This is a genomic window from Anaerotignum sp., assembly GCF_030625865.1.
Taxonomy (GTDB): domain Bacteria; phylum Bacillota; class Clostridia; order Lachnospirales; family Anaerotignaceae; genus Chakrabartyella.
This window is the reverse complement of record NZ_DAOUQB010000006.1, coordinates 1-57,671: the sequence shown is the minus strand read 5'-3', so window position 1 is coordinate 57,671 and position 57,671 is coordinate 1. Positions and strand designations below refer to the sequence as shown.

The following is a 57,671-nucleotide window of genomic DNA, read 5'->3' as shown; positions in this document are numbered from 1 at the left end:
GAAATGTTTGTTTTATTTTATGATTTTTAGGAGGATTAATAATGAGAAAAAAAATTGCTCTTTTTCTTGCATTGCTGCTATCCCTTAACATGTTAGGAGGATGTGGGAAAGAAGATACCCCAGAGCCAACGGATGGCGCTGAAGAATTAAAAACCAATTACCGCTTTGAACAATGTGGCCTGGCCTATCGCCTTCCAAAAGAATGGCTTCAACGAGATAATGTGAATTTAATTCCTGTTACCTTTGTTGATGTTGCAGGGGCAATCTATGCTAAGATTGAATATGATTACACGCCAAACGAAAACATGGATGAATTGAATAACATAGATTCTCAAACCCCGGTGGAAGAGCTAATGATTCCAATTTTCACCCTCTTAGTAATAAGAGACGAAAATGTTGATTCCCAAGCAATGAAGGATGAACTGGCGTTGTTTAAAAATTGTGAAGAGTTACCCGCACAAGAAGGCTTTCACTTTTATTACTTGACAGACTATATTGGTAGCACCCCCAAATTTTCTGAAGACTCTGCAAAGATGTTTGATACCTTGAAATCCGAGTTGCCTTCGTTACGACAAACCGTCGAAACCTTTCCACCGGATGAAAGCACCGTGCAGGCACAGGTTGCTGAAGATAAAGAACACCTTAATTTTATGTCTACCACTTTAAAAGGCGATCCTATTACAAGCACCGTGTTTTATGATTATGATTTAACTGTGATAAACTTTTGGGCATCCTATTGCTACCCTGACATCAACGAGCTAACCACTTTACAGACTTTCTACGAACAGCTAAAACAAAAATATACAAACATTAATTTTGTACAAGTTGTCATTGATACTCCAGGGGAAGAAGCAGAAAAAGTAGTGGAGCAAGCATATCAAGAAGCAGGAGTAACCTTTACCACAATAGTACCGGATCAAAATATGGCCTCTTGGATTATTGACAATTTGAACGGATTGCCTACCACAATTTTTGTAGATAACACAGGAAAACCTTTCTCTACAAAAATTGAAGGCGTACAAGATCTTGATTATTATATGGAAACAACACAATCTATGTTGGAAAAGATAAAAACAGGCGAATAATTTATGAAGAACGCATCTAAAGAATGCGTTCTTTTTAAATTCTTTTTTATGAAATTACGCATAAACTATTAGGGGAGGTGGGCCAATGACAATCCATATCGTAAGTGCCGGCGACACAATTTATTCAATTGCAGAACAATATAATGTAACTCCAAGACTGATCATGGAAAACAACGCAATTGGGAACCCAAACCTTTTAACTTTGGGGCAAGCCCTTTTGATTTTAGAACCGGAAGAAATTTATCAGGTACAGCAAGGAGACAGCTTATTTTCCATTGCACAAAAATTCGGAACATCAGAAATCCAATTGCTGCAAAACAACCCACAGCTAGCATCCACAAGTACCCTCTATCCGGGGCAAACCCTGATTATTTCATTTAAAAAGAGCCCTGGGGAAAGCTATCTGGTGAATGGCTATGCATACCCATATATCGAGTCCACCGTATTGAATCAAACGGTACCCTATTTATCGTTTTTATCTATTTTTTCCTATGGTTTCTATCCTGATGGACAACTGATTCCTCCGGATGACGAAGGCCTTCTTCTTGCGGCAAGAGAATATCATGCCGCTCCCATTCTGGTATTAACACCCTTAGATGAAAATGAAAAGTTCAGTAATAAATTAATCTCTCAAGTAGTCAATGATCCTGCCGCCAGAGAAAATTTAATTAACAATCTTTTAACTGTAATGGGACAAAAAGGATACTACGGCGTAGATGTAGACTTTGAATTTGTCCTACCAACGGATAAAGAGGGCTTTATCAGTTTTATTTCTCAATTAAAAGGTGCAATGAGCGAAGCAGGCTATAAGGTTTTTGTTGCCTTGGCTCCAAAAACTTCAGCAACACAACAGGGCTTATTATATGAAGCCCATGATTACAAGCGCATCGGTGAAATTGCCGATTATATATTTCTTATGACCTATGAATGGGGATACGCCTATGGCCCTCCTATGGCTGTGGCTCCCTTAAATAAAGTACGGGAGGTTTATGACTATGCAGTTCAGGAGATACCTCCGGAAAAAATTATTATGGGCATTCCAAATTACGGCTACGACTGGACCCTTCCTTTCCTGAGAGGTGAAAACAGAGCGGTAACCTTGGGGAATCAGGAAGCTGTTCAAATGGCCATGGATCTTCGTGCCGAAATTCTTTTTGACGAAATCGGGCAAAGCCCCTATTTCTTCTATACCGATGAAGAGGGCAGCGCCCATGTCGTTTGGTTTGAGGATGCAAGAAGTATTGATGCAAAAATACGACTTGCTGAGGAATATGGTTTTATTGGTTTTGGCTATTGGAATATCATGCGGCCATTTGTGCAAAATTGGATGCTCCTGTCCAACGCTTATGATATTAAAAAGTTTGGTGTATAGTTAAATTATAGAAAACAAAAGCGATAGCCCCTTAGGCTATCGCTTCAGAGTGTCGATAAAATCGACACCCTTTGAAAAAAGCTCAGTTTCTTCAAGCTTTTTTCAAGTTGACAGAGGACAAATAGATGTGTTCCTGCGACCCAAAAGTCTTGAAACGCCCTATTTTCCTCGGATGGGCAAAGCTCATCCTGCGGATTCTAGTTGGGAAACTCTTCCGTTTTTTAAATAGGTTTTTCAAAAGTCTGAAGCGATCGTCTGCATTTAGGCTATCGCTTTTCTTTTGTGATTATTCTTCTTCCCCTTCCGAGGCTTGATTGATATATACCCGCAATTTAGAAATTCGATTCTTATCCATTTCTTCCACAACAAACTTCAATCCGTCAAACTCTAAGACTTCTCCGCCTTCCGGGAAATTACCTAAAACCATTAAAACATATCCCGCAATGGTATCAACTTCATCTGACTCCAAATGACTTCCCACCATTTTATTGAATTCCTCCAGACGTGTACTGCCGTCTACCACGAATTCATCTTCCTTGATGACTTCGATTTCATCCTGTTCATCATCATATTCGTCGGCAATCTCGCCCATAATCTCTTCTATAATATCCTCCATGGTTGCTAAACCTGAGGTTCCGCCGTATTCGTCTAATACAATGGCAACCGCTAAACGATTTTGGCGCATTTCTGCGAAGAGTCCCGCTACAGGCTTGCTTTCATAAGTAAAGAAAGGCTCTCTCATATACTTTGCAGCGGAAAAATCCTTTTCTGCCACAAAAAATACATCCTTTACATAAAGAATCCCCACAATATCATCCATGTCTTCATCATAAACGGGGAAACGAGAAAATCCTTCTTCTTTCACCAACGCAACAAAGTCCTCATAAGGTACATCGCAGGGAACTGCTACCATATCTGTTCTGGGCGTCATAACATCTTTGGCTTTCGCATCCCCAAAGTTAAAAATGTTATCTATCATGATCCTTTCTTCCGTTTCCAAAACGCCTTCTTCATGGCTGACATTCACAATTGTTTTCAACTCCGCCTCAGTAATTAACGGAAGTTTCATACCGGGCTTTCCTCCAAAAAGACGAATCAGGGCACTTGTTACCACATTTAAAACCAGAACCACCGGACGAAAAATAAAAACAACGGCGGCAATAATATTTATAACAACCAAAGCTACTTTTTCCGCTTGTTGCGCCGCTATGGTTTTCGGAGTAATTTCACCGAAAATCAAAATAACAACTGTGATAAATGCCGTTGCAACACTGGCACCACTGCCTGCATCGCCATGAAACAGTTGGATAGCCAACGCCGTTGTCAAAGCAGATGCACCGTTATTTACCAAGTTATTGCCTACGAGGATAGAGCTTAGCAACCCATTGGGATCCTCCAAAAGCCTGCTGAGTTTATCGGCATTCTTAATTTTATCCTCCACCATATTCCGCAAGCGAATTTTGTTTAAAGAAGTCAATGCGGTTTCTGATGCAGAAAAAAACGCAGAACATCCAATTAAAAAAACCAAAAGCCCTATCAGGTACGGACTGGCACCGTCCACTAAAATCACTCTCCATTTCTAAAACATATCTCTAATCATATAAATTCAAGATATCATAAAAGCTTTATTGCGTCCAGAAAAAATGAAAAATCAGCCCCGTTCTAAGCGGTTTTTCTCAATTTCCTCCGCCAATTCCATTAATTCCATCCAACGCTCCATTCTGCTTTCCAGTTTACTTTCCAATGTTTCTTTCTCTTGAGAAAGGCGTTGCAGTTCTGTGTAATCCGTGGTGCAAGACTCCATTGCCTGGTTAATCTGCCCCACTTTTTCTTCTAATTTTGCAATTTCATCCCCAATGGTATCATACTCACGCTGATCCTTATAACTCATTTTTGTAATAAGAGCAGAGCCTTTCTCTTTTACAGCTTCTGTTTTTTGCGGCTTTGCTACTTCTTTGGCGGGTGATTCTTTTTCCCTGGCAGTCTTGTAGTCTGTATAACCCCCCTCGTATTGTTTTATTCTACCTTTCCCCAGAAAAGCAAAAATACGATTCACAGTCTTGTCCAAAAAATACCTATCATGGGAAACGGCTATGACAGCCCCTTGAAAGCCTTCCAAATAGTCCTCTAAAATCATCAGCGTTTCCAAATCCAAGTCATTGGTAGGCTCGTCCAGGAAAAGGATATTAGGTGCACTCATTAAAACTTTTGCCAAGTAGAGCCTTCTTTTCTCCCCACCGGATAGCATGGAAATGGGACCTCTTTGCATGTCCACAGGGAATAAAAATTTTTCAAGCATTTGGGATGCACTGATTCTTCCATCTCCCGTCTGGATATACTCCGCAGTTTCCCGAATATAATCCAACACTTTTATGCTTTCGTCCATTTCTTCATTTTCTTGGGAGAATACACCAATTTTAACCGTTTCACCAAAGTGAACCATTCCCCTGTCTGGTTGTAATTTTCCCGTCATAATCTTTAATAATGTTGTCTTGCCGCAGCCGTTATCCCCGGTGATGCCAATGCGGTCATGCCGCAATACAATATAACTGAAATCTTTAATATATTCTTTCCCATCATAAGATTTATAAACGTTTTCCAATTCAATGGTCTTTTTGCCTAAACGGCTCCCCACAGAAGAAAGCTCTACATTTTGCTTTTCCTCAGGTGCTTTTTGGGATGCTACTTCCTCAAAACGCTGGAGCCTTGCTTTTTGCTTTGTTGATCTTGCTTGGGCACCACGACGTACCCATTCCAATTCCGTGCGCAAAAAGTTTTGACGTTTTCTTTCTCCTGCTGCCTCAAGTTCTTCACGCTCTGCCTTCATCTCTAAAAATTTTGTATAATTTGCTTGATAGGAATAAATCTTCCCTTTTTCCAGTTCTAAGGTTCTGTTGGCAACACGATCCAGAAAATATCTATCGTGGGTAACCATAAGCAACGCTTTGGAATATTTTTCAAGATGCTTCTCCAACCACTCAACCGTATCATGATCAATGTGGTTGGTTGGCTCGTCTAATATCAAAAGATCCACAGGGGCAATGAGTGCTCCTGCCAAAGCCACTCTTTTCTTTTGTCCCCCCGAAAGAGTATCTACTATCTGCCCAAAGTCGCAAATTCCAAGACGAGTAAGAATATTTTTTGCTTCACTTTCCAAAGACCAGGCTTCTGTTTTATCCATTTCTTCCGCCAGCCTTGCCGCTAATGCAATGAGTTTTTCGTCACCGGGATTCTTACTTAATTGTTCCATGGTCTCTTCATAATCCCTTACCAAAGACAGCTTTGGATTATCCCCTGCAAAAACCTGTTGTAATACCGTCGTTCCCACTGTAAATTCCGGATTTTGAGAAAGATATGCCATTCTTATCCCATTCATGGTAATCATTTCACCGCTGTCTGCATGGCCAACGCCCGCCACTATTTTCAAAAGCGTGGATTTTCCCGCACCATTTACACCGATCAAACCAATTTTATCTCCTTCATGGATACTAAATGAAATATCATCAAAAATAACCCTTGTTCCGTAGCTTTTCCGTATTTGCTCGGCCGTTAATAAAACCATATCTTTTCCTCCAATATGTAGCATTGCCTCTGCCAAAAATGACAGAGGCATAAGTTGAACATACTTAATCTTGTTTTTCTTCTTCCTTCACCGAGGGCATTTCTACCCCAGGGGTCGCAGGAATAAGTTTTTCCTGTTTGTTCTTCCAAACTAAAAATACCGCTGCCGCAACAATCAATACTGCAGAAAGGACTTGAGAAACTGCAAATCCCCCTAATCTCAATTGATCTGTCCGCAAGCCTTCAATCCAAACTCTACCCAGTCCATAGCCAAGGAAGTAAAGCCCTGCAATTTGTCCGTGAAATTTCTTTCTGCGGCTAACAAAAATTAATAGGGCAAACACCCCAATATTCCAAAGGGATTCATATAAAAAGGTAGGGTGAACCTGAATGTACTCAACACCATTAACCATTTGAAGCTGACTCAGTGTTTTCTCGGAAATATCCCCAAGACGAACCTGCGAAAGCTGATAACGCATGGCAAACAAATTATTCGTAAAATCGCCAAATGCCTCTCTGTTAAAAAAATTGCCCCAACGGCCTAATATCTGCCCCAAAACCAAGCTGGGGGCAGCAGTGTCTGCCAACTGCCAAAAATTCAATTTTTTTATTTTGCAGTATACCAAAGCAGTTAAAACGCCACCGATGACACCGCCGTAAATGGCAAGCCCACCTTCACGAATGGCAAAAATTTTTATCAGATCCTGGTTGTAATTATCCCATGAAAAGGCAACATAATATAACCTTGCGCCAATAATTGAAAAAATCAACGCATATAGGGCAAAATCCAAAAAAGTATCCGGATTCTGACCTGTTCTTTTTGCCTCCTTCATGGCTAAGATCAGCGCAAGCAAAACCCCTGTCCCAATAAAAATTCCATACCAATATACTTCTTTGCCAAACACTGTAAATGCCACTCTGCTTAAATGATTTATTTCTATCCCTAAATTGGGAAACCATATTTCAGGCATAAGCCAACCTACCTTTCTCCTGCTAGTTCATATAAAATACCAAAATTTGATTTTTCAAAACAAAAGCGTATTATCGTATTCTAACCAATTTTCAGTTTTATCATGAATTGTGTTTTCTTATAAATGAATTACCCTTTTATCTGTTTAAAAAAAATCATACCACAACAAAGCTGGTAACTCAATGAATTCTTGCGGAAAAACCCCTTCTGCTACACCAAAAAACATTTCTTCATCATGATTTTTTTGATATCTCTCTTACATATAAGCCTTATATCAAAAAAACTAGTCTTTTCACCAGTAAAAAACACAGAAACTTTAGATTCTGTGTTTTTTGTTTTGATTCATTATCTTATCACCGAAAGTACCATTTTGTCCTTTTCAAATTCTTTGTTTAAAAGCTTTTCAATCTCGCTTTTCTTCACCGTCTTGATTAAGTGAAACACTTCACCGGCAGGCATATCATCCATAGCCCATTCAATTTGACTAAGGACCATTCCTGAAACCGATTGGCTTTTTCGGATAAAACGGCCAATTTGTTTTTTGTGTATTCTACGGAAATCCTCATCCCTCACGCCTTGGGTGCGTAAACGATCCAGATGCTGTAAAAGAAGCTCACTCACTTCTTTTCCATGTTCTCCAGATCCCGAAAAAGCACAAAATGCATATCCCGTTCCACTAAAGTATGCACTACCCAAAGGCTCATCTAAATAGTTTTTGGAATACGCCTCTTGATAAAATACACTGGTTTCTCCCGCTAAAACATCCATTAATATGCCCATTAAAATACGTTGACGCAGAGGCTCCTCTTCTACCGGTGCCATTTTAAATCCCATTTGAAAAATTGGACGGCTAACGCCAAGTTTTCCTTCCCCATAGCTTTCCTTAACTCCTTCGGGTTCCCGTTCAAAAAGAGGTTTTTCCCCACTTTTTCTCTTTTTTATCATGCAGGCAGCTTCTATGATTTTCCGTGGGGAAATATCTCCGGCACAAATTAAGCTAAAACGGTCTGGTGTATACATACAATCGTATGCTAGCTGAAGCACCTTATCATCAATTTTCTCCAAGGCATTATGATCTCCCGCAATGGGGTTTCTGACGGGGTGGTTATGATACATGGCTTGCAGCAACTGATAATATACCCGCCAATCCGGATTATCGTCATACATGGTAATTTCGTTTTGAATAATACTCTTTTCCTGTTCTGTTTCTTCTTCCAGAAAATAAGGATTTTGTACAAAGCTTAAAAGCAGGCGTAAGTTTTCAAAAAAATTATCCTGACAACTAAAGTAATATACTGTTTTTTCCGAATCGGTAAACGCATTGGCAGAAGCCCCTTGCTTGCTGAATGCAATAAAAGCATCCCCCCATCTTTGCCGAAAAAGCCTGTGTTCAATAAAATGTGCCGTTCCTTGGGGAAATTGCAAAGGCCTTTCCTCTTTACTATGGTTACATGCCAAAAAATTGGATCCAGCTTTCACCACAATTGCCGCCATTTTTTCTTCATAATTTGGCATAGGGATAAAATAGCAGTCCAATCCTGATGGTAGTTTACGCCACATGGTTCCGTTTTTATTTGCATCACTTTCCTGCATTTTTATCTGCCTCCTTACCGCTTAATAAATAAATGGTTCTTAATTTGGCTCTGCTTGCCATGCGGATGACATCTTCTGCCGTTACACATTGAATTTGCCGTAAAAAAGGATTCAATCCACGTTCGCCTTCTGCCAAAACCTGTTCTACAGAAAAGTCAACCATCCCCCATGGCTGATCGGCAATGGTATTGTATTGCCGTAACAATCCGTTTTTGGCCTGCTCCAATTTTTTCTCATCCACCGAATCCTCTTCCAGTTCTTCCAGTGCCTTCAAAATTCCCACTGCGGCTTCTTTTGCATTCTCCGCTTTTATCCCGGTCTGTACAAACAAAAGCCCTGTCAATGGATAAATATAGGATTTTATGTCATAACAAAGACCATCTCTCTCCCGTAAGTTTTGAAAAAGCAAAGAATCCGGGTCCCCGCCAAAAAGCTGATTTAGAACCAGCATTGCGGCATAACTTCGTTTGCCCCATTCGGCTTTCGTATCAAAAGCCAACAATAGCCTAGCCTGCTCCATCGGCGTATTTTCTTTTATGAAAACCGGCTCCTGCTTAGGTAGCGCCTTCCTATCCTCTAAGTCTGCCAAAGATGCCTCGCCCCGAAAAATTTTCCGAAACGCCGTTAGTTTTCTTTTCTCGCCCTCGTCTCCACAGAAGAACACCTTTACCGTACCCTGGCCAAATATATTACGATAATGCTTATACAACGTCTTTCCGTCGATCTGATCCAAATCTTCTGCATATCCATCGGCAGAAATCTCCATAGGTGTGCCCTTTGCCGCTTCCTCTAAACACCGTTTTTGGGCATACCCCCGTTTGTCATCCTTTAAGGAAGCCAATCTTTTAGCCAAAATTTCTTTACGACGTTTCACAACATCTTCCAAAAAAGCATCGTCCTTGGTCAACGGCTCTGCAAATAAGGCTTTTAAAAATGCCATGGCATCCTCTACCTCCACCGCCTTTGCCGTTTCTAAAGAAAATAGTAATAACTGTTTATCGCCTTTTTTTACAATTGAAATATCCCATAAAGCACCATATAATTCCTCTGCCGCCATAGCGATGGCTCGGGCATCGGGATAAACCTTACACCCCTCTTTTAACACCTCTGCCAATAGTGCCGTTTGCGTAGCCGTTTCACGCTTCAACGGCAGCTCAAAAAATAGCACAAATAAATTTGTTTTAAACTTTTCTCCATCCAGCCAGTAAATTCTGCATCTTGGCATCTTTCTTTCCAAGGAGTTCATTTCATCACCTCAAATTCTTCTTTTGGATTATTCTTTCCCAAAGAAGGAAAAATAAGCAGTGACTTGCCTGAAAATTAATTTTCAGCTATAAAAAATTTTCAAAACACCCCCATCGCCGTAAGAAACCGTTTAAGAGATACTCTTAAACGGTTTCTTGGGAATTCCTTTTGTTTATTTTTTTCTGATAATACTGAAGTTTATTTTTATACATCATTTGATCGGCCTCTTGCATTAAATGCTGAACAACTTCTTTTGTTATTTTTAAATTTTTCACCGTTTTACTTCCACAAGAAATGGAAACAGGCCCATGCTCATGATTCTTCCATTTCTCCGTAGCTTTTAGCAATCTTTGCTCACACTCCTCATTGCTAAGTTCGGTTTCAGTCATCAATACCACAAATTCGTCCCCGCCTAAACGATACCAGGCGTCCTTTTCTTCCGGAAAAGCATCCTTAATGCTTTTTGCAGCCTCACATAAAAGCCGATCCCCAGCGCCATGTCCTCCTCTGTCATTTACAGGTTTTAGTCCATTCACATCCATTAATATCACAGTTAACGTGCTGCAAACCGTCTCATTTTCCTCTAAGCTTTCAATTCGTTTTTCAAGTGCGGCTCTGTTTGGCAGATGGGTTAATACATCCCTTAGTGCCAATTCTTTATAAACTCGATTTTCAACCTCCACCTCAACATAACATAACACCCTTTTGGCACAAATCCAGAAAACGATAACAATAAAAGCTAAAACGCCATAACGAAAAAACTTTGCATTGTCTAAGGACGCATAATGGAAAAATCGAAAAACGTCTATCGTATAAAATCCTCCAAAAACGACAGTTGCGATCAAGAATCCTCCCACATAAAATGAAGTTCCCCTTGTAAACTCACCGAAAGAAATGCCAATAAGCGCGAAAATACAAAGCAAGAGGACAATATATGTAATAGGCATCATCTCAATATATTGAAGCTTGCCGGAAAAGTAAAATATATTCTGTAAAACAAAATTTATAGAGGCTACCCATGCTAATTGATACAAAAATTTCTTATATCCACCCAACAGATCACAATAAAAAATAGGTACCGCAACAGGTATTAACATAAACGAATTAAACGAGAGATACGCCAACACCATCTCATTATGAACGCACATATGTGCAGCCGCTGAATTGGAAATAGACCAGATTCCACTTAATGACATTAAAATTGCCGAATGAGCCAAAATAGGTAAATTTTCTCCCTTGCCAACTTGCTCCCTAATAAACATTGCGAAAAGCAAAATGGCAAAGAAAATCATAATTCCGGAAAAAACCAACGAAGATACATCAGAACGAAAATTCTGCAAAAATATTCCCGTTTCCGTACCGATAAAAAATCCAGGCAAATATATACGCTCCCTTTTTAATGGAGAATGGAAAGAAATTGTAATCGCTTTTCCGCTGTCCTCTTTTTCCAGAGCAACCATACATAAAAAATTCGTATTCATCTGTCGCGCTATATTAGGCAACTGCCCATTATAAGAATAACGCTCCACTCCGTCAATTTTAACTTGTACATCTTGAAAACCATTTTGAAAAGCTAAAACAGAGTTGTTATTTAAATTTTTAGGTAACTTGCGCGTAATCACCTCCCCGTTTGCTGTATCTTGTACTACCTTCGGTAAATTCTCAATAGGATGTGAAGTTTCATTCTGCAACAGCGTCCAACCTTTATTTATTTCCGCCGTTTTTCCGGGTTGTTGTTGACTTGTACCATAATACAACATTCCCACCCCATCAGCGCATACCAAAGTAAACACCACTATTACTGACACATAAAGTATAAGAATGAATCGTTTTCTTCTCATCTGCAACTACTCCTTATTCTTATACTTTAATTATATATGCTTTCTCTATAAAATGTATAAAAATAAGGCATTTTTCTCTGAAAACATTCCGTACTTTATCGACAAAAAACCCCTATGAGAGGGATTCTTCTCATAGGGGTTTACAAATCTTTTATTTCCAAAACTCAAATTCCAAGTCGTAAATACGAACTGTATCGCCTTGCTGTATTCCTTTTTCCTCCAAAGCCTCTATAATTCCTTTTTCCTTTAAATATCTCTGGAAAAAAGCAAATCCTTTTTCGGTTTCAATATTGGTATAGCCAATCATCTTTTCTACGCCAACACCAGTCACCACAAAATATCCTTCATCAGACTCTTCAATGGTGAACGGTTCTGTATCTACAGCAACTTCGTCATATTCTTCGTATTCTTCCTCAAAAATAATATTTTCAGGATAATCCTTCAAAATCAAAGCAACTGCCGATAACAGCTCATCCAGACCTTTATTCGTGGCCGCAGAAATAGGAAATACTTTATATCCCTCTTTTTCATAAACTTCTTTCAAAAGAGCCACATTCTCTGCCGCCTCAGGGATATCCGTTTTATTTGCTGCAATCACCTGAGGACGCTTCAATAATTCCGGATTGTATTCTTCCAATTCACGGTTAATTTTACGAACACTTTCAACGGGGTCATCCCCTTCAACACCTGCCGCATCCACAACATGGATAAACACTTTTGTTCTTTCCACGTGGCGTAAAAATTCGTGCCCCAATCCTACACCCTCACTGGCACCTTCCACCAAACCGGGGATATCCGCCAAAACAAAGCTATCGCCAAATCTTCCCTGTACTACCCCTAAATTAGGAGAAAGAGTGGTAAAATGATAATTTGCAATTTTGGGATTTGCATTGGTTACCATGGAGAGCAAGGTAGATTTTCCTACGTTGGGGAATCCAATCAACCCAACATCGGCAATTAGCTTTAATTCCAAAATAACATCATATTCCTTGGCAACACGACCTCGCTCCGCATATCTGGGAGCCTGTCTGGTGGGGGTTGCAAAATGCTGATTTCCCTTTCCACCTTTACCGCCATATATTAATATTTTTTCTTCCCCTGCCTTATTAATGTCTGCCATAACCTTACCGCTTTCCGCCTCACGGATTACGGTCCCCACAGGCACCTTAACGATAACATCCTCTCCATCTTTCCCAAAGCAGTTCCGTTTTCCACCGTCTTCTCCGTTTTGAGCCTTAAACACTCTTTTATAACGGAAATCCATCAGTGTATTCATACCTTCATCCCCGACAAAAATAACACTTCCGCCTTTTCCGCCGTCACCGCCGTCAGGGCCGCCGTGGGTAATATATTTCGCTCTAAAAAAAGAAACCATACCGTTGCCGCCATTGCCGCCTTTGATGTGAATCTTGACTCTATCTACAAACATTTTCCTTCACCTCTTTTTTATTTACCTTAAACCACAGAGTCGTAGGACACTGTCCCCAACCCTTTCAAGCCGTTCAAGCACTTTTGCTTCGCAAAAGCTAGCAAGTTTACTGCCGCCCTGTCTTGAGCCGTGCAGTTTTAAAAAGGCTTGACCAAAACTTTATATGCAAAAATTTTTATTTCACTACTTCTAGCTTCCGCCTTTTTCGTCAAAAGCAAAATTTTTTTGCTTTTCACGAAAAAGGCTTCAAATGGTATCATTTGAAGCCTTCGCAATTCTTATTCAGCGATTTCGATAGGGTAAACAGAAACCTGTTTTTTATCTCTACCTTTTCTTTCATATTTCACACGGCCGTCAACCAAAGCAAATAAAGTGTCATTACCACCTCTGCCAACGTTGATACCGGGGTGAATTTTTGTGCCTCTCTGTGTGTATAAGATATTGCCAGCCAATACAAACTGACCATCTGCACGTTTTGCACCAAGTCTTTTCGCATTAGAATCACGACCATTCTTTGTGGAACCGCCGCCCTTATGATGCGCGAAGAACTGAAGGTTTAATCTGAACATCACTTACACCTCCTTATAATTCAAAGTAAAATACTGATTATATTCTGTTTCTATTGCTGACAGACCCATCTCCAGCGTTTGCAATAAAAGCTGTGTGTCATGGTCAGCCATACCCTCTAAAGGGAAAAGGATTTTGAGAAAACCGCCTTTTTTCTCATCCGCCTCACAGCGAAATGGAATTTCTGTAAAGTGCTCAATGGCATTTACCGTATTCAATGTCAATGCAGATACAGCAGAACAAACGATATCTTTTCCGCTTTTTGCATATCCCGCATGCCCGGTTAGCTCAACTCCGCAAATTTTTCCGTCTTTACGATAAATAGTAGCGTTTATCATAATTAGATAGATTTAATCTGTAATTTTGTAAAAGGCTGTCTATGGCCTCTTTTCTTATGAAAGCCCTTTTTAGGTTTGTACTTATAAACAATAACCTTTTTTTCTCTTCCATCACCAATTACAGAAGCTGTAACAGCAGCACCTTCAACATAAGGAGCGCCTACTTTCACGTCACCGTCTTTTGCCAAAACAAGAACCTTGTCAAAAGTAAATTCCTGACCAGCTTCTACGCCTAACTTTTCAACTGTGATCACATCACCTTCAGCTACCTTGTACTGCTTTCCGCCTGTTTCAATAATTGCGTACATCCGAACACCTCCTCGCAATTTACTCGCCGAATGTGGTAACCAAAGCCTTTCTTTGATTTTAAAACCTCTTCGTGCGGCTGAACATACTACAATATAGTATCACAGCAAAAAAACCATGTCAACAAAAACTATTCTATTTCACACCCATTTTTTACGGAAAAATAAGCCTGATTATCTCCCATTTTCCAAAGAAGCTCACATAAAAGCTGTACGCCTTCCTTTGTTATACATTTTTTTCCATCCAGGCTTTCCTGGTATGCCAATTTTAAAGCTTCAAGGGCTTTTTCGTTTAACCCCGCCAAATTATAAAGCCTTCCAACCTTGTCACAGAGTTTTCCGAAACTTTCCGTTGTGATTCCATTTTTTCCTGCCAAAACCAAAACATGATCCAGCAATGTTTCCGCTTCTTTCGTATGGCCTAAATGAATATGAAGACTTGCGCCACGCAAAAGCAGCTTCCCATACTTGGTAGTTTCACCCTCCCGGTTTCTTACCGACACCGACAAAACATAATACAGTTCCAAGGCCTCTTTGTATTTTTCCAAAGCCTCCAAAATTTTTGCGACTTTTTCCAGTCTCTCATTATAATATGGGCAATCAGGTAAGCTTAATTCTTTATAAATCTGTTTCCATAAAAGATAAAAACTCAGTGCCATTTCCTTACTGCCTTTTCTGTAAAAATAATCACCAATGTAACCCAATATACGACAATATTCCAGAGTATTTTTATCACCGTATTCTCCAATATACTCTTTGGCATTAATAAATTTTTGAAATGCTTTTTCTTCTTCTCCATATAGCAGATAAGCTTCCCCTAATCGTGTACAAGTCCGCACATAATATTCCGGTTCCGCTTGTTTTTCCGCCAAAATATACCAATATACCGCTTCTTCCTTTTTCCCAAGGCGTTGACACATTTCACCCAATGAAAAAGCAGCAAATGCCCTTCTTACCCTTTCCCCTCTGTCTTTATTAATATTTTCGTGATAAAACCGCGTCATAAAAATAACGGTTTCCTCCAAACATTTGCGCTCCCCGTCCAGCATACGCCGTCTTTGCTGTCTGATGAAAGAAAATTTACCATTTTTAGCTTCTGCATAAATCTCTTTTAAGCGATTATATTTTTCATTTGGCACTAGCCTGCTTCGAATAATTTTGCCCTCTGCCTCTGTCAGATAAGCTTCTGCCCGTTCTCTATCCCCAAATTTCAGGTAGCAGTTCCCAATCGCCAACAGCGTACAGGCAGCCTCCCTTTGCTCCTCGGCTGTTTCCTCAAAATTCACATCATTACGTTCCTTGAAAAGCTGAATCGCCCGAGTACAATTTCCTCGGTAAAAACAAACCTGACCAAAAGTCACTAATGTTTTTATGTAAATAGGATTATCCTCATCTAATGTTTCCTTTTGAATCATCAGTGCCTCTTCCAAGCATTTTGATGCAGCTACCAAATCTCCCGATTTTCCATATGCAACCCCCAACTGCTTTAGCACCTCAGCATACTTGAAATGTTCTTTCCCAAAAAGCTCCTTTGCAGCGATTTCCATTTCTAGGCAAATCACTACCGCCTTCATATATTCTTCCTGCTTTCGGCGCGTTTGTGCAAGGGCTCTCATCAGCATAATTTCATCTTCCCTATTGAAAGTAGAAAGTGCTCTCTTCCGTTTTAATACAGTCTCATAAAGAAAGGCTGCTGCCTCATATACTCCTTGATGGTCAAATAATTGAGCAATTTTACACCAAATATCATCAATGATACTTGCGTTTTCACCACTGTCCTCTCCCAGAATGTCCAGTGCTTTTTTATAATAAATTAAGGCCTGCATACAATTATTCATTTGGATAGAAATTTCACCCAATGTTATGTAGCTTTTTGTAATTTCAATTCCATCTTCCGGCGCCGTCGTTTTTCGTAACTCCAGTGCCTTTTGGCTAAATTCCAATGCCCCCTTAAAATCCTGGAGAGCACAATGGTCAAGAGCAATTCGATCCAATATATCCATATATAATAAATGTGTTTGTTCAAATTCCTGCTCCACCAACTCTAATGCAGTCTTGTGTAATTGTAAGGATTTTTCAGTTTGACCATCTTTAAGGCATAGGTCAGCAAGATAATTTAAGTTATTCACATAGTCTATCTGCCCTTCGGGAAACATCTTTCTGCGAATGTCCACTGCACGCTCAAAGTATTCCACCGCAAGTCCTGTAAACTCACTCTTTTCGCAAACGAAAGCCAGAGAAAGCGCATTAATAATATAAGGGAGACTACGTGAACCTATCCTTTTTTCAATAATATCCAAGGCAAATTCATAATAATAAATTGTTTTTTTATAATTCCCAACTTTTTCAAAGGAACGTGCCATGGATGCATGGATATCCGCTACATCCATCATTTTCAATGTCTTGCATTTACGGCTCTTCTCCAGTGCCTTTCTATGGCTTTCAAGAGCCTTTTCGTATTGCTTCAAGGCTTCATAAGTATTACCCAAATTATATAACGAATGTATATAGTCAATGTGCTCTCGTCCCAGCTTTTTTTCACGTACTTCTAATACACGCACATGGGTTTTTAAAGCTTCTTCGTGCAGACCTAAATTGTTATAAGCAATGGCTAAATTATTTAATGTATCGGCAAATGTGGCTGATTCGCCGAAACGAACTTTTTTCAATGCAGCTGCCTGACGATAATACTCCGCAGCTTTATCATATAAGCCCAATTCATCAAAAATAACCCCAACATTATGGGTATCCTCTGCAAGCCCCGGATGCTCCATATCCCCGGTTTCTTTATAAATATCTAATAAATATTTTCCCAGAAATAAAGCCTTTTTGAAATCACCGTCCTTATATGATTCCATAAAGTTTTTCCGAAGCTCTCTTATTTCAGCTAAATAAAAACTCATGCTCTCACATCCTATTTCGCCTGTTCTTGATCCATTTCTACAAAGGCTTCCTTAATCACACTGTAGGAATAGCCTTTCCGTTGCAAAAAAACATAAAGTTGCTTTTTCTTTTTTTCGTCTGGCGGCCACTGCCCCTTTGTTTTTCTCTCCAACCACTTTATGGCATCTTCTGTTTCGGAAAACTCCGTCAACTCCAATACCTCTTGGCAAATTTGGTCAGAAATTCCTCTTTGCAGCAGTTCCATACGCAATGCATAAGCACCTCTGGGACTTAGACGTAAACGTTCTTTTATATATTTTTGTGCGTAGTCCCTATCATTAATATATTTATATTTGCATAAAAAGACCATAACTTCTTCAATAATTTCATGTGTAAAATCATTTTCTAACAGCTTCTGCCGCACTTCTTTTTCCGTCCGCATTTTATATCCGATAAAATTCAGGGCTTTATCCTGTGCCTGCATATAAATCAAATTTTTTTGTATAAATGAAACGGTTTTTTCAGGTATCTCCTTTCCCTCCTTAATATTAAAATACGCTAAATCTTGCGCAGGAAGGGCAAATAGATATTCCCCATCAATATAAATGTTATATTTTGCAGGATCTCTCTTTTGGGGAATCATTTTTGTAACCAACATTATGCGTCTTCTCCTCGCTTTTTCATTATTATAACATAATCTTTTTACATACACTACGATAATTATAACTATAAAAACCGACTATCTTATGATAGCCGGCTTTTATGTTATTCCAAATCCAACTCTACAACTGAAGTATCCTTGTTATCTTCCGTTTCCTGTCCTTCTTGTTTCTCCGGATTCTTTATCTCTGTCAAAGTAGGCAATCCATATTCCACTCTTACCGCATTTTCCACCTCAGTACAGATATCCGGATGCTCTTTTAAAAACTGTTTTGCATTCTCTCTGCCCTGACCAATTCTGGTTTCTTTATAGGAATACCATGAACCGCTTTTATTAATAATACTTACCTCTGCGGCTAAATCTAAAATATCCCCTTCCTTAGAAATTCCTTGACCATATACAATGTCAAACTCTGCGGTTTTAAAAGGAGGCGCCACTTTATTTTTTGCAACCTTAACCCTAACACGGTTCCCAACCAATTCCGTGCCTTGTTTTAGTACATCTGCTTTTCTGATGTCAATACGAACCGATGCATAAAACTTTAATGCCCGTCCACCTGTAGTGGTTTCAGGGTTACCGTAAGTAACGCCGATTTTCTCTCTTAACTGATTAATAAAAACCACAGTACACTTGGATTTATTGGTAATACCGGTAAGCTTTCTTAATGCCTGGCTCATTAATCTGGCTTGCAAACCAACGTGGGAGTCACCCATTTCACCTTCGATTTCTGCTTTGGGAACCAGCGCCGCCACAGAGTCAACAATAACAATATCAATAGCACCACAACGCACCATTGTTTCCGCAATTTCCAAAGCCTGTTCACCGTTATCAGGTTGAGAAATATATAAGTTGTCAATATCTACGCCCAAAGCCTTTGCGTAAACAGGATCCAGTGCATGCTCTGCATCAATATAACCTGCAATGCCACCCCTTTTTTGCACTTCCGCAACAATATGTAGGGCAACCGTTGTTTTACCGGAAGCTTCGGGACCATATACTTCAATAATTCTGCCCTTCGGCACGCCACCAACACCCAAAGCCACATCAAGGCTCAAGGAACCTGTTGGCACAACCTCAACATTCATTTGCTGGTTGCCATCTCCCAGCTTCATGACAGCTCCCTTGCCAAATTGCTTTTCAATATAACCTAAAGCAGCAGATAATGCCTTGTCCTTATCTTCAAAACGTATATCATCTTTTTTGGATTCATCCTTTTTTGCCAATTTATATCCACCCTCTCTAAATAACGAACTCATGTTCCTATGTTAACCTATTTCTCCCTCTGTGTCAACTGTTTTTCTTATTGGCTTTTCTGCCAATATCATTGCCCCAAATATAACAGCACACCCAATAAGGCCACGCCACCCCATACGTTCACCATAAAACAACGCCGATATGATTGCCGCGAAGATAGACTCTGAGGTGATAATAATTGCAGTTTTGTTGGCAGAGGTAAACTTTTGCCCTACAGACTGCAAAACAAAATAAACTGCCGTACAGAGTATACCAACAAACAAAAAACTGCCCATAGCCTGTCCGTTCAAAGGTGGCATATGCATTTCCGTTGCAGCCACAATAACGCAAGAAATCACCGCTACAGCTAAATGTTCAACCAAAGCAATATTTACAGAATCGCATTCCTGTACTGCTTTTCCCATAAAAGCCATTTGCATGGAAAAAGCCACCGCTGCACCAAAGGACAAAATTGCCCCAAGCTCAATTCTGAAATCTTCCGTCACGGAAAGAAGGGCTACTCCAAAAAGCGTGAAAAAGGCTGCTAAAAAACACCTGGGTAAGGGCTTTTCTCCAAAAACCGCCCAACAAAGAAAGGGGACAATGGCTGCCTGGGTATTACATAAAAATGCATTAACCGATGGTGAGGTATATTGCAATCCCACTGTCAGCAGTAGAAATGTAGCTGCCAAAAGCGCACCTAAAATACTGCCCATTTTCCATTCATTCTTCGTAATTTGCAGATATCTTTTGTGATAGATAATGCTTAAACACGCCGTAGCAATCAAAAACCTGCCTAGCATTACTTGATAGGGGGTATAGCCCCAATCCAACAAAAATTTTACACCGATGAAACCACCTCCGCCAACGGCAGCGGCAATTAGTAACATCCAATCCCCTTTATTTCTCATATTGCAATTTTCTCCGCAACCAATCCAAAGCCTGGAAGGTTGCCCGTTCTCTTATTTTATTTCTGTTACCCACAAAGTGAAACTCTCTTGCCTCTGACATTCCATCTTTGTAGATACCAATATAAACCAACCCCACAGGCTTGTCCTCACTTCCTCCGTCAGGGCCTGCGATACCCGTTGTTGCAATACCGATTTGGGCTCCTGCAGTTTTGGCAATGCCTGCCGCCATTTCCATAGCCGTTTCCTTACTTACTGCACTGAATTTTGCAAGGGTTTCCTGCGCAACGCCCAAACGCTTCATCTTTGCCTCGTTAGAGTAGGTTACACAGCCTTCCAAAAACACCTCTGAAATACCGGGAAAACGAACCAGTCGAGAAGAAATCTCCCCTCCTGTACAGGATTCCGCAACAGCAATGGTTTTCTTCTGAGCCAACAATAACTTGGCAACCTCTGTTTCCATATTTGTTTCCCCTTCCGCGTAAACGGATTTTCCCAGTCGTTCCTTTAACGCCGCTGCAACGGGGTCTATCAAACGATTCGCCTCATCTTCGTCCTTTGCTTTTGCCGTAATACGTAAAAGTGCCTCCCCTTCTTTCGCATAGGGGGCAATAGTAGGATTTGTTTGAGCATCAATAATGTCCTTCACCATTTCTTCCATAGCGCTCTCTCCAACACTAGCCACCCGCAGCACTCTGGAAATAAAGGTATATTCCTGTTTCCTTGCCAGATAAGGTTTTGCCTGTCCTTCAAACATAGGCATAACCTCTTTGGGCGGGCCGGGAAGCATAATCATTATTTTCCCATTTTTTTCTATGATAATTCCCGGGGCTGTTCCGTTTGCGTTATACATGACAACACTGTTATGTTCAGGAACAAATGCCTGCTTTTTGTTGTTTTCTGTCATGGTTCTGCCAATACGGTCAAAAAACACTTGAATCTGTGCCAATGCCTTTTCATCCAAAACAAGAGGCTCACCAAAATATTTTGCCGCTGTTTCCTTGGTCAGGTCATCCTCTGTTGGGCCTAACCCCCCTGTAGTAATTACCAAGTCTGCTCTGGAAAAAGCATGATATATGGTTTCTTCCAATCTTTTTGGGTTATCCCCCACCACCGTTTGATAATACACCTCTATGCCTAAGGCTGCCAGCTCTCTGGCTAAATATTGGGCATTGGTATTTAAGATATCTCCAAGCAATAGCTCTGTGCCTACTGCTAAAATTTCTGCTTTCATATCGTTCCTCCTTATCTTATGTTTCAACCTGTTCTCTTCCATTGTATTCTCTTTACGAAAAATTTCCAAGTCTTTTTAAAAAGAAAAAAAGAGCAATTCTGCTCTTTTTCGTTGAAAACCTTGAAGGCTTTCCTCAATCACAAAAGACAAAGACAAAACCTTGAAAGCTTTGCCCTCAAACACCCACAAGGGTTCAGGTCAGCACTTTGCTCAGCAAAGCTGTCCTTCGGACAGATGGCACTTCTTTGCCATTGCATCCTTAACCTATTTTAAACCGCATGTACATGGGGTTTGTATAAAAGTTTTTGGTCTTGCTTTTTACAAAAAGCAAGTGGGGAGTTGGGGCAACGCCCCAAGGTCTACCCTCAACCCTTTAGTACCTGTTTATTTTTTATAATATAATCTCCACCGGAAAGAATGGTGAAAAATACTGCAAGTCCAATTAAAATATCTTCTACCACAGAAATGCCCACAAAGGGTAAATCCAAAAGAACTACAATAATCATAATCATCTGCACCGTAGTCTTTACTTTTCCCCACCAGCTTGCCGCCATTACAATATTCGCCTCCATGGCAAGGGTACGAAAACCTGTGATCGCAAACTCACGGGCTAAAATAATAATAACCACCCAGCTTGCTAAATCTCCTAACTGAACCATAGAAACCAAAGCAGCCATAACCAAAAGCTTATCTGCCAAAGGATCCATAAATTTTCCGAAATTACTTACTAAATTCCATTTTCTCGCAAGATGTCCGTCCAAAAAATCTGTTAGAGAGGCAATCATAAATATTGCAACAGAGATATATCGATTTATGGGCGAAGGCGCCAAAAACAGTACCAATAGGAATACCGGTATTAAAATTACCCGTAACATTGTCAGTTTATTCGGCAGGTTCATCTGCATAAATTACATCTCCCATCAAATCATAATCTCCGGCTTCTCGAATTCTTGCCGTTACAAAATCCCCGGAGTAAATTTCTTCTTCGGCGTTTAGAAACACCAATCCATCAATATCAGGTGCATCCCTGCGGGTACGGCCGCAATAAATGTTTTCTCCCGGAAGCTTGCCTTCCACCAAAACCTGTACCACCTTCCCAACTTCTTTTTCACAAAGGGAGGCAGCAATATTTTTTTGAATGTCCATAATGGTATCCCGTCTGATTTCCTTAAGCTGGTCATCAACCTGGTTCTCCATGTTTGCCGCAGGCGTACCGTCTTCTCTGGAATAAGAAAATACGCCCAAACGATCAAAGCGCATTTCCTCAACAAACTGAACCAAATCCTGGAACTCCTCCTCCGTTTCACCTGGAAAGCCCACAATTAGCGTCGTCCGAATGGCAATATCGGGCATCGCCCTACGCAATGCCGTCACTTTTTCTTTGATTAAAGCTTGATTGCTCTTTCTTCCCATACGCTTCAATACAGCATCGTTTCCATGCTGAATAGGCATATCAATGTAATGACATATTTTCTCATTTTTCAACATTACATCAATGGTTTCCTGAGTTAGGGTTTCCGGATAACAGTAAAGCAAACGAATCCATTCTATCCCATCTACTTTTGATAATTTCTCCAGCAAAACATGGAGCTTTGGTTCCCCATATAAATCTCGGCCATAAATAGAAGTATCTTGAGCTACAATCACAAGTTCCTTTACCCCGTTTTGTGCCAACACTTCTGCCTCCTCCACGAGGCTTTCCATGGTACGGCTGCGGTGCTTTCCTCTAAGCTTGGGAATTACACAATAAGTGCAGTGGTTATCACAGCCTTCGGAAATTTTTAAATACGCAAAATAAGGGGCAGTGGAAAGAACCCGTAATTTTCCATTGGCATTTTCCATAGGGCGGTTAATATCTTCCAAATATTTCTCACCCATTTTACCCGCCAAAATATCCGCTGCCACCTCTGCCACAGATTCATATGCCGCAGTACCAATGATTGCATCCACCTCAGGCAACTCCTGAAAAAATTCCTTCTCATAGCGCTGTCCCAAACAGCCAGCCACGATTAAGCCTTTACACTTGCCTGTCTTTTTATATTCCGCCATCTCCAAAATGGTTTCAATACTTTCCTCTAAGGCATCCTTAATAAAACAACAAGTATTTACAACAATAATGTCTGCCTGTGCTTCATCAGCAATGGCTTGAAAGCCATTTTGTGCCAATATGCCCAGCATAACCTCGCTGTCTACTCTATTTTTGTCACACCCTAAAGAAGTGAATGCTACGGTTCCTTTCATGTTTACCTCCCCAAATTTACTTCAAGTTGTTCTGCATTTTTGCAGCAACCAGACAATTTTTGATAAGCATTGCTATGGTCATCGGTCCTACGCCCCCCGGCACAGGTGTGATTGCCCCCGCAATTTCTTTTACATGTTCAAAGTCTACATCGCCACAAAGTTTGCCTGCCTCGTTGCGGTTCATGCCTACGTCAATCACTACCGCACCCGCCTTAACCATATCAGCCGTAACGGTATTTACCTTTCCCGTTGCACTGACGATAATGTCTGCCCCCCGGCAAACTTCCGCCAAATTTCGGGTCTTTGAATGGCAAATGGTCACCGTTCCGTTCTCCTGCATCAACAGCATAGCCACAGGCTTTCCTACAATATTACTTCTTCCAATGATTACACAATTTTGCCCTTGGATGGTATGCCCACTGCGCTTGATCAGCTCAATAATTCCCGCAGGCGTACATGGTAAAAAGCCCTTCCCCCCTGTATGCAACAACCCCACATTCATAGGGTGAAAGCAATCCACATCCTTTTTGGCATCAATGGCAAGGATTACTTTTTCCTCATTGATCTGCTTCGGCAGAGGCATCTGCACCAAAATTCCATGAACGGCTTCATCGGCATTCAACTGTGCAACAAGACGGAGCAGTTCTTCTTCTGTTGTTCCCCCATCTAATTCATAGGATACAGAGCGAATGCCCACAACCTCGCATGCCTTCTTTTTATTATTTACATAAACTTGAGAGGCAGAATCGTTTCCCACCAAAACAACGGCAAGACAAGGAATCACTCCTGCCTCTTTTATCTTCGCCGCCTCTACTGCCGCCTCTTGTTTAATCTGTGCCGAAATCAACTTACCATCAATCAATTGTGCTGTCATGTCCTCACTACTCCTTAGAATAATCCTACGATGTTGCCATCGTCATCAATATCAATATCTAAAGCTGCAGGTTTTTTCGGCAACCCCGGCATTGTCATAATATCGCCAAGCATTGCAACAATAAAGCCTGCACCTGCAGAAATACGTAATTCCTTTACCGTTACTTCAAAACCTTGTGGACGCCCCAAAACCTTGGGATCATCTGAAAGGGAATACTGTGTTTTTGCAATGCACACAGGGAAATGTCCAAAGCCCAGCTTTTCAATCTGTGCTAAGGTCTTTCTTGCCGCACCTGAAAAGTTTACAGCACCTGCACCATAAATTTCCTTACATACACAGTTTATTTTTTCCTCTATGGTCAATTCATCCCCATATAAGGTATGGAAATGATTTTCCTTCGTCTCCAAAGTTTCCAAAACCTTTTCAGCCAAAGCACGACCGCCTTCGCCACCTTCTGCCCAAACTTTTGCAATGGCAAAGGTTGCACCCAAGGCCTCACAACGCTCTTTCACAAAGGCAACTTCCGCTTCGGTATCCGCAACAAAATGGTTCAATGTTACCACAACAGGAACGCCGTATTTCTGTATATTCTCAATATGTTTTTCCAAATTTGCAAAGCCCTTTTTCAAAGCTTCCACATTTTCATTGCTCAAATCAACCTTGGCAATACCACCATTATATTTCATTGCGCGGATTGTTGCAACCAAAACAACGGCATCCGGCTGAATCCCCGCCTTACGGCACTTGATATCAAAAAACTTTTCCGCACCTAAATCCGCACCGAAGCCGGCTTCTGTCACCACATAGTCCGCAATTTTCATCGCAACTTTTGTGGCACGAACGCTATTGCAGCCATGGGCAATATTTGCAAAAGGGCCTCCATGAATAATCGCCGCGGTATGCTCCAAAGTTTGCACCAAATTAGGCTGAAGTGCATCTTTCAATAAAACAGTCATTGCACCATCTGCACCGATTTGCTTTGCTGTAACAGGCTCATCATTGTAAGTATAACCAATAATAATCTGCCCTAACATTTCTTTTAAATGTTTTAAATCATTGGCCAAGCAAAAAATTGCCATAATTTCAGATGCAACGGTAATCTGGAAGCCATCCTCACGGGGGGTGCCGTTTACCTTACCGCCCAAACCGGAAATGACGTTACGAAGCTGTCTGTCATTCAAGTCAACGGTTCTTTTCCAAGTGATTTTTCTGGGGTCAATATTTAATTCATTCCCCTGTTGAATATGGTTATCCACCATAGATGCCAAAAGGTTATTTGCCGTTGTAATGGCATGAAGATCCCCTGTAAAATGCAGGTTAATATCCTCCATGGGTACAACCTGCGCATAACCGCCCCCCGCAGCACCGCCTTTGATCCCCATACAAGGACCAAGAGAAGGCTCCCTCAAGCAGGTAATGGCATTTTTTCCAAGTTTCTGTAATGCCTGTGTCAAGCCAATGGTCACCGTGGTTTTCCCCTCACCTGCAGGGGTAGGGTTTACGGCCGTCACCAGAATCAACTTCCCATCGGGGTTGTTCTTAATCTGATTATAGTACTTATCGCTGATTTTTGCCTTGTACTTCCCATAGCATTCCACAAATTCTTCGGGAATCCCTGCTTTTGCGGCAATTGCCGTAATCGGTTCCATGGTACACTCCTGTGCAATCTGTAAATCCGTTTTCATGTGATAAACAAACTCCTTTCCGTTGTTTAACCGGTTTCCATACGTCTTGAACCGCAAATAAAAAAGCCGACAGTCCAAGCGTCATCGCCCAGACGGTCGGCATTTATTCTAGTCATACTCCATGTGGTTAACTCCACTTCCGTCAGTCATATGACCTCTAGGAAAATGGTACTATATGCCGAAATTTTTGTCAACAGACAATTATCCTTTCACTCCGCCGGAATATGAATTTATCACCTTTTTAACAAATCTTCTTACATAATCCTTATGATAGATTCGATAAAAAAGCACTATATTTTACCCAATCCCCAAGCGGCTCATGTTGGAAATCCGCTAAATCTCTTCTTCCACAGGCTCTTTCATGGCTTCCCACTGGGCATGCGTAATAAGTACCTTCCTTGGTTTACTGCCCTCCTCAGAACCCACCAGTCCTTTACGTTCCAATTCATCCATAAGCCTTGCAGCACGGTTATAGCCAATACGAAATTGCCGTTGCAACATAGAAACCGATGCTTTTTCCTTCTCAATAATTAAGTCTACCGCTTGTTCAAAATATTCATCACTGTCTTCATCAGAATCCATGCCAGATTTACTAACCTTGGTAATTTGATCTATGGTTTCTTGGGTATAACCGGGTCGTCCACTCTTTTTCAAGAAAGAAACAATATCTTCCACCTCTTTATCCGTAACAAAAGCCCCTTGCAAACGGGAAGGCTTGCTTTGTCCCGCAGGATAGAAGAGCATATCCCCTTTACCCAAAAGTTTTTCTGCCCCTACCATATCTAAAATCGTTCTGGAATCAATCCCCGAAGATACAGCAAAGGCCAAACGAGATGGAATATTCGCTTTAATGACACCTGTAATAACGTCTACAGAAGGTCTTTGGGTTGCAATAATCAAATGCATCCCCGCCGCACGGGCCATCTGAGCCAAACGACAAATGGAGTCTTCCACCTCTCCGGGAGCCGCCATCATTAAATCCGCCAACTCGTCAATCACAATTACAATTTGGGGCATCTTCCCTTTTTCGTCCCCCTCCTTGTCCTTCATAGCGTTAAAGCCCTTCATATCTCTAACTCCACAGGCAGCGAAATCGTTATATCTTTCCAGCATTTCCCGAACTGCCCAGTTCAGTGCTGCCGAAGCCTTTTTCGGATCGGTAACTACGGGAATAAGCAAATGGGGAATGCCGTTATAAACACTTAATTCCACCACCTTAGGGTCAACCAATAATAGCTTTACTTCTTTTGGATCCGCTTTATATAAAATACTAGTAATCAAAGTATTAATACAAACACTCTTGCCACTGCCTGTTGCCCCTGCAATCAACAAATGGGGCATCTTGGCAATATCCGTAACCACAGGGTTCCCCGCAATATCCTCACCCAAAGCAAATGCCAGCTTGGAAGCATGTTTTTGAAATGTGTCACTATCCAGTACAGTTCTAAGAAACACCGATTGGGTTTCTTTGTTGGGCACTTCAATACCTACTGCCGCCTTTCCGGGAATAGGTGCTTCAATTCGGATCCCACTTGCCGCCAAATTCAAGGCAATGTCATCTGCCAAATTTACGATTTTGCTCACCTTCACCCCTTGGCTGGGCGATAATTCATAACGGGTAACCGTTGGCCCTTTGTTTATTTGAATCACTTTTGCATCTACACCGAAACTTTTTAATGTAGACTCTAACTTTCTTGCATTGGCCAACATCTCTGCTTTTGAGTCGCCCCCACCGGTTTTGGGATCTTTTCCCAAAAGATCAACGGGAGGAAATACATAAGGTATCTCTTCCTCCGCAGGTGCAGCAGGAATTTCTGCCTCTTTTGCATCTTTCCCATCTGCCGAAGATTTATTCTGCAATCCTTCTTCATCTGCATCAGTTGATTCCTTTGTAGGGGCTTCCTCCTCTAACACGCCGATAGGAATTTCCTCTGTTTCAGGCTGAGACTCGTCCTCTGTATGGCTTGTTTCTTCCTCTATTGAAATTTCCTCTGACACTTCCTTGAAAATTTCTTCGATCATCTGATCCCCGTCATCCATATCCCCTTTGGCATCTACGATTACAGGAATTTCCTCTTCTTCGTTAGGCCGCTCTTCATGATCTGCTTCCACTTCAAAATCTGTCTCCAACTGTTCCATAGAAGTTAATTCTTGTTCTTCCCCCTCCTCAAAAGTAAAGTTATAAAGAGGGGTGGCTTTCTTGAACTCTGTCGGTTCTTTTTTTCGAAAGACAGTTTCTTCTATCTCAGGGGCCTCGACCGGACTCCCTTCCTCATCATTCAACTCAATATTATAACTGTTTTGTTTGTTTTTTCGCTTGCGGCGTCGCTCCATTTTTTCTGCTTCCGCCAACTCTTTCAGCCGAATCTGTTCCGCCTTACTTTTTATTTTTTCATACTTCACCTTTTGCTTTGCCTTACGGTGGTCAAAGTAATCACCAACGGCTTGAAAAAAGGATTTTCCCGTTGTCATAATCAAAGAAATCAGCAATAAAACAAGTAATACCAGCGTACTCCCAAGGGTATCTAGGGCACTATGTAATATACTTCCAAAAATGCCGCCAAACAACCCGCCGTTGGTGATAGAACCTTCCCCGTAGTATAACGCCACTTTCTGGAAAAACTTCATATTTGCCGTGACATCAATGGGATTAATTAGTTGTACCCCTGCGGAAACGCAAAGAAGAAACAATAGTCCGCCAATCCCACGAACCACAGGCATTTTCCGTTCTTCACTTGCCAGCAACCATCCACAGTAAACAATGATGAACAAAGGCAACAATGCACCTGCAAAGCCAAACAGGCCTTTAAACAAGCTGTTAAACATATGCCCAATCACGCCCATTTTTTCCGTGATAAGGCTAATTTCAGCCACTAATGAAATCAGCATTATAATAATCAGAATTATTTCGTCCAAGATACTGTCTCCAAAACGGCTGCTATTTGCCGATATTTTCGTTGTTCCCTTGTGCGAGCTTAATTCCGAATTCCCTTTTCCCGTCCCACTTTTTGAATTTGTATTTTTTTTCACGGCAGTAGATTTAGCGGTCCCACTTTTTGCACCGCTTTTTGCTGTTGTCTTTTTCTGTTCTGCCAAGCTTCTCACCCCATCTATCTCTTGCATCAAAAAAACTAAACATTCGTTTGCTTAATAAAAAATTATACCATAAATATACAACTTACGCATCACTTTTTCATAGATGCATTTCTTGTTGCTATATTGCATGGTTTATGGACAATACTGTATAATAAAGATGATTTAATTTACAAAAGGAAAAAGGAGGAATATAAGATGAAATACAGCGGAGAAAAACTTCAGCTAAGAGCAATTGAAACAGTGGCTTCTCTTATGATTGCAGCGGCAAAAACCGCTCCTAAAGGTTGCGGCAAAGACAGCATGGAAGCCTTGATTATTGATGGAACAGATAAAGATGCCCTTGCGGCAGAAATGAGAAAAATCGGTGAGGAAACCCGCCAGCCTTTTTATTTAAGAGATGCAGAAAATGTAGATTTATCTGCTTGTGTCGTTCTTTTTGGTGCGCAGGAAACCTACCGAGGCCTGCCTTACTGCAATTACTGCGGTGCAGGAGATTGCTTCGGTGCAAATAAAAGCGGTACACATTGCGCCTTTGCCGTGGGTGATTTGGGCATTGCCATGGGCTCTGCCGTTTCCGTGGCAGCAGCACATCATATCGATAATCGAATCATGTTTTCCGCAGGAAAAGCGGCGTTATCCCTAGGCCTTTTCTCCGAAAAAGTATTCCTGGGTTACGGCATTCCCCTTTCTGTATCTGAGAAGAGCCCTTATTTTGATCGTCCGGCAACAGCCTCCGCATCATCTGTGGCCGCACCTGGCTGTAATGCGAAATAATTAATACTATTCACAAAGTTATACCTCATAAAAGCCCGATTACTTGCAGTAAAATCCACTTTGCAATTCGGGCTTTTATTTATTTAAAATTTATATAACAAATCGTCGATTTTCATATTCTTTGCTTCAAAAATCATTTTGAAGTTTCCACTTTAAGGGTCTTTTCCTATTCAATTCCTACAGGGCACATATATATCATCTCAATAAAATCCCATACCTCATCTTTAATCTGATACTTTTCAATGCGTTCCTCATTCTGTATAAACCCCAAAGACTCATAACATTTTCTTGCAAAAATATTTTCCTCAAATACGCCCAAGGTAATTTGCTGTGCTCCCAAAACCTGCTGTGCATACCTTATTGCAACAGATACCAGTTCTTTTCCAATCCCCTGCCCCCTCCGCGCATGAGCTATCAGCACAAAGCCTAAGCGAACAGTTTTCCTTTCCTCGTCTGCAAAACGCAAGGTGATATGTCCCACAACCTCATCCTCGATCTCAGCGGTCATAGCCCAAAAAGTAACGTCTTTGGGGAGATTATTGTAATATGCATTTATCTTTTCCTCTGTAAGGGGATATTCACCCAATAAACCTGCGCACCATTGATAATATACGATCTCATCCTGCACCCATGCTACTACATATTTTGCATCAAACTCTTCATATCTTCTCAGTTTCATGCCCCATCCCCTCCTTCTGTTCGGTATCTTTTTTGGAATAGAAAGACAAACCCAATACAGTGCCTAAAATCAAAATAAACCCTACCAATTCAAGGGGATGAAATGCAGACCCCAGAAATAGAAATGACACAACAACGGCAGTAACCGGTTCTATGCTTCCCAAAAGACTGCCTAAAAAAGGCCCCACCATACTAACTCCTTTTAAATACAGCGAAAAAGCCAAAGCTGTCCCGATCACCACAACGCCCACAACAGCCAAAATTGTTTCTCTGTCCCATAGAATTTCGTATTCCCAAGGATGAACAAACGGCAACATCACAACACCAGCCAAGAGCATTCCAAATCCAACAACAACGTATACACCGTACTTATTCATCAAATCTCCGGAAAGCAGGTTATAAAGTGCCGCTCCGATGGCAGAACTTAGCCCGAAAAACAGCGCAGTTCCCGTTAATGACATATTATGAATATCACCATGGGTGCTAATGAAGAAGGTACCTAAAAGAGCAGAGAATATGGCACCAATCTCCACTTTGTCAGGGTGTCTTATTTCCCTTACACAAACAACCCCCAATACAACCAAGGGATTTAAAGACTGTAGCACTGTCGCTGTTCCGGCATTAGAATGCTGTATTGCCGCAAAATATGTATATTGACACATAAGCATACCCAACATAGAAAAAACAAAGAACAGCTTGCGATCCGCCTTATTTTTAAAAATTTCCCACATCTTTCGCCCTTTTAAAGAAAATCCCATTAAAATCAGTAAAATTCCCGCTAAAATAAGACGTATTGTAACCAGCCACTCCGCCGTAATTCCTTTTTCTACAAATAAATACTGTCCAAAGCACCCTGAAATTCCCCAGCAAATCCCACCACTGAGGGTAATAACAACTCCTGCCTTCTTCTTCCCATCCATGATATCCCCCCACTGTCAAGTTAATTTCTAGTATAGTGGGTATCCCTTTTCTATGCAATATAAAAAACATCCTTTTGTCGAAACAAAAGGATGTTAAAACTTATGAGAAAATAAGGGTATATTGACCATACCCGTTTTTCATTATTTTACGTCATAGCCCTTTGAAACAAGTAATTCAATCAATGCTTCGCTATGTTCTTTATTTCTTGTTTCCACCGTCACATCAACTAAACATTTTCCTACGGCGATGTTACGCACCATACGATCATGGTTAATATTAAAGATATTAGCACCCGCCTCCGCAATTACTTGAAGCAACTGAGTAAGTTGACCGGGTTTATCCATCATTGTTACAGCAAATTTTGTTAAACGTCCGTTTACCTGTAATCCTTTATCAATGATACGATCTAAAAAGTTAATATCCACATTTCCGCCTGAAATAACACAAACTGTCTTTTTACCCTTAATGTCCACTTTATTGTGCATTGCAGCTGCAACAGAAACTGCGCCTGCTCCTTCTGCTACCATTTTGTGTTTTTCCAACAACAATAAGATGGCTGATGCAATTTCTTCCTCTGATACCGTTACAATCCCATCTACATACTTCTGGCACATTTCAAATGTTTTATCTCCAGGCTGTTTTACAGCAATACCATCAGCAACTGTACTTACACTTGGCAGTGTTTCAACTTTACCATGAAGAATGGAATTATACATGGAAGGTGCACCTTCTGCCTGAACACCATAAACTTTGCAATTAGGTTTTAATGACTTAATTGCGCAAGCAATACCACTGATTAATCCGCCGCCGCCAATGGGTACCAAAACAACTTCAGCATCCTCCAAGCGTTCTAAAATTTCCAGACCAACGGTTCCTTGTCCTGCCATAACATATTCATCATTGAAAGGATGTAAAAATGTATATCCTTTTTCATCTCTGAGTTCAGCCGCTTTTGCCGCCGCATCATCATAAACTCCCGGCACTAATACAACCTCAGCACCATAGCTTTTTGTAGCCTCAACCTTAGCCAACGGTGCTCCAGCAGGCATACAAATAACAGAAGGAATTCCTTTTTTCTGAGCAGCCAGTGCAACGCCTTGAGCATGGTTTCCTGCGGAACAAGCCACAACGCCATGTTTTGCTTCTTCATCTGTTAAATTCGCCGTTTTATAGTAAGCGCCTCTTAACTTAAATGAACCGGTAACCTGCATATTTTCACACTTAATATACACATCCCCATCAGGATTGATCACTTTGGACTGAAATAATGGTGTTTCAGTTGCCACTCCCTTTAAAACCTCTTTTGCATTTTGAATCATTTCTAAAGATAACATTATCCATTCACTCCTATGTCTTTTTTTGACGTACAAATGTTTATTTTTGTCTCCGTCTCGTATACACATTATTATAAGATTGCATTTTTGTAACGTCAACTTATTTCCAAACATTTTTTCTTTATTTTGCATTTTTGTGATAATTGCTATTCATTCCACACTTCATGTACATTCTTCCACTCAAAACAAACCATTTCCTTTCTTCTATGACGTTATGCATAAAAACACTTGATATTTATTCCACAAATTCCAATAAAAAAAACCCCTATGATATTCTCATAGAGGGTAAAATCTCATTAAATTCAAAAATATTCGTTTCTCAAACTAAGATGCATGAACCTTTCTAGCATGCTTACGTCTACGCATACGCTGTAAAGGCTCCCTGTTTTCGTTATAAATATACGTTGGTTCTTCTTGACCTTCAACAACCCCTCGGGTAATGATGCACTTTTCAACCGTTGTTTCCGCAGGGATTTCATACATAATTGGATTAATGAATTCCTCCATGATGGCCCGTAATCCCCTGGCCCCAATTTCTCTTTCCATTGCCTTTTGTGCAATGGCGACCAGTGCCTCCTGCTCAAACTCCAAAATAACATCATCCAAAGCAAATAAATACTCATATTGCTTTGTTAACGCATTCTTTGGTTCAGTCAAAATATGAATAAATGCATCCTCATCTAAATTGTCTAAAGTTACCACTACCGGCAAACGTCCTATAAATTCCGGAATAAGGCCATATTTCAACAAATCCTGAGGCATCAAAGAGCGAAGAAGCTCGTCTTCTTTCTTATCCACCTTACTATGCACCTCAGCCCCAAAACCAATTACTTTATGCCCCATGCGGTTCTCAATAATTTTATCAATTCCGCCGAAAGCACCGCCGCAAATAAACAAAATATTGGTTGTATCTATTTGGATAAACTCCTGATGGGGATGTTTTCTCCCCCCCTGAGGTGGAACACTTGCCGTTGTGCTTTCCAAAATTTTCAGTAATGCCTGCTGTACGCCCTCACCACTTACATCCCTCGTAATTGATACATTTTCAGATTTTTTTGTAATCTTATCAATTTCATCAATATAAATGATGCCTCTTTCCGCACGTTCAATATCGTAGTCCGCTGCTTGAATCAGCTTTAAAAGGATATTTTCCACATCCTCGCCCACATAACCTGCTTCTGTTAAAGAGGTAGCATCTGCGATAGCAAAAGGAACATTTAATACTTTAGCTAAGGTCTGGGCCAGCAAAGTTTTACCTGTACCCGTAGGCCCCACCAAAAGAATATTACTTTTTTGCAGTTCAACATCTTCAGCCTTAACATCCATAAATACACGCTTATAGTGATTATAAACGGCTACGGCCAAAGCCTGCTTTGCCTTCTCTTGACCAACAACATATTGATCCAAAGTATCTTTTATTTCTTTTGGCTTAGGAACATTAAAATTATCTTCCTTATTTGCTAAAACATCATATTCTTCATCAATAATTTCGGCACAAAGATCAATACATTCGTCACAAATATATACATTCGGCCCGGCAATCAGTTTTTTCACCTGATCCTGAGTTTTCCCGCAGAAGGAACAACGTAATTTGTTCGTATCTTCTGTTTTTCCTGCCATATTTAGCTTCTCTCCTTTGTCTGAGGTTTTGTGATTACATCATCAATAAGACCATAAGCCTTTGCTTCCTCAGCCGTCATAAAATTATCTCTTTCCGTATCTCTTTCGATTTCGTCAACAGTTTTGCCTGTGTTTCCTGATAAAATCTGATTTAATCTCTTTTTTGACCGTAAAATATTTTCAGCATGAATAAAAATATCCGTTGCCTGACCTCTTGCCCCGCCACTAGGCTGGTGAATCATAATCTCCGCATTCGGCAATGCGTATCTCTTTCCCTTTGCTCCACCCGACAATAAAAAAGCTCCCATACTGGCTGCCATACCGATACAAATTGTAGATACATCCGGCTTGATATACTGCATAGTATCGTAAATTGCAAGACCTGCGGTTACAACACCGCCAGGGCTGTTGATATAAAGACTAATATCTTTGTCCGGGTCCTCCGCCGCTAAAAATAACAGCTGTGCCACAACAAGGCTTGCCGTCGCATCATTTACTTCTTCACCCAGAAATATAATTCTGTCCTTTAACAGTCTGGAATAAATATCATAAGAACGCTCTCCACGGTTTGATTGTTCTACTACCATAGGCACTAAACTCATATGAACTCCCTCCATTCCCATTTATTTTTTTATTACATTGAAATACCATAACTCTATAAGCTAAATTAGGCACAGTAGTCCTGTGCCTAATCGGATGGTCTTATTCAGCCTTAGGATCAGTTAAAATGGCTGTATCTTCAATCAGCTGCATTGCCGCTCTGACAAGCATATCTTTTTCCAGCGCTTCTTTATCTTCTCCGGTAATCATTTCCAGCATAGTTTTACCGTCAATACCATAGCTTTCACCATACTTGCAAATTTCTGCTTCCAGTTCTTCCTGAGAAACTGCCAAGCCTTCTTCTTTTGCAATTGCTTCCAGCATCAGTCTAGCATTTACGCTCTTTTCGCTGGTTTCCTTGAAGTTTTCTTTCATTTCTTCAGGAGTAGTGCCCATATACTGGCAATAAATATCCAAAGATAAGCCCTGACGAACGATATTGTCTTCAAAATCCTTCATCATACTGTTAATCTTGTTATCATACATAACCTGAGGTACTTCCATTTCACAGTTCGCAACAGCAGCATCCAAAAGCTTATCGCCCTGAACCTGTTTTGCCTTTTCTGTTTTCTCCTTTGCAAGCTTTTCCAGAATGCTTGCTTTATATTCATCCAAAGTGGAAAATTCAGAAACATCTTCTGCAAAAGCATCATCCAATTCAGGCATCTCTTTCTTTGTAATCCCCTTAATTTCAATTGCGAAAACTGCATCTTTTCCGGCTAATTCTTCGGAATGATACTCTTCGGGGAATTTAACATTAATATCAAATTTTTCGCCTAAAGAATGGCCTACAACTTGTTCTTCAAAGCCGGGAATGAACATACCGCTGCCCAATTCCAAATCATGCTCATCAGACTTGCCGCCTTCAAAAGGAACACCATCTACAGAGCCTTCATAGCTCATTTTTACAACATCGCCCGTTTCTGCAGGTCTGTCAGTAACTTCTACATTTCTTGCATTTTTTGTCTGAACCTTTTTCAATTCAGCCAATACTTCTTCTTCCGCTACTTCGGATACAACCTTTTCAGTGGAAAGGCCCTTGTACTGACCTAATTTCACTTCAGGTTTAATCGTAACATCTACAACAAACTTTGCACCTTTGTCGGTACCAATGTATTCTACATCCAAAGTAGGTGCAGAAACTACATCCAAATCCAACTCCTTAACAGCCGCCATATATTCGTCGGGGAAAATATGGTTTACCGCATCTTCATAGAAGAAGCCTTCACCATACTGTGCCTCGATTAATTTTCTGGGTACTTTGCCCTTTCTAAAACCGGGGATAGAAATCTGATTTTTATGCTTGTTATAAGCAAAAGCCATACCTTTTTCCAATACTTCTGCGCTTACTTCAAAAGAAAACTTTACTTCTGTTTTTTCCTTGTTCAACAATGTTGCATTCATGTTCGAAGTTCCTCCTTAAAATTTGTTTCTTAGACAACCAATCTTTTTATCATCAACAAGCCGTTGTCAAATTCAGTTTAAAAAACTGCACAATCAAGGCTTATTATAGCACACGGTATTTTGAAAATCTACAGTTAAATATAAAAAAAACCACCGTTTCAGCCAAAAATCATCCCTAAAATACTTCAATTTCCACCGAAATCATTTCCGCTTCTGTGATTTGCTCCATATAGTTCAAAATATGCTGTATCACGCTGTCGGCCTGTCGTTTTTCGTTGGTTACACAGGCAAAACCGATCACGATGGTTTTATGCACATCCTGGCAATCCACTTCCGCAACAGAAACATTAAATTTGTGCTTGGTTTTTTCCACAAGGCTCTTGACAACCATACGCTTTTCCTTTAGGGATGTTACCCAATCTGCATAAAACGTTACTTCGCAACTGCCGATAATCATAGAACTTCCCTCCCTTATGTATCAAAAATAGAGAAGCGTGAAATGTAAAAAATTATTTTCAATTAGATTACTCCTACTTTGAAAAAGGAGTCGCAATTAACATTTAAGGTTTTTTCATCTCATCTCTAATCAAAAAGAGTAAGCTGGATTGGTTGCATTTTTCCATAAACCTCTCTGTCCAATCTACTTTTGTAGTCGGCAGAAACCTGATATTTCTGGCGAATCCTCCATATTTTTTCGTATATGGGCTTTTTATAGTCTTTTAGCCCGCCATTTCCATAGAGATTTTGATATTCAGCCCATAAATGAGGATACTCTTCTTTCAGAAAATGATAAAAAACTTTTTTAGTCTCTCCCCTTAAATATAAAAACCCGGTCAATAAATAATCCACGCCCGCTTCCTTTGCCTGCGAAAAAACAGCATTTAAATTTTCTTCTCCATCCGTAAGATAAGGAAGCAAGGGCATCATATGCACTGCTGTTGAGGCTTTGGTTTTCCCAAATTCCTTTAGCATCAAAAATCGACGCTTTGGGCTTACTGCTCCGGGTTCCAATTTTTTTTGCAAAACTTCATCTGCTGTTGTAATGGTTGAGGCAATATTTACATACGTTTTTCGGGAAAGCTCGTCGATTAGATCAAAATCTCGCAAAATGAAATCGGATTTCGTGGAAATAATAATAGGGTTATTATACCGAATCATTAAACGCAATATTCCAGGCATTTGTTTCTCAATTGCTTCTGCCCCCTGATAACTGTCTGTAACACCACCCAAATTGATTACACTTTTATCCCATTTGGGGCTTCTCAATTGTTTCTCCAAAGCTTCTGCAATATTTGTTTTCACAAAAATGGCGTCGGAAAACTCTCCCTCTTCCTGCAAATACTTATGAGAATAACGGGCATAGCAATATTTACAATCATGGGTACATCCTCTGTAAACATTCAAATCCCAGTGGTAAGGAAATTTTCCTTTTACAAAATTACAAGCCGTATTACAACGAATGGGGATACAAGCCTTCATATTATTTTCTCCCTGACAGTTCCGCTCGTTTCATTTTTATCTTCATATATGCACCCTCGATATCTGTTTCTTCCAAAACAGAAGCCTCGAAAGGACACATTCCATCTTTGGCACGATTGATAATATAGGGAACCATTGTTTTGTATTCAAAGGGGATATGATTATTCTTCAAAACCTCTGCTGCATGCTTGCTGATTACTTCTGCATATAAATGGGTTATCTTCCCTTTCACAAGTAAAAATGCTGCTGCTTTTCCAATGACCCGATCTGCCACACCGGCACTTTCTAAAAATTCGGGTTCTACTGTTAAAAGCTCCATAATCGGGGCAATCCCCTTTTCCATTGACGTTCGCAGCTCTCCCTTGGCAGAAACCGCTGCAAAGGTTATTTTCTCACCTGATAATGAGGCTTTTGCCTGCTCAATTTGATCCAAATTCTTTCCACCTCATTCTCATTTTTTCCCATTAAAATCTGCCCAGACACGGGGCATATCTTGGGAAATTTTTATCTTTTGGGGACATTTCTTTTCGCATTCGCCACACTGGATACAATGTTCTGCCCTACTCTTTTTCCCAATCCTCGCCCATTCAAAACGAACAGGATCAAAATTTTGATACATATGATAGGTATTCCATACTTTAAAGTTATCGGGTATATTTACCCCTTGAGGACAAGGCATACAATAACCGCATCCCGTACAACCGTTTTGCACTCTTGCTTGTAAAATATCTCGTACTTCTTCAATCACGCTACTTTCCCTCTCGTTTAACGGTATGAAGGGAGAGAATGTTTTTATGTTATCCTTTACATGTTCCATGGAACTCATTCCGCTTAAAATTACTTTTACGTTAGGCAATCCTGCAACATAACGCAAGGCATAGGAAGCAATCGTGGCCTGTTCATCTAATGCAGTGAACTTTGCATTCATCTCTTCTGAGAAATTCGCCAAGGCTCCGCCCCTGACCGGTTCCATAATAACCATGGGAACGCCTAAACTTTCCGCAAGATGATATCCCTTTAAACCGGCTTGTATTTCCGTATCCATATAATTCAACTGGATTTGGCAAAAGTCCCATTTTCGATATTGAATAATTTCCTGAAACACCTCATATTCATCGTGGAAAGAAAACCCAATATATCGAATTTTCCCTTCCTCTCGTAGTTCCTCCAAAATAGATAAAATATCATTCTCTAAAACAATATCCCACTTTTTGCGATCTAGCGTATGCAATAAATAAAAATCAATATAATCTGTACGCAGGCGGTGCAGTTGCTCTTCTACCACCTTTTTTGTTTCCTGTCTGTCTTTTAAAATCCAAACGGGTAGTTTTGTTGCCAGAAAATAAGAAGAACGGTCATATTTCTCCAATGCTTTTCCTACAAAAGATTCGCTTTCCCCATCATGATAAAAATAAGCTGTATCAATATAGTGCACCCCATTGGCCAAAGCGTAGTCTATCATTTTTTGAGATTGCTCTTCATCAATCTTCCCATCCTCCGTTACGGGAAAGCGCATACAACCAAATCCCAATAACGAAGTTTCCACTCCTAGGTTTTCAAACTGCCTTTTTTCCATAATAACACTCCTTTTATCATTACACAAACGGTTTATATTATTGAAAACAAAAATTCAATAAACAGTTCTTTTTCTAACAAAAACCCTTTTTCTTCACAAAAAAACCTGAATTTTATGTATTTTTTAAGTAACAAAAAAATCGGTCTTGAATTCTCAAAACCGATCTAAACAGCGCGAGACGAGATTCGAACTCGCGACCCTCGCCTTGGCAAGGCGATGCTCTACCACTGAGCCACTCGCGCATAATTAATTGCAGTAAAAATGATACCTTATTTTGACAGGTTTGTCAAGCAATTATTTTTATTACCAATCCATAATATTTTTAGCTCCTTTTCCTTCCTTATATATGTTTATGTTTTTTTCTAATGATTTCTTTCCCTGAAACATTACAAAAATCAAACTGGTTATGACTACCTAAATTATACTATTATTTGCGGTACGAAAGTTTTTTCACTATATTCTGATACTCCAATGGCTTGACTGACTAGATCTTGTGAGCTTTATGGCACAAAAATAACAGAATGCAAGAAGTCTAAAAAATTGCCATTCGTTTCCGCTTTTCTTTCGTAATTTACTATGTTAATATGTTTGTGTAACAAATTTGTAACAATTACATAACATTTTGGAAATATTTAATTATGTTTAATTTTCACTTTAAAGGAGGAACTACCCTATGAAAAAACTTCAATTATTCTCAGCTGTTTCCGTTGCAGTGGTTTCCATGTCTGTTCAGGCCATTGCCATGCCCCTTGACACAAATGCATACATCACCCGCGCAAATTGTTTAAGCAATGCAGCATTAAAAAACTGCGCCTTAAACAGTTGCCAAGACATCGAGAGCATCAAAGATCTATGCTTAAACTCCGTTGACGTTAAAGCCATATTAAATAACTTAAACTGCTCTGACAAGAACATTTCCGTTGTAATTCCAAACTTTAACTGCGATTTAAATGTTGGCTCAGGAGATACAAGCTGTGTTAACGAGAATAGCGACTGCACCGGTGCTGATTGCGTAGATAACAGTGTTGCAACAAATGACAGCACTAATGAAACAACCACTAACGAAACAACCACTAATGAAACAACTACTAACGAAACAACTACTAACGAAACAACTACTAACGAAACAACTACTAATGAAACAACTACTAATGAAACAACTACTAATGAAACAACTACTAATGAAACAACTACTAATGAAACAACTACTAACGGCAACACTGTAGATACATCTTCATCTGTTTCTGCATATGCACAACAAGTTGTGGATCTTGTAAATGCAGAAAGAGCAAAAGCAGGTTTAAGCCCATTGCAGCTGGATTTAAGTGTTACAAAAGCCGCTCAAGTTAGAGCAAAAGAAATTCAGTCCAGCTTTTCTCATACAAGACCTGATGGTAGAAGCTGCTTTACCGCCCTTGATGAAGCAGGTGTATCTTATAGAGGCGCCGGCGAAAACATCGCCCTTGGACAAAGGACACCCGAACAGGTTATGAACGATTGGATGAATTCCGATGGCCATAGAAGAAACATTATGAATCCTAACTTTAAGTATATCGGCGTTGGCGTTGACGGCAACGCTTGGACACAGCTCTTTACTTATTAATAATTAGGTAGAAAAATTGAAAAAGGTGTACCCTTGGGTACACCTTTTTCACGATAAAAACTGTACTCAATTGATTTCCTGAATCGTCATTGCTCCCGTTTCATCATCACAAGTATAAACAAAGGAAAAGGCATCCCCCTCTTTTAAAGAATGTAACTTTTCCGACACCGCAGCATCATAAAACTGAAAGGCTTCAATTGTACCGTCTTCTAAAGTTACCTCAACAGTATGATTATCAGACAAACCATTGTAAAAGGCGGAAGCATTTTTCAGTGGAGTAGTCAATCCCTCTACAGGCGTCACACTTGACACACTATAAAAATATCTGGGATCTTCAATGCCATCGGCAAATACGTTCTTTTGCATGGTTACTGTCCATTCCCCTAAAGTCTCTTTCTCCCCCACGTCATTAAGAAGCTTTGCGGTAACGGTATAGCTATCCTCCCCAGCTTTATAATCAGATAAAACGGTATCAGAAAGGCCGGCATCTCCCGGGCTTAATAAATAAGCATCCAAATCTTCATCGTAGCTAATGGAATTGGAGACATCTCCAGGTAATGGTAACAGGTCATCATAGTTTGCAAAAAGGGCAATGGCATACTCTTGAACTACCTTTTTGGGCACTTTTATTTGCCCTTCTTCTGTCGTTGTCACAAGGGGATTTTGGGTACCGTAATTCCCTAAGAAGTAGTACAAGGCACTCCAGAAAAATTCCGGATTTGTGGGGTCATAAGTTTTATCGTTTTCCAGCATACAACGAACCAAAGAATCAATGGGTTCCTTCATAGTGGCCATATCCTGAAGCTGCCCCCCTTCCATCTGGGCTTGCTGGGGCTCAGCATCCTTTTCTTTTCCGCTGCACCCCGCCGTTCCCAAAAGCAATAAAGCAGAAATCAAATATACTATGTACTTTTTCATATTAAGTCCTCCTTGGGCTAGTATCAAAATCATTTTAATAATAGTATATTCCTATTTTGTAAATGAAAGATAACAAAAGTCTTTCATCTTTATAAATTTTTCTGCAAATCTTTTATTAACACTCATAGAATATCATAAAGAGAAACTCTTTACCCTTTTTAAAAAAAATGTTATACTATCCAAACGATATTGTCTAATCATGTCTAAAGAAATCGACAAGTCAATTCGTGGCTTCCTATCAGTCAATTTATATAGAAAGGACGGTTTATTTTCATTGAAGCGCCAGAACCGCAGATAGGGCGGTTGACGAGGTAGAAGTGATCGAATTTTTCGGCGGATGCTTCTCGCCCATTCGTTCAGGGACGCAGGTCTTTCTACAAATAGGAGAAGAAAATTCTCCCGACAAAGGGAAAGACAACGGACGAATAAAATAGTGAAGGAGAACTTTAATTATGTGTGGAATTGTTGGATATATCGGTAACGAGGAGGCTGTGCCCGTTTTGCTTAACGGACTGGCTAAATTGGAATACCGTGGCTATGATTCAGCAGGAATTTCCGTTTATCATGATGGAATTTGCACAATCAAAGCAAAAGGAAGATTGGCCGTGTTGTCGGATAAAATTGTTGGAGAAGGTACGGTTTCCTCCCATGTGGGGATTGGACATACAAGATGGGCGACCCATGGTGCACCCAGTGACCGTAACAGTCATCCCCATAATAGCCAAAGCGGTAAAATTTCAGTGGTTCATAACGGAATTATTGAAAATTATATGGAACTGAAAGCTTTCTTAGAGGAAAACGGTTACCATTTTGTATCCGAAACCGATACGGAAGTCGTTGCACAATTGTTTGATTTTTATTATGATGGTGATCCCATTGGTACGTTGCAAAAAGTAATCAAAAAAATCCGTGGAGCATATGCCCTAGCTATTATGTGCAACGATCACCCTGACAGCCTGGTTGCTGTACGTAAGGACAGCCCTCTTTTAGTTGGCTTAAGCCATGACGGAAATTATGTTGCCTCAGACATTCCGGCTTTGTTGGAATATACAAGAGACTATTACCTGCTGAATGAAAATGAAATCGTACTCCTAACAAAAGAAGGGGTTACCCTCTACGATTTGGATGGAAATCAAATCCAAAAGGATATCTTCCATGTTACTTGGGACATCGATGCGGCAGAAAAAGGCGGCTATGATTATTTCATGATGAAAGAAATTATGGAACAGCCCCAAGCATTAAGAAAAACCGTATTCCCAAGATTAACTGAAAAAGGCATCAATTTAGAGGCACTTTCCCTAACAGAGGAAGAAATAAAGAATTTTAACCGTATTCACATTGTTGCTTGCGGCAGTGCTTGGCATGCGGGAATTGTGGGTCGATATGTGCTGGAGGAAGTATGCCGAGTTCCAGTAGAGGTGGATATTGCCTCTGAATTTCGTTACCGCAACCCTATTTTGAATAAAAACGACCTATGCATCATTATTAGCCAGTCAGGTGAAACAGCGGACACTCTGGCAGCCTTAAGAGAAGCGAAAAAACAAGGTGTGAAAGTGCTTTCCATTGTTAATGTGGTAGGCAGCTCTATTGCAAGAGAAAGCGACGATGTCCTCTACACATGGGCAGGGCCGGAAATTGCAGTTGCAACCACAAAAGGCTATACAACTCAGCTTTCCATGCTGTATTTGGTGGCACTCTATTTTGCTAAAGTTCGGGGGACCATTGGAGAAGAACGTTTACAGCAATGTTTAGAAGAACTGCGCTTGCTGCCTGAAAAAACCAGCGAAGTTTTAAAGCTGGATGCTGGAATGAAGGAGCTTGCCAAAAAATATGCGCAAAGCCAAGATGTATTTATTATTGGCCGTGGATTGGACTACGCCGCTGCCATGGAATCCTCTTTGAAGCTGAAAGAAATCTCTTATATTCATAGCGAAGCCTATGCAGCAGGAGAATTGAAACATGGTACCATCTCTTTGATTGAGGAAGGAACCTTAGTAATCGCCATTGCAACCCAGGAAAAGCTGTTTGAAAAGCTGGTAAGCAATGTAAAAGAAGTAAAAGCAAGAGGTGCAAACGTGATTGCCATTGCAATTGAAGACAGTCATGCCATGGAAGATGTTGCCGATGAGGTAATTTATTTGCCTAAATCAGCAGATATTTTCACAAGCTCTTACAACGTTTTGCCCATGCAGCTTTTTGCATATTACACAGCAGTGGAAAGAGGCTGTGATGTAGATAAGCCCAGAAACTTAGCAAAATCAGTTACAGTAGAATAATTTAATCCCATTATTAAATAAGCCCGATTGCTTTGTATTCATTGCAATACGGGCTTTTTCATTAAAAAATACCTACCCATTTCAAAACCCATTCTATAAAAAATTTCTTTCCATATTGGTTTCCCTTTCCCCAAAAAACTTTTCGACAAAACCCCCTTTTTTTATTGACACATAAATGTATTAAATATATAATACACTCAAAGTGTACTATTTATATAATACACTCAAGGAGGGTTCATATGTTGGATTTTACTGAGATGGTTTTGAATACATCAGAACCGGTTTATACCCAAATCAATAAATTTGTGAAGCGACAAATCTTTCTGGGAACGGCAAAAAAAGGAGATCCCTTACCATCTAGGCGGGAACTGGCAACCCAGTTGAAAATCAATCCAAATACTGCGCAAAGAGCATTTCGTGCCATGGAGGAGGCAGGTTTGGTTTTAACTCCCAAAAACACCGTAAGCATTTTATATTTTGATGAAGACATGATGCTGGAAATACAACGGGAGATGACAGCGGATATTGTTGCAGAGTTTGTAAAAAAATCAAAAGAAAATAAACTATCCTTTGATGAAGTAATGACCTTGCTTCGTCAAGAGTGGGAAAAGGGGGAAAATAATGAAAAATACATTAAAGCTTAGTAACTATTTGTTTGGCTGGTTTTTTCATAAAAGTGAGAGATTTATATTAGGAATTTCTTTGGCAATTTCTATTATTATGCTTTTTGTGGTCAACAGTTTATACAGTGGAAATTTGTATGAACATATTGCCATAGAATTCCGTACCTATGATTTGGTTGTGGATTACAGCGGCGTAGGAATTGTCTTTTTTCTTGGATTGGTTTCTTTGTTTGTTTCACTCTTTATTCAAATAAATGGATTTTACACCAATGGAAAGGGAATGTATTCTATTTTTACATTACCTATGAAACGGCATGAGATTTTTTTCTCCTTCTTCTTATCTGCCGTTGCTGCTGTTTTGTTATATTTTGCAGTTTGGCTTGTGACTATGGTGCTGCTATATTTTCCCATAACTTCCATGTATGAAAAAGAGGCTTCAAAGGCGATTCTATATATCTCAGAGGAAGTAACCCTTAATAATTTGAACGTTTCCATTACCAATGGCTTATTTTTAGCCTTCCACAGGAGTGCATTTTTATCAGCGTGCTTTCCGGTTTCCTGGATACAGGCGCTGTCTTTATGCGGAGGAATGTTCCTGTCAATCACAGCAATTGTATTTGCGGGATTATATAATGAATATGTTTTTGCTCGGGTAGCACTGTTTATGGTAGTGCTGGGCGGATTTTGTGCAGCATTTTATTGCGTTTGGATTTTTATTGAAGATCAGTTTGGCTATTCTATGAAAACAGTAATGCCTCAAAGTCTATACTTATGTGGTCTTGCACTATTCCTTGGGATCATATTGATTTTTGTTGCATTAGGCAAATTGAAGCAGAGAAAAGATATCTAAGGGGGATGGATATGAAAAATAAAGTAATTTGGGCAGTGGCCTTATCCATCTTGATTTTTGGGGGATTTATGGGCAAAATGTCTCAATTGAAGGATAATGGTATTTTTTATTTAAAAGACATCGAAGGACAACGGGAATACTTAAATCTTTTCCCAATAGAAGGTGTTGCGGGGGATGGTACCCAAGGGATCATCTTTCGTTTAGAGGACGGAGCGCTTTCCACGAAGTTTTATCCCTTTGACTCTGAACAGGTGAACAACCTTTTTTTTGCTGAAAGAGAAGGCATAAAAGGGATGGAAAAATACAACTATAACTATTATAATCAAGATTTCCGCAAAGGAATATTTGCCTCAACCGATTCTGCACCCTCTAAAGATGCCAAAATACAGCATATGGACAGTTTTTATGAAGAAATTATGGATGATATGGATTTCTACGGTGACGAGTTTGTTGGGGGTGAAACCGACATAGCAGATAAAGTTGATGTTTATTTGGACATTTGGGGGATGGATTTTGAAGGTCAAGCAAGGATTCGTACGGGAATGACCTTGCAGAATCAAGATCAAGTGTATTACTACACAAGAGGAGATTATGAAGATGGATTAACTTCTTTTACTCATTCTTTTCTTAATGATGGTATGCAGGAAGTAGATGGATTTTGTGCGGAAATTGGGGATGCATATTATTGTATGGCAATTCCTAGTGCGGAAATTTATGGTATGGAGATTCATGGGGAATGCCAAGGAGACACATCCCTTTTTCGCATTAAGCAAGAAAACATGATTGAACCTCCCGAACTGGATAAGGAAGAGGAGTTATATCAGCAGAGGGAATACGGTAATGCAGAGGTTCTGTGTACTTTCCCTGTGGATGAAAACAACCGAGTGTTGGAAGCGTTTGCTGTTGGTGATCATTCCCTTGGAATATTTAGAGTTCAAAATGAAAGCTTATTTTTTGAAATTTATGATACAGAAGGAAATATGATTGCTCAGGATTTGCTTACAAAAGAGCAAGGCAGCAAAGTAGACCAAATTGAAGCGAATGTGGTTGCTTGGAATGAAAATGATGTATCCATTTACTTTAGAACGTATCAGGTTGTGAAAGATGAGGATAATTATGAGCGCTGGGAAGGTATAATAGACGGAATGTATCAATTCGATGAAAAAGGTTTGAAAAGAATGCATTGTTATGGGGATAACGGTGGAAAATTACTATCGGTTTGCAGGAATAATTTAATTTTGGATGTATCTATGGTAAGTGATGAGCAAAGGCAGCTTCCTTACTATTATGGGTATCAGGTGTATGTAAGTGTAATTAACGGAGATACAGGGAAAATTTTATATCGAGGAAAATTTGAAACCGACTATGACGAGGATCTCTATAAACTTTTTTCTCCATATAATATTGCCAAAGATGCCCCTTATCTGGAAGAAGCTATGAAAGCATATAATGTTGATGGAATTATTACACAAAGGCAACGGCAGATTACCAATGTTTTACCCATAAATGGAAAGGTGGAAAATGTATGGTGGAGATAGAGAAATTATATTTTACCTATCCAAATTATAAAACAGTTTTGGAGAATATCACTTTTTCTGTTCCAACAGGGCAGATTGTAGCAGTTTTGGGCACAAATGGAGCCGGAAAAACTACCCTTTTAAAGCTTATTGCAGGTTTGTTAGTACCCGATGGAAATGTACAAGTAAAAATCGGCGGTAAAACGCCCCAAGAAATTTCAGGAGAAATTGCCTTTATCAGTGAAGCCGGAACTTATTTTAATGATTTAACGCCCAAATCATATGGAAATTTTTTACAAGATTTTTTCCCCTCTTTTGATAGCACTTATTTTGATATGTTACTGGATTTTTTTCAGTTAGAGGAACGACCCATTAAAAAAATGTCAAAAGGACAAAAAGCAAAAGTGGAAATCGCGGCAGGCATGGCAAAAAGAACCCCCTATATCATTATGGATGAACCATTTGTGGGAAAAGATATGTTTACCCGTCAAGATTTTATGCAGGCTCTGGCAGGAACATTGACAGGAGAAGAAACAATTTTTATCACAACCCACGAAATCAATGAAATTGAAAACTTTGTGGATCGTGTCATAATATTAAAAGAAAGTCATATTGCCATAGATATCACTTTGGATGAACTAAGGCTACAAGGAAAAACGATTCAAGAATTGATGAAGGAAACCATCGGCTATCAGGAAAATAGCCTTTGTTCCCTTCTAGATAAAACAAAATAAACCTCAGAATGTTTTCTGTCGTAAGCATATAAAAATAATCGAAATGAATGACAAAAGCCCAATTCACTTCTACAACATAAATCATAAAAGATTGAATTGGGCTTTTCAAATGCGACATTTTCTTCTAAATTAAACAATATTCCCCTTTTACAGCCATTAAACTGCACCTTAATTGACACTAACCCAGCTGTGTGCTATACTTTCACCAGAATTATAAGTTAGTTCTAATTAATTTACAAGATTGAGGGACGATTATGACGTTAGATGAATTGCCGATTGGCAAAGAAGCAGTGATTACACAAGTTGGGGGCGAGGGAATTTTACGCTGTCGTCTTTTGGATATGGGGCTGATCCCCAAAACTAAAATTACGGTAACAAAAATTGCGCCTATGGGCGATCCCATAGAATTACGCTTAAGAGGATACACCCTTACCATCCGAATGGAGGATGCAAGAAATATTCATGTGGTTGAGGGGGCAGCAAAATGATATTTGCTTTGGCTGGAAATCAAAATTGTGGTAAAACAACGCTGTTTAACCAGTTAACGGGATCTAACCAACATGTGGGGAATTTCCCCGGAGTTACTGTAGATCAAAAAGTCGGCGAAATTCGAGGGCATAAAGACTGCAAAGTTGTGGATCTCCCAGGAATTTATTCCATTCGCCCCTATACCAGCGAAGAAATTGTTACCCGAGACTTTATTCTGAACGAAAAACCGGATGGACTCATTAATATTGTGGATGCAACAAATATTGAACGAAATTTATATTTGACCCTGCAATTGATGGAAATGAGAATCCCCATGGTTTTGGCATTGAATATGATGGATGAGGTACGAAATAATGGTGGAACCATAGACGTTGCAAAAATGTCCGCAGAACTGGGTATTCCGGTAATCCCCATCAGTGCCGTTAAAAATGAGGGGGTTGAAGAACTTCTTAATTGTGCTTTGCATCAAACAAAGCTTAAAAAACTCCCTGAACGATTGGATTTTTGCCCTCAGGGGCCTGTTCATCGTTGTATCCACTCCGTTTGTCATCAGTTAGAGGATCATGCGGAAAATGCTTGCTTGCCTTTGCGTTTTAGTGCCATGAAAGTCATTGAAAATGATGATGATATTATCCAACGATTAAATTTAAGTCAAAACGAGTTAGAATTGATTGAGCACAGCATTATTGAAATGGAAACAGAGCTTTCTATGGATCGTAATGCGGCTTTAGCTGATATGCGTTATTCTTTTATTGAAAAAGTTTGTGCCGGAACGGTAATTAAATGTCAAGAAAGTAAAGAACATATCCGCAGCGTTCAAATAGATAACATTTTGACACATAAATTGGGGGCAATTCCAATTTTTATTGGAATTATGTTTATGATATTTTTCCTCACATTTAATGTGTTTGGAGCAATCTTGAGCGATTGGCTATCTGTCTTAATTGATGGAATTACAGGCTGGGTGGATCATAGCCTGACGCTATACGCAATAAATCCTGTAGTACACAGTTTGGTGATTGACGGTATTTTTGCCGGAGTAGGAAGTGTTTTAAGCTTCTTGCCAATAATCGTTGTTTTGTTTTTCTTTCTCTCCATTTTGGAAGATACAGGATATATGGCAAGAGTTGCCTTTGTTATGGACAAGCTTCTTAGAAAAATTGGTCTTTCCGGCCGAAGTATTGTGCCATTACTAATCGGTTTTGGCTGTACGGTGCCCGCTGTTATGGCAACACGAACTCTTTCTTCTAATCGAGATAGAAAAATGACTATGCTTCTAACGCCCTTTATGAGCTGTTCCGCAAAAATACCTATTTATGCGGTTTTTACAGCGGCCTTTTTCAAAAGGTATGCAGCCTTTGTTATGATCGGATTATATTTAACGGGAATTATTATTGGTATTGTTGTGGCATTGTTATTCGGAAAAACCGTTTTTGAAGGCAAACCCATTCCCTTTGTAATGGAACTGCCTAATTATCGTTTTCCTTCCTTTAAAAGCGTATTATTGTTGATGTGGGATAAAGCGAAAGATTTCTTGCAAAAAGCTTTTACTGTTATCTTCGTTGCAACCATTATCATTTGGTTTTTGCAAAGCTTTGACAATCATTTTAATATTGTGACGGACAGTGCTGACAGCCTGCTTGCTATGATTGGGCAGTTCTTGGCACCGTTATTTGTCCCCTTGGGTTTTGCAGATTGGAGAATTCCTACTGCTTTGATAACGGGTTTTACTGCAAAAGAAGCTGTAATAAGTACCATGAGTGTTTTGCTGGGAACCTCTGTATCTGAGCTAAATGGAGCATTGGCAACTATATTTACCCCTGTTTCTGCCATTAGCTTTCTGGTATTCACATTATTATATACCCCTTGTGTGGCGGCCATTGCCGCAGTAAAAAGAGAACTGGATTCCGGCCTGTTAGCCTTGGGTGTTGTATTATTGCAATGTGGTGTTGCATGGATTGTTTCTTTTGGGGTATATCAACTATTGCAGTTGTTTATATAAGGAGCTGAAACAATGCATATTTTGGATTTCATTATTTTAGGCCTGATTGCAATTGGTATATTATTGGCAATTCGTCGCATGAAAAAAAAAGGTGGCTGTTGCGGCTGTGCAGGAAATTGCAGCCATTGTAAAAAAGAAAAAGACACGAAGTCTTGAAACTTTTTCTGCCTTTTAGGATTTTATTCAACCACAAAAAAGAGACATCCTTCATTTCAATTGGATGTCTCCTTTTTTATATCTTATATCTTTATTTTATATTTTATATTTGTGAAAAATATTCTCTGCCACCAGAATCCCATCCACAGCAGCAGAAACAATACCTCCAGCATAACCTGCGCCCTCACCTACAGGATATAGTCCTTCTGCCCAGGGGCTCACTCCATCCCCATTTCGCAGAATACGGACGGGGGAAGAGCTTCTGCTTTCCACAGCCGTTAATACAGCATCTTCTCTATCAAAGCCTTTCAGCCTTTTTCCCATTTCAGGGATCGTCTCCCGCATAGCCTCCGTCATAAAAGGTGGTAAAATTTCATCCAGATTTCCTTCTTTTGTTTTAGGACGATAAGTGGGGCAAACCTTTGGGTTCTTTTTTGAAGTTCCCAAAAATGCACCTACGCTTTGTATGGGTGCAGTATAGTCTCCTCCTCCCAAAGCAAAGGCTTTTTCCTCTAATCGGCGTTGGAAATACATCCCTTCCAAAGGGTGGTCAGAACCAAAATCCTTGGGGAATACCTGAACCAGAAGGGCAGAATTGGCATTTTCTCCATCACGGGCATGTTCACTCATACCATTTATGGCCAACCGCCCCTCCTCCGAAGCCGCCGCAACCACATATCCACCGGGGCACATACAAAATGTATAAACCCCCCTTCCTTTTTTCGTGGTATAAGTCAAACGATAATCTGCAGGGGGAAGCTTTGCCGCCGCATCACCGTATTGGGCAAAATCAATCATTTTCTGAGGATGCTCAATGCGTACTCCCATGGCAAAGGGTTTTTGTTCCAAAAAAACCCCCTTCTTATGCAACATTTCAAAGGTATCTCTTGCACTATGGCCAATAGCCAAAATAACATCATGGGTTTCAATTTTTTCTCCATTTTCAAGGGTAACGCCTTTTACTTGGTTGCCTTCAACTAAAATGTCCGTCACCTTAGCAAAAAAACGAACTTCACCCCCAAGAGAAACGATCTTTTCCCGAATTCGCTTCACAACACCCCGCAGTAAGTCTGTCCCAATATGGGGCTTAGCATCATATAAAATCTCCTTTGGTGCATTCGCTTCTACCATCTCCTCTAGTACCTTGCGGCAACGAGGGTCTTTAATCCGAGTCGTCAGTTTTCCATCAGAAAAGGTTCCTGCACCACCTTCGCCAAACTGCACATTATTTTCCGTATCCAGCCTGCCTTCTTCCCAAAAAAGAGAAATGGCCTTTTGACGGCTCTCCACGTCGCCCCCTCGCTCCAGAACAATGGGGTTTAGTCCCATTTCTGCCAAAAGCAAGGCAGCAAACATCCCACCGGGGCCAAAACCAACCACCACCGGACGTTTGTTGCATTGGGCTTTTCCCTGAGGAAAGGCATAGGATAAATCAGGTGTTTGGGAAATATTTTTACCTTTTGCCTTTGATAGAACCTTTTTTTCATCGGCAACGGCTACATCCAAAACATAAACATAGTGAATTTGGTCTTTTTTTCTTGCGTCTAAAGAGCGACGAAAAATTTGCATTTCTAACAAATCCTCAACGGTAATTCCAAGGGCTTTTGCTGCCTTCTTCTTAAGTTGCCCTTCCGTTCCATCCACAGGCAATTTTAAATCTGTCATTCTAATCATTTTCCTCCAGCCCTTCTTCATAAAATACTTCCTTTAAAGCAAGGCCTTTTGCCGGGGCAGTAAAACCCGCCTTTTCTCTATCCAAGGCCGCTAAAATAGAAGGGATTTCCTTAGGGTCTTTTTTCCCCTCCCCAACCTCGATCAACGTTCCCGTTATAATTCTCACCATTTGATATAAAAAACCATTTCCGTGATATGCAATGGTGATTTTGTCTTTCGTACAGATAAACTGAATCTCATAAATTTTACGCACCGTAGATTTTTTCATCCGCTTATTGGCACAAAAGCTTTTAAAATCCTGTTCTCCAAGGAAAGCTTTTGAAGCCTCTTTCATTCTTTCCACATTTAAGGGTTTTTCACACCAAAAAACATACTTTCTTTCAAATACCGGCGGCTTTTTACTGTTCCAAATGGTATATTCATAAGTTTTCGCTTTTGCACTTAGCCGACTGTGGAACCTTGGATGCACAGATTCTAACGAAAGCACCGCGATATCCTCCGGTAGTTTTTCATTAATGCAGTCCATAAGTTCTTCCGCCGTACCCCGCCAATCCATATGAAAATTAGCAACCTGACCATAGGCATGGGTTCCCCCATCGGTTCGCCCTGAACCATAAACCTCAATAGGACCCCCTGCCAAAGCAGAAACAATCCCCTCTAATTTTTCTTGTATCGTATTTTCTGTATTGCCCTGCTTTTGCCAGCCGTTATATCGACCGCCATCATAAGCAAGTATCATTTTATAATTTTTCATCATAGCACTTGTTGAATCCCATTCAATATTTTTGGAACAAACTGTTTTTTCCTGGAAACCATTCCGGGAAGGAATATCCAGTTATCTTCTATCGTACCACAAAAAGCAGTCTCTACAACATTTTTTGCTTTTTCCCCAACAAAAACCAACTCGGAGGACTCAGTTAAAATATTGGTCAAAAGGAAAAACAGTATATCGCAGCTGCCCTTAATGGACTCCATATAAGCCGCTATTTTGGGGCGTAACTGCGTTAGTTCTTCTTGATCCAAGGAAGAAATCTGTCCTACGCCAAAACTTAAGCCACTACCGCTGAATTTTTTAAAATCTTGATAGAAGATTTCTTCCGGGACTTTGTCTCCCAGACAACTGCCCGCCCGAAACATTTTTTCGGCGTAGTCTTGAATCTCCAATCCAGCAATCTTCGCCGTAGCCTCCGCCGCAGTTCTGTCCTTCTCCGTGCAAGTGGGAGAACGGAACATCAGGGTATCAGATAATATGGCAGAGCATAATAAACCTGCAATTGGAGGCGAAATTTCAATGCTGTTTTCCAGATACATTCCGTAAATAATTGTAGCTGTGCAACCAACAGGCTGATTGCGGAAATACACAGGCATGGTCGTTTCCAAGCTGCCTAAACGGTGATGATCTATAATCTCAATCACTTCCGCCTCATCAATACCATCTACCGCCTGTGCCTTTTCATTATGGTCAACTAATATAATCTTTTTCTTCTCTGTATCTAATAAAGAACGTCTGGAAAGCATACCGCAATAATTTCCCTCGTGATCCAAAACAGGGAAATCGCGGTGCCTGATTTTAGATAATACCGTTTTAATATCAGAAACAAAGTCATCCTTTTGAAAAGTAATCAACCCATCTTTGCGCATAAAATAACCCACAGGGGTACTCTGGCTCATTAACCTTGCTGTCATATAAGTATCATGAGGCGTACTGATAATTTTACAGTTGTTTTCAATGGCAAGCTTTTGAATGGTTTTAGACACTGGAGCACCCATACAAACAACAATACATCCTGCATTCATTTCAATTCCGCAAAGCTGACTTTCAAAACGGTTTCCGGTAATTACAATATCCCCTTCATCAACAAAAGATTCCAATAAATCGGGATTTGCCGCACCTATTAAAATTTTCCCTGTTGTCACAATATCATTCTGGTCACCAACAATCATTTTGCCATCAATGGTTTCTAAAATATTTGTGTAACTTGTGTGGGACATCGCTAAAATATGAGTTTCATAAACATCCATATTCGCCGTAGCAATATCCTTTACCGATATAATGCCCTCAAGCTTTTCATCTTGAACAACGGGCATGGTAGCATCCCCCAGATCCCTCATGGTATTCCAAGCTTTCTTCAAGGAAAACTCTTTACTAATGGGTGGGGTTGATTTTATGGTGACATCGCTTACTTGAGTTCCTACATGTCCAATAAATTCAGGTACATCCACCCCAAAATATTCTAAAACATACTTTGTTTCATTATTGATCTCTCCGGACCTTTTGGGAACAAAACAGTTCCCATTCAATTGATTCTTTAATGCTGCATAAGCAATGGCAGAACAAATGGAATCGGTATCAGGGTTCTTATGTCCGATTACGAAAATAGTTCTTTCTTTTTGCATATATTTTATAACCTCCTAAAGGGAATTAACGCTCCGCTTAAATAATTGTAACTCCACATAGCCGAAAAAGCCCAGGACTTCTTATCGCCCATTAAAAAATGACGGCAAAAACTTTTTGGCTATTAATGAATTCAGTATAGCCGTAAATCTTTTTACCGTCAACCTATTTTGTTTGCATGCTCCCTATTTCTTACAAAGCTTTACAACAACCACCCCTTCCGTTATTTTACCGACAACTCTCTTTCTGATACCATACATAAGACATAACCGTAGGTAGTAGTACAATCACACCAAGCAATCCCCCAACTACATAAGGCATGAACACAATGGGAACAAAGAGCGCCCCAATTACCATAAGAATTCCACCAAAAAAGAATAGCTTCCCTCCTAATCTTTGCGTTTTGTTCCAAACCGTTTCACTGCTTAATGCCCATGGTGTTTTCACACCTGTAAAAAAGTTGGATTTTACCTTTGGCATTAAATTTCCAAAGAAAACAAAAAGAAGTCCTACACCTCCACAAACAACCCTACCCACAGGAATCCTTCCAGGATAAAAACTTTCCGAAATTATAATCGCCATCATAAGTGACATGAATATTTCCATCAAAATAATGAAATTTTCGTAAACAGGATAAAATTTTTCATAGTTTTTTCGTCTTGGATCAATTTTTGCGAGTAGCGGCATAAAAACCCCCATGCCGAAGCATAGTACAGCGAGAATAAACAGTTGCCACTTCTCGTCATAACGTACACCTTTCCCCGCTTGCCACTGCATTGGCACCAGGTCGGGCAACTTTTGATATACCAAACTTACCATGATAAAAGGTAATACTGCAAAAAAATAAATAGCTATTTGTTTTTTTCTCATTCTAATCCCCTCCGGTAAAAGCGGTAATCCAACTTAAAATTTCTTCAAAAACAGTCATGTTTAATTCATAATAAATATACTTCCCCTTTTTCTCATCCAATATCAGCCCAGCATTTTTTAAAACCGACAAGTGATGAGAAATTGTTGCCCCTGTTGCTTCGAAATGCTGCCCGATCTCCCCAGCTGTTTTTTCTCCGGATTTGAGTAAATCCAAAATTTCACGTCTGGAGGGATCGCTGATTGCTTTTAATGTTTGTTGAATTCCCAACTCCTCACCTCATTTCATTTAGACATTCATCTAAATATAAAATAACACAAAGATATAAAATCGTCAATAACATTTAGATATCTATCTAAATATTATCTGAACTTGAAAAATTCTATTTATTTTATAGAAAGCACTTCCATAGAAAAACCTGAATGGCATATCTAAAAAAACCGCCAGACTTTATGATCTAGCGGCAACGGTCAAATTAAATTTTTTCTTAATAAAATTTATTCCTACGTTCCTGCAGCATTCCATAGTCCTACATCAATCATTGGGGAAAGACAGTATACATTGCCTGCCCATTCATCAAACTTCATTCACCCACAATCCATGTTTGCTGCATCCAAAATATAGCTTCCCTTTTGAAAGCCTTGGAATCCGTAGCTCACTGCCCTGCTCTGGATAAAGCTTTACAAAAAGAACCTTATCATAGGTCACATATGCAATAAAAGATATATAATGATCCTTCTTCATCTCGTGGGGAAAAGTAATATATAAATCATTCTCAATATATTCCATACTGAAACAATGCTCTCCTTCTGCAGGCTTCGGCACCAAAGGTGCCATCTTGCGTCCACAGCAGCAAACTTCTGCATCACTGGTTGCCGTAATCACATTTCCGCAATTGGGGCACATATAGAATTTCAATCTTTTCATATTTCCTCCATCAATATTATTGGGTTCTAAATCCCCTAACAAAATTTTTTCAATATTTACATTTAATGCGACAGATAAATCATGTAAAAGGGATACATCGGGACACCCCAATCCTCTCTCCCATTTTGAAATGGTTTTGTCGCTTATATTCATGCGTTCCGCAAGCTGTCTTTGTGTCATACCTTTTTCTTTGCGTAAGGCAAAAATTAATTTACCTACCTTATTACAATCCACCATTGTCACCTCCATATTTATATTATAGATGAATTGACCTGTTAATCCAATCCACGTTCCGTAGAGTTTCACTTTTTTCCATAAAAAAACGACAAGCTTCCTAGGAAAACTTGTCACTTCCATTTAAGGCGCCACCCGGATTTGAACCGGGGATAGAGGTGTTGCAGACCTTTGCCTTACCACTTGGCTATGGCGCCATAAATATAAAATAATTATAATATTTTGAATATAAAACGTCAATACCCTTTTTGCTATTCTTTTCCGACATGTTTTTTGTTTAAATAATTATGGAATTAATATTTATTATTTTATAATATATGCTCATGAAACAAAAAAATACGCCTTAAATGAGAAATACTCTTTAAGACGTATTAGCAAGGCGCCACCCGGATTTGAACCGGGGATAGAGGTGTTGCAGACCTTTGCCTTACCACTTGGCTATGGCGCCAAAAACATGATCCGTGCGGGATTCGAACCCGCGTTACCGCCGTGAAAGGGCGGTGTCTTAACCCCTTGACCAACGGACCATATGTATACTCCCCGTGTTGGATTCGAACCAACGACCCTCCGGTTAACAGCCGGATGCTCTACCGCTGAGCTAACGAGGATCAATGCAAATGAGCCTCCCAAAAGCATCCCCTAAAAGAATGCAAATTTAAGCGATCAAGTTGCAAAAAAAATTGAAATCTGGCAACCATCTACTTTCCCAGGCAGCTTCCCACCAAGTATCATCGACCGCTCAGGTCTTAACCGACGTGTTCGGAATGGGAACGGGTGTGTCCCCTGAGCGCATCGTCACCGAAAATCTAAAAAATGATCCGTGCGGGATTCGAACCCGCGTTACCGCCGTGAAAGGGCGGTGTCTTAACCCCTTGACCAACGGACCATATGTACTCCC

47 protein-coding genes, 6 tRNA genes, 1 rRNA gene, 1 pseudogene and 1 riboswitch are annotated in these 57,671 nt (G+C 40.1%); of the genes and pseudogenes, 11 read left to right on the top strand and 44 right to left on the bottom strand.

Annotated features, from left to right (window positions below):
* Window positions 1-41 precede the first annotated feature (41 nt).
* Together P9Q65_RS03085 and P9Q65_RS03080 are read left to right on the top strand one after the other, a co-directional pair.
* Window positions 42-1,085, top strand: coding sequence for a TlpA family protein disulfide reductase (locus P9Q65_RS03085; RefSeq protein ID WP_304507727.1), 1,044 nt, complete (start codon window positions 42-44; stop codon window positions 1,083-1,085).
* 85 nt (window positions 1,086-1,170) lie between these two features.
* Complete coding sequence (locus P9Q65_RS03080; RefSeq protein ID WP_304507725.1) at window positions 1,171-2,457, top strand: glycosyl hydrolase family 18 protein; 1,287 nt, start codon at window positions 1,171-1,173, stop codon at window positions 2,455-2,457.
* Between the two features lie 286 nt (window positions 2,458-2,743).
* Here the strand turns inward: P9Q65_RS03080 and P9Q65_RS03075 are convergent, their stop codons facing one another.
* From P9Q65_RS03075 to P9Q65_RS02980, 20 genes are all read right to left on the bottom strand, one after another.
* Window positions 2,744-4,027, bottom strand: a complete 1,284-nt coding sequence (locus P9Q65_RS03075; RefSeq protein ID WP_330695168.1) for an HlyC/CorC family transporter — start codon at window positions 4,025-4,027, stop codon at window positions 2,744-2,746.
* An 81-nt stretch (window positions 4,028-4,108) separates the two neighbouring features.
* On the bottom strand, window positions 4,109-6,019 hold the full coding sequence (locus tag P9Q65_RS03070; protein WP_304507724.1) for an ABC-F family ATP-binding cassette domain-containing protein: 1,911 nt from the start codon (window positions 6,017-6,019) through the stop codon (window positions 4,109-4,111).
* 64 nt (window positions 6,020-6,083) lie between these two features.
* Window positions 6,084-6,989, bottom strand: coding sequence for a prolipoprotein diacylglyceryl transferase (gene lgt / locus P9Q65_RS03065; RefSeq protein WP_304507722.1), 906 nt, complete (start codon window positions 6,987-6,989; stop codon window positions 6,084-6,086).
* 344 nt (window positions 6,990-7,333) lie between these two features.
* Window positions 7,334-8,581, bottom strand: a complete 1,248-nt coding sequence (gene yfmH / locus P9Q65_RS03060) for an EF-P 5-aminopentanol modification-associated protein YfmH (protein WP_304507721.1) — start codon at window positions 8,579-8,581, stop codon at window positions 7,334-7,336.
* Window positions 8,568-9,827: an EF-P 5-aminopentanol modification-associated protein YfmF gene (yfmF, locus tag P9Q65_RS03055; RefSeq protein WP_304507720.1), complete on the bottom strand. Its 1,260-nt coding sequence runs from the start codon at window positions 9,825-9,827 to the stop codon at window positions 8,568-8,570. The genes yfmH and yfmF overlap by 14 nt, the downstream gene beginning before the upstream one ends.
* A 142-nt stretch (window positions 9,828-9,969) precedes the next feature.
* Window positions 9,970-11,667, bottom strand: a complete 1,698-nt coding sequence (locus P9Q65_RS03050; RefSeq protein WP_304507718.1) for a GGDEF domain-containing protein — start codon at window positions 11,665-11,667, stop codon at window positions 9,970-9,972.
* 151 nt (window positions 11,668-11,818) lie between these two features.
* The gene (gene obgE, locus P9Q65_RS03045; protein ID WP_304507717.1) at window positions 11,819-13,096 is read right to left on the bottom strand and encodes a GTPase ObgE; all 1,278 of its coding nucleotides are present in this window, start codon (window positions 13,094-13,096) and stop codon (window positions 11,819-11,821) included.
* Window positions 13,097-13,374: 278 nt separating this feature from the next.
* Window positions 13,375-13,665: a 50S ribosomal protein L27 gene (gene rpmA / locus P9Q65_RS03040; protein WP_304507715.1), complete on the bottom strand. Its 291-nt coding sequence runs from the start codon at window positions 13,663-13,665 to the stop codon at window positions 13,375-13,377.
* A 3-nt stretch (window positions 13,666-13,668) separates the two neighbouring features.
* Complete coding sequence (locus P9Q65_RS03035) at window positions 13,669-14,001, bottom strand: ribosomal-processing cysteine protease Prp (protein WP_304507713.1); 333 nt, start codon at window positions 13,999-14,001, stop codon at window positions 13,669-13,671.
* Window positions 14,002-14,003: 2 nt separating this feature from the next.
* Complete coding sequence (gene rplU, locus P9Q65_RS03030; protein WP_304507712.1) at window positions 14,004-14,309, bottom strand: 50S ribosomal protein L21; 306 nt, start codon at window positions 14,307-14,309, stop codon at window positions 14,004-14,006.
* Window positions 14,310-14,437: 128 nt separating this feature from the next.
* Complete coding sequence (locus P9Q65_RS03025; protein WP_304507710.1) at window positions 14,438-17,209, bottom strand: tetratricopeptide repeat protein; 2,772 nt, start codon at window positions 17,207-17,209, stop codon at window positions 14,438-14,440.
* Between the two features lie 11 nt (window positions 17,210-17,220).
* Complete coding sequence (locus P9Q65_RS03020; RefSeq protein WP_304507708.1) at window positions 17,221-17,847, bottom strand: RecX family transcriptional regulator; 627 nt, start codon at window positions 17,845-17,847, stop codon at window positions 17,221-17,223.
* Window positions 17,848-17,954: 107 nt separating this feature from the next.
* Window positions 17,955-19,073 (bottom strand): recombinase RecA, encoded by a 1,119-nt coding sequence (recA, locus tag P9Q65_RS03015; protein ID WP_304507707.1) that lies wholly within the window; start codon window positions 19,071-19,073, stop codon window positions 17,955-17,957.
* Between the two features lie 42 nt (window positions 19,074-19,115).
* On the bottom strand, window positions 19,116-19,994 hold the full coding sequence (locus P9Q65_RS03010) for a DMT family transporter (RefSeq protein ID WP_304507706.1): 879 nt from the start codon (window positions 19,992-19,994) through the stop codon (window positions 19,116-19,118).
* Complete coding sequence (locus P9Q65_RS03005) at window positions 19,984-21,225, bottom strand: competence/damage-inducible protein A (protein ID WP_304507704.1); 1,242 nt, start codon at window positions 21,223-21,225, stop codon at window positions 19,984-19,986. The genes P9Q65_RS03010 and P9Q65_RS03005 overlap by 11 nt, the downstream gene beginning before the upstream one ends.
* A 365-nt stretch (window positions 21,226-21,590) precedes the next feature.
* A complete protein-coding gene (gene pgsA / locus P9Q65_RS03000; RefSeq protein WP_304507765.1) occupies window positions 21,591-22,124 on the bottom strand; it encodes a CDP-diacylglycerol--glycerol-3-phosphate 3-phosphatidyltransferase in 534 nt (177 codons plus the stop codon).
* Window positions 22,108-23,466: a 30S ribosomal protein S12 methylthiotransferase RimO gene (gene rimO / locus P9Q65_RS02995; protein ID WP_304507702.1), complete on the bottom strand. Its 1,359-nt coding sequence runs from the start codon at window positions 23,464-23,466 to the stop codon at window positions 22,108-22,110. Before rimO ends, pgsA begins: the two co-directional genes overlap by 17 nt.
* A 16-nt stretch (window positions 23,467-23,482) precedes the next feature.
* Entirely contained in the window at window positions 23,483-24,340 is an 858-nt protein-coding gene (locus P9Q65_RS02990; RefSeq protein ID WP_304507701.1) for a bifunctional 5,10-methylenetetrahydrofolate dehydrogenase/5,10-methenyltetrahydrofolate cyclohydrolase, read from the bottom strand.
* Window positions 24,341-24,354: 14 nt separating this feature from the next.
* Window positions 24,355-26,025, bottom strand: coding sequence for a formate--tetrahydrofolate ligase (locus P9Q65_RS02985; protein ID WP_304507700.1), 1,671 nt, complete (start codon window positions 26,023-26,025; stop codon window positions 24,355-24,357).
* Window positions 26,026-26,104: 79 nt separating this feature from the next.
* Window positions 26,105-26,185, bottom strand: a riboswitch (ZMP/ZTP riboswitch).
* Between the two features lie 173 nt (window positions 26,186-26,358).
* Window positions 26,359-29,121 carry a DNA translocase FtsK gene (locus tag P9Q65_RS02980; protein ID WP_304507699.1) on the bottom strand — a complete coding sequence of 921 codons (2,763 nt, stop codon included), beginning with the start codon at window positions 29,119-29,121 and terminating at the stop codon, window positions 26,359-26,361.
* A gap of 195 nt (window positions 29,122-29,316) precedes the next feature.
* Here P9Q65_RS02980 and P9Q65_RS02975 point away from each other — a divergent pair, with 195 nt between their 5' ends.
* The gene (locus P9Q65_RS02975) at window positions 29,317-29,895 is read left to right on the top strand and encodes a ferredoxin domain-containing protein (protein ID WP_304507697.1); all 579 of its coding nucleotides are present in this window, start codon (window positions 29,317-29,319) and stop codon (window positions 29,893-29,895) included.
* Between the two features lie 166 nt (window positions 29,896-30,061).
* Here P9Q65_RS02975 and P9Q65_RS02970 read toward each other — a convergent pair whose 3' ends face one another.
* From P9Q65_RS02970 to P9Q65_RS02920, 11 genes are all read right to left on the bottom strand, one after another.
* Complete coding sequence (locus P9Q65_RS02970) at window positions 30,062-30,574, bottom strand: GNAT family N-acetyltransferase (RefSeq protein ID WP_304507696.1); 513 nt, start codon at window positions 30,572-30,574, stop codon at window positions 30,062-30,064.
* Window positions 30,555-31,493: an EamA family transporter gene (locus P9Q65_RS02965; protein WP_304507694.1), complete on the bottom strand. Its 939-nt coding sequence runs from the start codon at window positions 31,491-31,493 to the stop codon at window positions 30,555-30,557. The genes P9Q65_RS02970 and P9Q65_RS02965 overlap by 20 nt, the downstream gene beginning before the upstream one ends.
* A gap of 141 nt (window positions 31,494-31,634) precedes the next feature.
* Window positions 31,635-32,828 carry a threonine ammonia-lyase gene (gene ilvA / locus P9Q65_RS02960; RefSeq protein ID WP_304507693.1) on the bottom strand — a complete coding sequence of 398 codons (1,194 nt, stop codon included), beginning with the start codon at window positions 32,826-32,828 and terminating at the stop codon, window positions 31,635-31,637.
* Window positions 32,829-33,152: 324 nt separating this feature from the next.
* Window positions 33,153-34,448 (bottom strand): ATP-dependent Clp protease ATP-binding subunit ClpX, encoded by a 1,296-nt coding sequence (gene clpX, locus P9Q65_RS02955; RefSeq protein ID WP_304507692.1) that lies wholly within the window; start codon window positions 34,446-34,448, stop codon window positions 33,153-33,155.
* Window positions 34,449-34,450: 2 nt separating this feature from the next.
* The gene (gene clpP, locus P9Q65_RS02950; protein WP_304507690.1) at window positions 34,451-35,050 is read right to left on the bottom strand and encodes an ATP-dependent Clp endopeptidase proteolytic subunit ClpP; all 600 of its coding nucleotides are present in this window, start codon (window positions 35,048-35,050) and stop codon (window positions 34,451-34,453) included.
* A 100-nt stretch (window positions 35,051-35,150) separates the two neighbouring features.
* Complete coding sequence (tig, locus tag P9Q65_RS02945) at window positions 35,151-36,452, bottom strand: trigger factor (protein WP_304507689.1); 1,302 nt, start codon at window positions 36,450-36,452, stop codon at window positions 35,151-35,153.
* A 175-nt stretch (window positions 36,453-36,627) separates the two neighbouring features.
* Entirely contained in the window at window positions 36,628-36,909 is a 282-nt protein-coding gene (locus P9Q65_RS02940) for a DUF503 domain-containing protein (protein WP_304507687.1), read from the bottom strand.
* Window positions 36,910-37,034: 125 nt separating this feature from the next.
* A complete protein-coding gene (locus tag P9Q65_RS02935) occupies window positions 37,035-37,931 on the bottom strand; it encodes an SPL family radical SAM protein (protein ID WP_304507686.1) in 897 nt (298 codons plus the stop codon).
* Between the two features lies 1 nt (window position 37,932).
* Window positions 37,933-38,364, bottom strand: a complete 432-nt coding sequence (locus tag P9Q65_RS02930; protein ID WP_304507683.1) for a DUF1893 domain-containing protein — start codon at window positions 38,362-38,364, stop codon at window positions 37,933-37,935.
* Window positions 38,365-38,382: 18 nt separating this feature from the next.
* The gene (locus P9Q65_RS02925; RefSeq protein WP_304507681.1) at window positions 38,383-39,507 is read right to left on the bottom strand and encodes an aldo/keto reductase; all 1,125 of its coding nucleotides are present in this window, start codon (window positions 39,505-39,507) and stop codon (window positions 38,383-38,385) included.
* Between the two features lie 170 nt (window positions 39,508-39,677).
* Window positions 39,678-39,749 (bottom strand) — tRNA-Gly (locus P9Q65_RS02920).
* A gap of 431 nt (window positions 39,750-40,180) precedes the next feature.
* On the opposite strand from P9Q65_RS02920, the gene P9Q65_RS02915 reads away from it, so the two are divergent.
* Complete coding sequence (locus P9Q65_RS02915) at window positions 40,181-41,110, top strand: CAP domain-containing protein (protein WP_304507680.1); 930 nt, start codon at window positions 40,181-40,183, stop codon at window positions 41,108-41,110.
* 66 nt (window positions 41,111-41,176) lie between these two features.
* Here the strand turns inward: P9Q65_RS02915 and P9Q65_RS02910 are convergent, their stop codons facing one another.
* Window positions 41,177-42,028, bottom strand: a complete 852-nt coding sequence (locus tag P9Q65_RS02910; RefSeq protein ID WP_304507678.1) for a hypothetical protein — start codon at window positions 42,026-42,028, stop codon at window positions 41,177-41,179.
* Between the two features lie 452 nt (window positions 42,029-42,480).
* On the opposite strand from P9Q65_RS02910, the gene glmS reads away from it, so the two are divergent.
* The 7 genes and pseudogenes from glmS (at window position 42,481) to P9Q65_RS02870 (ending at window position 50,675) form a co-directional block, all read left to right on the top strand.
* Window positions 42,481-44,304, top strand: coding sequence for a glutamine--fructose-6-phosphate transaminase (isomerizing) (gene glmS / locus P9Q65_RS02905; protein WP_304507677.1), 1,824 nt, complete (start codon window positions 42,481-42,483; stop codon window positions 44,302-44,304).
* A 239-nt stretch (window positions 44,305-44,543) separates the two neighbouring features.
* The gene (locus P9Q65_RS02900) at window positions 44,544-44,948 is read left to right on the top strand and encodes a GntR family transcriptional regulator (RefSeq protein WP_304507676.1); all 405 of its coding nucleotides are present in this window, start codon (window positions 44,544-44,546) and stop codon (window positions 44,946-44,948) included.
* On the top strand, window positions 44,926-45,777 hold the full coding sequence (locus P9Q65_RS02895; RefSeq protein ID WP_304507675.1) for a hypothetical protein: 852 nt from the start codon (window positions 44,926-44,928) through the stop codon (window positions 45,775-45,777). Before P9Q65_RS02900 ends, P9Q65_RS02895 begins: the two co-directional genes overlap by 23 nt.
* Before the next feature lie 11 nt (window positions 45,778-45,788).
* Window positions 45,789-47,315, top strand: coding sequence for a hypothetical protein (locus tag P9Q65_RS02890; protein ID WP_304507672.1), 1,527 nt, complete (start codon window positions 45,789-45,791; stop codon window positions 47,313-47,315).
* Window positions 47,303-48,028 (top strand): ATP-binding cassette domain-containing protein, encoded by a 726-nt coding sequence (locus P9Q65_RS02885; RefSeq protein WP_304507671.1) that lies wholly within the window; start codon window positions 47,303-47,305, stop codon window positions 48,026-48,028. Before P9Q65_RS02890 ends, P9Q65_RS02885 begins: the two co-directional genes overlap by 13 nt.
* Window positions 48,029-48,282: 254 nt before the next feature.
* Window positions 48,283-50,519, top strand: a pseudogene (feoB, locus tag P9Q65_RS02875) (ferrous iron transport protein B).
* 12 nt (window positions 50,520-50,531) lie between these two features.
* Window positions 50,532-50,675, top strand: a complete 144-nt coding sequence (locus tag P9Q65_RS02870; protein ID WP_304507665.1) for a FeoB-associated Cys-rich membrane protein — start codon at window positions 50,532-50,534, stop codon at window positions 50,673-50,675.
* Between the two features lie 96 nt (window positions 50,676-50,771).
* Here the strand turns inward: P9Q65_RS02870 and P9Q65_RS02865 are convergent, their stop codons facing one another.
* The 12 genes from P9Q65_RS02865 to P9Q65_RS02810 form a co-directional block, all read right to left on the bottom strand.
* Window positions 50,772-52,349: an NAD(P)/FAD-dependent oxidoreductase gene (locus P9Q65_RS02865; RefSeq protein WP_304507763.1), complete on the bottom strand. Its 1,578-nt coding sequence runs from the start codon at window positions 52,347-52,349 to the stop codon at window positions 50,772-50,774.
* A complete protein-coding gene (truA, locus tag P9Q65_RS02860; RefSeq protein WP_304507664.1) occupies window positions 52,342-53,106 on the bottom strand; it encodes a tRNA pseudouridine(38-40) synthase TruA in 765 nt (254 codons plus the stop codon). The genes P9Q65_RS02865 and truA overlap by 8 nt, the downstream gene beginning before the upstream one ends.
* Window positions 53,103-54,746, bottom strand: a complete 1,644-nt coding sequence (locus P9Q65_RS02855) for a putative manganese-dependent inorganic diphosphatase (RefSeq protein WP_304507663.1) — start codon at window positions 54,744-54,746, stop codon at window positions 53,103-53,105. The genes truA and P9Q65_RS02855 overlap by 4 nt, the downstream gene beginning before the upstream one ends.
* Window positions 54,747-54,972: 226 nt before the next feature.
* Window positions 54,973-55,614 carry an SdpI family protein gene (locus P9Q65_RS02850; RefSeq protein ID WP_304507661.1) on the bottom strand — a complete coding sequence of 214 codons (642 nt, stop codon included), beginning with the start codon at window positions 55,612-55,614 and terminating at the stop codon, window positions 54,973-54,975.
* 1 nt (window position 55,615) lies between these two features.
* Window positions 55,616-55,882: an autorepressor SdpR family transcription factor gene (locus P9Q65_RS02845; protein WP_304507659.1), complete on the bottom strand. Its 267-nt coding sequence runs from the start codon at window positions 55,880-55,882 to the stop codon at window positions 55,616-55,618.
* A gap of 306 nt (window positions 55,883-56,188) precedes the next feature.
* On the bottom strand, window positions 56,189-56,773 hold the full coding sequence (locus P9Q65_RS02840; protein ID WP_304507762.1) for a helix-turn-helix domain-containing protein: 585 nt from the start codon (window positions 56,771-56,773) through the stop codon (window positions 56,189-56,191).
* A 126-nt stretch (window positions 56,774-56,899) separates the two neighbouring features.
* Window positions 56,900-56,970: transfer RNA gene (locus P9Q65_RS02835), tRNA-Cys, on the bottom strand.
* A 180-nt stretch (window positions 56,971-57,150) separates the two neighbouring features.
* Window positions 57,151-57,221, bottom strand: a tRNA-Cys gene (locus tag P9Q65_RS02830).
* A 7-nt stretch (window positions 57,222-57,228) separates the two neighbouring features.
* Window positions 57,229-57,300: transfer RNA gene (locus P9Q65_RS02825), tRNA-Glu, on the bottom strand.
* Window positions 57,301-57,309: 9 nt separating this feature from the next.
* Window positions 57,310-57,381, bottom strand: a tRNA-Asn gene (locus P9Q65_RS02820).
* Window positions 57,382-57,458: 77 nt separating this feature from the next.
* Window positions 57,459-57,576 (bottom strand): 5S ribosomal RNA (rrf, locus tag P9Q65_RS02815).
* Between the two features lie 11 nt (window positions 57,577-57,587).
* Window positions 57,588-57,659: transfer RNA gene (locus P9Q65_RS02810), tRNA-Glu, on the bottom strand.
* Window positions 57,660-57,671 lie beyond the last annotated feature (12 nt).

What these genes read in the sequence shown, in the direction of transcription:
- P9Q65_RS03085 (WP_304507727.1), top strand. Translation starts at nt 42, where the DNA reads ATGAGAAAAAAAATTGCTCTTTTTCTTGCATTGCTGCTATCCCTTAAC.
- P9Q65_RS03080 (WP_304507725.1), top strand. Translation starts at nt 1,171, where the DNA reads ATGACAATCCATATCGTAAGTGCCGGCGACACAATTTATTCAATTGCA.
- P9Q65_RS03070 (WP_304507724.1), bottom strand. Translation starts at nt 6,019, where the DNA reads ATGGTTTTATTAACGGCCGAGCAAATACGGAAAAGCTACGGAACAAGG.
- lgt (WP_304507722.1), bottom strand. Translation starts at nt 6,989, where the DNA reads ATGCCTGAAATATGGTTTCCCAATTTAGGGATAGAAATAAATCATTTA.
- yfmH (WP_304507721.1), bottom strand. Translation starts at nt 8,581, where the DNA reads ATGCAGGAAAGTGATGCAAATAAAAACGGAACCATGTGGCGTAAACTA.
- yfmF (WP_304507720.1), bottom strand. Translation starts at nt 9,827, where the DNA reads ATGAACTCCTTGGAAAGAAAGATGCCAAGATGCAGAATTTACTGGCTG.
- P9Q65_RS03050 (WP_304507718.1), bottom strand. Translation starts at nt 11,667, where the DNA reads ATGAGAAGAAAACGATTCATTCTTATACTTTATGTGTCAGTAATAGTG.
- obgE (WP_304507717.1), bottom strand. Translation starts at nt 13,096, where the DNA reads ATGTTTGTAGATAGAGTCAAGATTCACATCAAAGGCGGCAATGGCGGC.
- rpmA (WP_304507715.1), bottom strand. Translation starts at nt 13,665, where the DNA reads ATGTTCAGATTAAACCTTCAGTTCTTCGCGCATCATAAGGGCGGCGGT.
- P9Q65_RS03035 (WP_304507713.1), bottom strand. Translation starts at nt 14,001, where the DNA reads ATGATAAACGCTACTATTTATCGTAAAGACGGAAAAATTTGCGGAGTT.
- rplU (WP_304507712.1), bottom strand. Translation starts at nt 14,309, where the DNA reads ATGTACGCAATTATTGAAACAGGCGGAAAGCAGTACAAGGTAGCTGAA.
- P9Q65_RS03025 (WP_304507710.1), bottom strand. Translation starts at nt 17,209, where the DNA reads ATGAGTTTTTATTTAGCTGAAATAAGAGAGCTTCGGAAAAACTTTATG.
- P9Q65_RS03020 (WP_304507708.1), bottom strand. Translation starts at nt 17,847, where the DNA reads ATGTTGGTTACAAAAATGATTCCCCAAAAGAGAGATCCTGCAAAATAT.
- P9Q65_RS03010 (WP_304507706.1), bottom strand. Translation starts at nt 19,994, where the DNA reads ATGAGAAATAAAGGGGATTGGATGTTACTAATTGCCGCTGCCGTTGGC.
- P9Q65_RS03005 (WP_304507704.1), bottom strand. Translation starts at nt 21,225, where the DNA reads ATGAAAGCAGAAATTTTAGCAGTAGGCACAGAGCTATTGCTTGGAGAT.
- pgsA (WP_304507765.1), bottom strand. Translation starts at nt 22,124, where the DNA reads ATGAACCTGCCGAATAAACTGACAATGTTACGGGTAATTTTAATACCG.
- rimO (WP_304507702.1), bottom strand. Translation starts at nt 23,466, where the DNA reads ATGAAAGGAACCGTAGCATTCACTTCTTTAGGGTGTGACAAAAATAGA.
- P9Q65_RS02990 (WP_304507701.1), bottom strand. Translation starts at nt 24,340, where the DNA reads ATGACAGCACAATTGATTGATGGTAAGTTGATTTCGGCACAGATTAAA.
- P9Q65_RS02985 (WP_304507700.1), bottom strand. Translation starts at nt 26,025, where the DNA reads ATGAAAACGGATTTACAGATTGCACAGGAGTGTACCATGGAACCGATT.
- P9Q65_RS02975 (WP_304507697.1), top strand. Translation starts at nt 29,317, where the DNA reads ATGAAATACAGCGGAGAAAAACTTCAGCTAAGAGCAATTGAAACAGTG.
- P9Q65_RS02970 (WP_304507696.1), bottom strand. Translation starts at nt 30,574, where the DNA reads ATGAAACTGAGAAGATATGAAGAGTTTGATGCAAAATATGTAGTAGCA.
- P9Q65_RS02965 (WP_304507694.1), bottom strand. Translation starts at nt 31,493, where the DNA reads ATGGATGGGAAGAAGAAGGCAGGAGTTGTTATTACCCTCAGTGGTGGG.
- ilvA (WP_304507693.1), bottom strand. Translation starts at nt 32,828, where the DNA reads ATGTTATCTTTAGAAATGATTCAAAATGCAAAAGAGGTTTTAAAGGGA.
- clpX (WP_304507692.1), bottom strand. Translation starts at nt 34,448, where the DNA reads ATGGCAGGAAAAACAGAAGATACGAACAAATTACGTTGTTCCTTCTGC.
- clpP (WP_304507690.1), bottom strand. Translation starts at nt 35,050, where the DNA reads ATGAGTTTAGTGCCTATGGTAGTAGAACAATCAAACCGTGGAGAGCGT.
- tig (WP_304507689.1), bottom strand. Translation starts at nt 36,452, where the DNA reads ATGAATGCAACATTGTTGAACAAGGAAAAAACAGAAGTAAAGTTTTCT.
- P9Q65_RS02940 (WP_304507687.1), bottom strand. Translation starts at nt 36,909, where the DNA reads ATGATTATCGGCAGTTGCGAAGTAACGTTTTATGCAGATTGGGTAACA.
- P9Q65_RS02935 (WP_304507686.1), bottom strand. Translation starts at nt 37,931, where the DNA reads ATGAAGGCTTGTATCCCCATTCGTTGTAATACGGCTTGTAATTTTGTA.
- P9Q65_RS02925 (WP_304507681.1), bottom strand. Translation starts at nt 39,507, where the DNA reads ATGGAAAAAAGGCAGTTTGAAAACCTAGGAGTGGAAACTTCGTTATTG.
- P9Q65_RS02915 (WP_304507680.1), top strand. Translation starts at nt 40,181, where the DNA reads ATGAAAAAACTTCAATTATTCTCAGCTGTTTCCGTTGCAGTGGTTTCC.
- P9Q65_RS02910 (WP_304507678.1), bottom strand. Translation starts at nt 42,028, where the DNA reads ATGAAAAAGTACATAGTATATTTGATTTCTGCTTTATTGCTTTTGGGA.
- glmS (WP_304507677.1), top strand. Translation starts at nt 42,481, where the DNA reads ATGTGTGGAATTGTTGGATATATCGGTAACGAGGAGGCTGTGCCCGTT.
- P9Q65_RS02900 (WP_304507676.1), top strand. Translation starts at nt 44,544, where the DNA reads ATGTTGGATTTTACTGAGATGGTTTTGAATACATCAGAACCGGTTTAT.
- P9Q65_RS02895 (WP_304507675.1), top strand. Translation starts at nt 44,926, where the DNA reads ATGAAAAATACATTAAAGCTTAGTAACTATTTGTTTGGCTGGTTTTTT.
- P9Q65_RS02890 (WP_304507672.1), top strand. Translation starts at nt 45,789, where the DNA reads ATGAAAAATAAAGTAATTTGGGCAGTGGCCTTATCCATCTTGATTTTT.
- P9Q65_RS02885 (WP_304507671.1), top strand. Translation starts at nt 47,303, where the DNA reads ATGGTGGAGATAGAGAAATTATATTTTACCTATCCAAATTATAAAACA.
- P9Q65_RS02870 (WP_304507665.1), top strand. Translation starts at nt 50,532, where the DNA reads ATGCATATTTTGGATTTCATTATTTTAGGCCTGATTGCAATTGGTATA.
- P9Q65_RS02865 (WP_304507763.1), bottom strand. Translation starts at nt 52,349, where the DNA reads ATGATTAGAATGACAGATTTAAAATTGCCTGTGGATGGAACGGAAGGG.
- truA (WP_304507664.1), bottom strand. Translation starts at nt 53,106, where the DNA reads ATGATGAAAAATTATAAAATGATACTTGCTTATGATGGCGGTCGATAT.
- P9Q65_RS02855 (WP_304507663.1), bottom strand. Translation starts at nt 54,746, where the DNA reads ATGCAAAAAGAAAGAACTATTTTCGTAATCGGACATAAGAACCCTGAT.
- P9Q65_RS02850 (WP_304507661.1), bottom strand. Translation starts at nt 55,614, where the DNA reads ATGAGAAAAAAACAAATAGCTATTTATTTTTTTGCAGTATTACCTTTT.